The following is a 57671-nucleotide window of genomic DNA, read 5'->3' as shown; positions in this document are numbered from 1 at the left end:
CATCTTTGATATAAAGGACTTTGTACTCCGTTTCTACGCCATCAGATATAAAAGAAAGAATATTACCTGGTTTGTATTTCCATCTCCAGTTTTCATCCATATCATTGTCCTCATAAATATACCTAAGGCTTCCATCTTCTTTAAAGATAAGTACTTCGCCTGTGCTTCTTTCCCAACGCCCAAGCATATTATCCTCTAAAGTCATGGTACCAACTTCTGTTTTTGAGGTACATTTACTATAAAGTCGTTCTTTTACTCGCTTTAGTTCGGGAGTAATCATATCCTCCAATTCTTTTGCCGAATATTGATTGGAGAGTTTATCAACATAACAAAGGCAAAATTCTTCTATTTGGTCCTCTGTATAATTGTTGTCATTACTACGCAAATCATTTTCACAATTGCTATAATATTTGTCTTTCTTTTTTCTATCCCAGTCTCCTGTAAAAACCTCCAAAACTGATGTAGCGATATTGTTTGTACTCAAACTAATTCCTGTTTCACTAGAACAAGTATTAAAATACTGACTTTGAGTTCTTTTCAGTTCGGGAGCAATCATATTATCAATTTCCATAGCAGAATGATTGCCCGTAAGTTTATCTAAGTAGCAAAGGCAAAACTCTTCTTGTTCTTCCAAGGTTACTTTGTAATTTTGGGCAAAAAGATCTCTTTGGCATTTTTTATAATGATAATCTCTTTGTTCTCGGTTCCAGGAGTTTGAACTAGAGTAGGAATTTGAATTATTAGTATAGTCGAATCGTACCCCTGTTTCTCTAGAGCAAGTAGTATAAAATCTTTCTGATACTTTTCTTTGCTCAAGTTCTATTAGGTTGGTCAAATCGTTAGGACTAAATTCATTGGTTAGTTTTTGTAAAAAACAATAACAGAACTCTTCTCTTTGAGAATTAGAAGAAATGCCACTGTTTTCTAACTCTTTGGTGCATTCTGAATAAACTAAGTTTTTTTGTTCTTTATTCCATGCAGAGGCATTCTGAGAATATGTTTTTGGCACGAAAAATAAAGAACAGGAAAGGAGGAATAAATATTTGAGCATGATAATTGATTGTTCTGTGTTTTATAAGTTGAAAATAGAATTAAAAAAGTGTTTCATTCATTAGTACTTCGTGGATTACTTCGTGAGCGCTTCGCTTTTAGTTAGCTCCCTGTGGTCGTGAGAGCGCAAGCTTAGTTTTTTAGCTTTTTTGTAAAAAACTAAAAAAGCATCTTTGCATTAGTTTGATTATCAGTTATTTATAGGGTTGAATAATAAAAATATACTCTTTTGATAATCAACGGCGAAGCCCTCACACGGTACCACGAAGTAGCAGCGAAGCTAAACTAATACGATTTTCCTACGAAGTAATGATTCATGGGATTCATTTGAAATCAACAACTTATTTAGTAAATTTTGAGGATGTTACTGTTTGGAGATGTCAAAAAATGTGCCTATTTAAAATCTCCATTCTTAACAAGTATACAAAATCATTGATTATCATATTATTACTCAATAAATTATAGTACCTATTATGAAAAAACATTATCTACTATTATTATTTTGCTTTAGTATCAATAGCTTATTCTCACAAACAATAGAAGATGTATTTACAACATCTAAGCTGCCAATGGATTTTGTTGGATTAGATTTTTCTAATGTAAAATTAATTGGATCAGAAGGCTTTAGTGACCCAGCTAAGATACAAAGTTATTACTTTAATACATGGAATGGTTTGATGATTTCTGAAGAGGAAAAGTACAACATCAAAAAAGCATTTATGAAAAGCGATGTTGACTATCATTTGGGCGTTGTAGAAGCACTAAACGCAGAGGTAGATTATATAGATTTGGTAACAAACGAGACTCCTGCTAATTTTTCAGATAAAGAATTACAAGCCTTTGTGAAACGCTACAATACAGATGGATTAGAGCATAAATTAGGGATTTCTTTTATTGTACATAGTTTGAACAAATTTCAAGAGCGAGCTTATGTTTATGTGGTAATTTTTAATACCAAGTCCAAGAAGGTACTTTTTTCTAAAAGAATGTCTGGAGAAGCCCGAGGTTTTGGATTTAGAAACTATTGGATGGGAGCTATTTACGATATAATCAAAGACATCTCTAACACTCAATTCCGAAAGTGGAAGAAAGAATTCCAGAAGAAAAAAAAATAAAACTATCAGACTAGATTTTTAATAGAAAAAAACAATATAGAAAACAACTATCCTACCGGTGATATGGTATGTTTTTAGTACATTAAGAAGACGAAAGAAAAAAAGTATGTTTTTGGTATTTTGATTTTTTTTGTTGGATTTTTAAGTCTGAGTAAAAAAACATTTAGGTATAATAAGCGTGTAACGCTTCAAGTGTCAATTGCAATATATGATTCATCTATTTTTACACCAACCTATATTACCTACAAGTTCTTTCGATCAACTGCTAAAATTATTACCTGTTAACATTCAAAATAGGATTCTTAGAAAAAAGCAACAAAAAAAGCGCGTAATCTCTTTATTAGGTTACGTCATGTTACATAAAGTACTGACACAACGTTTCGCCCTTAATTTGGATAAATTGGAATATCAGAGTTCGGGCAAACCCATTTTAAATTTACCCAATCAAAAACTATCATTCAACATAAGCCATCATCAGCACCTAGTGGGACTTGTGTTAGGGGAAGCAGATGCTTTAGGATTAGATATTGAAGCATTTCGAAAATTTGAAAAAGTAGAGTCTTCTTTTTCTTTTTTTAGTCCAGTAGAACAAAATGCTATCATAGAAGCCCATGATTCTGATTGGAAATTAATTGAATTGTGGTCTAAAAAAGAAGCTTTGGTAAAAGCAGTAGGAGGTCGAATGTTTGATATGGCAGCTTATACAGATGTTCGTTTTGCAACAACAACTTGGGAAGGCAAAACTTATTATTTTACTCGCATAGAGTATCCATTTGAGGGCTTTATATGGGTAGCTTCTTCATTAATAGACTGTAACATATCTGTAAAAAATATAGGAAATTTAAGCGAGTTCTAAGAAAAGCTTAAAAGACTTTTTAAAATTTAAAAGTGAAAATTTGATAAAATCTAAAAGTGTTTTATCTTGCGCAACCAAAATACCAGCATAGTATCAAAAACTGTGCACAAAGATACATAAAACAAACATAAATATAGTGCCTTATTATAGGTATTCAAATTAGAAATCATGGCGGAGCCTGAAAAAACAACGAAGAAAAAATTAGGTCGCCCAAAACTCAAGGAAACAAGAGTGCCTTTCACGACATCATTAATCACTAAAAACAAAGGTAAATTAGAAATTTTGTCTAGTGTTCGTGGTCAACGAAAAGCGGATGTTCTAAATGAGATTTTGGACTATTATTTTGAAAACGTAACCAATCAGAAAGAAAAAGAATTATTGGATTCTTTGTAGAAATACAAATGAACTTTAATTCATTGTAGAATACTAGAAATGTAGTTTATATAATTATAATCAGCGATGGTAAGAATAGGAGACAGACGGCTCGTATTACGAGATTTTGAAAAAGTTTTGTTCAATAAAGAAGAAGTTACTTTAGATGCGAATGCTCTAAAAAAAGTAGAGGAATGTTATCAATTCTTAAAAGAATTTGCTTCTGACAAAGTTATTTATGGCATCAACACTGGTTTTGGTCCTATGGCTCAATACAAAATCGAGGATGATAAATGCATTCAATTGCAATACAACTTGATTAGAAGCCATTGCTCTGGCATGGGAAATGCCTTTGATGATACGTATATTCAAGCTGCTATGCTTTGCCAATTAAACACGATGATGTTGGCACATTCTGGTATTGATAAACAAGTTCCTGAATTAATTTGTACGTTGATCAATGAAAAAATTTGTCCTGTTGTTTTTGAACATGGTGGTGTTGGTGCCAGTGGCGATCTTGTTCAGTTAGCACACTTGGCATTGGGTTATATTGGCGAAGGTGATGTCTTTTATGAAGGCAAAAAACAAAGCTGTGCAGACGTATTAAAAAATAAGGCTATTCAACCTTTGGAAATACAAATGCGAGAAGGCTTATCATTGATGAATGGGACTTCTGTCATGACAGGAGTAGGCTTTGTTAATGCTAGCCTTGCTAAGAATTTATTGGCTTGGTCGATTACAGCATCTGCAATGCTCAACGAAATTGTATGTGCTTATGACGATCACTTATCCAAAGAATTGAACTATGCCAAAAAGCACACAGGACAGCGTGCTATTGCCGATATTTTGAGAAGTATTTTGAAAGATAGTGCTTTGACAGAAAACCGTCAAGAACATCTTTATAATACAGAAGTAAAAGAAACGGTAATCAAAAAGAAAGTACAAGAGTATTATTCATTACGTTGCTTACCTCAAATTTTAGGTCCTATCTATGATGCCTTGCACCAAACGATACAAACCCTAGAGAATGAGGCAAACTCGGTGAACGATAATCCAATTATTGATGTGGCGACACAAAATGTTTATCATGGAGGAAACTTCCACGGTGACTACGTTTCTTTATCAATGGATCATCTTCGTTTAGCGGTTACCAAGCTATCCATGTTGGCAGAGCGCCAATTGAACTTCTTATTGAATCACAAGATAAATGACATCTTGCCTCCATTTGTTAACTTAGGAGAGTTAGGATTCAATTTTGGAGTACAAGGGGCTCAATTTACCGCTACCTCAACAACAGCAGAGAACCAAATGCTTTCTAATTCTATGTATGTTCATAGTATCCCTAACAACAACGATAATCAAGATATCGTCAGTATGGGAACCAATTCTTCTTCTGCTACCCGTCGAGTAATTGAAAATGCATACCAAGTATTGGCTATTGAATTTGTTGCTATTGTGCAGGCAGTAGAATATTTAGAAGTTGAAAACAAATTGAGTTCTTATACTCAATCCTTATACAAAGAACTAAAAGAAATTACGCCACCTTTTGTAGAAGATACGACGATGTATGCTCGCAATACGGCAGTAAAAGAATATTTACAAAACAAACGTCTGGATATATTTGACCAACCAGAAGTGCAAAAAACGAGTCTAAACGGTACGCATTAATTGAAATGAAGTACCTGTACACTAAAAGAAGACAAACATAAAATGACACCAGACACTCACGAGAATAAATATGCTCTAGTAACAGGAGGTTCAAGAGGAATCGGTCGTGCTATTTGCGAAAAGTTAGCGGAAATGGGTTACAACATTCTTGTTAATTACAACAGCAACAAAACAGCCGCTCAAGAAACTGCCAAACTAGTAGAACAGTACCATGTAAAAGCAGAATTATTACAATTTGATGTTGCCAACAAAGCGCAAGTAGATGCAACATTGGTAAAATGGATGGAAGAGCACCCTGATTCGCCCATTGAGGTTTTGATTAACAATGCAGGATTTCGCAAAGATGCTTTGTTTATGTGGATGGAAGAAGAAAACTGGGATGCTGTATTGAATGTCAATATTGCGGGTTTTTATAATGTCACCAAACCTGTATTTGGTAAAATGTTGACAAATCGCTATGGTCGTATTGTCAATGTTGTGTCTCTTTCTGGAATTAAAGGGATGCCAGGACAGACGAATTATTCAGCTGCTAAAGCGGCTATAATTGGTGCAACAAAAGCCCTCGCACAGGAAGTTGGTCGCGCCAAAATTACGGTTAATGCTGTTGCACCAGGATTTATAAAAACAGATATGACAGAAGGTATTGAAGAAAAACAATATCGCTCCATTATTCCTCTTCGCCGCTTTGGAACTTCTGAAGAAGTTGCAGATGTTGTGGCTTTCTTAGCTTCTCCCAAGGCTTCTTATGTTACTGGTGAAGTCATCTCGATTAATGGTGGCTTACACACTTAATTATATGAACAAATGAATAGAGTTGTAATAACAGGAATGGGAATTTACTCTTGTTTAGGTGCTAACTTAGAAGAGGTAAAGAATTCACTGTATGCAGGCAAATCTGGCATCGGTATTGATCCCATTCGTACAGAAATGGGCTATCGCTCTGCTTTGACAGGAATCTTACCTGAGCCTAATCTAAAGAAAATGCTGAAGCGTAGAATGCGTGTGGGAATGGGACAGGAAAGTCGTTACGCTTATATGGCAACAATAGAGGCTTTACAAATGGCAGGTATTGATGATGCTTTTTTAGATAGTCATATTATTGGTCTTTTGTATGGTAACGATAGTACCGCTCAATCAGTAATAGAGGGAATTGATAAGTTGCGAGAAGTCAAAGATACTACCTTGATGGGATCTGGCAATATTTTCAAATCCATGAACTCAACTATCAATATGAACCTGTCTACGATATTCAGGCTCAAAGGCATCAATTTTACCATTAGTGCTGCTTGTGCCAGTGGTTCCCATGCTATTGGATTGGGATATATGTTCATCAAACAAGGTTTGCAAAGTATGGTTGTCTGTGGTGGTGCACAAGAAGTCAATGCCAATGCAATGGGTAGTTTTGATGGCTTAGGGGCTTTTTCTGTGCAAATGGATGATCCTACCAAGGCTTCTAGACCTTTTGATGCTGGTAGAGACGGATTAGTTCCTAGTGGGGGTGGTGCCACTGTCATTTTAGAAAGTTATGAGTCTGCTATTGCACGAGGTGCAACTATTTTGGCGGAAGTAATCGGATATGGCTTCTCTTCTAATGGACTGCATATCTCTCAACCTAGTGTAGAGGGACCCGCTCGTTCTCTTAGAATGGCATTGGATCAAGCTAATGTTGCCCCTTCTGATATTGACTATATTAATGCCCATGCAACATCTACACCTCTAGGAGATAAGCACGAAGCAATGGCAATTAGTTCTGTGTTTGGAGGCGATAACTGCCCTTATGTAAGTTCTACCAAATCTATGACAGGACACGAATGCTGGATGGCTGGAGCAAGTGAAATTGTTTATAGCTTGCTTATGATGCAAAACTCTTTTATTGCACCTAATATCAACTTAGAAAATGTAGCCGAAGAAGCTAAACCTCTTAATTTGGCAACAACAACAATAAACCATGATATAGATACATTCTTATCCAATTCTTTTGGGTTTGGAGGTACTAATTCATCATTAATCATCAGAAAATTCAAACAATAAAATGGAAAGAGCAAAGATAATTGAGACCACAAATCGTTTTTTGATTGACGAATTTGAGGTTGATCCTGATGACATCATTTTGGATGAAAACTTACACGAAACATTAGATTTAGACAGTTTAGATTACGTAGATTTGGTTGTAGTGATACAAAATCACTTTGGTTTCAAATTAACAGCAGAAGATTTCAAAGGTGTTGATACCTTTGAGGACTTTTACACTATGATTGAAACTCATTTGCACAAATTTACACAAGAAAACGCATCGTAAAGAAATATGGCTTCTTGGAAAGGAAAAACTAGGGGTGGGCTATTAGGATATAAAATTTTCGTTTTTATCTTAAAAAATCTGGGGCTTCGAGCGGCTTATCTGCTCTTAGTCTTTGTCTCATTCTATTTCGTTCTATTTGCTCCAACCTCTACCAAGGCAATTTATTCTTTCTTTAGAAAACGTCTAAAAAAAGGAAGATTACCTAGTGCATGGGCTGTTTATAGAACCTATTTTTCTTTTGGACAAGCCTTAATTGATCGTACAGCAGTATTGGCTGGGCAGAATCATAAGTTTACATACTACTTTGATGGGATTGAGCATTTGCAAACCATTGCCGAAGAAGGCAACGGAGGCGTACTAATCAGTTGCCATGGAGGAAATTGGTCAATGGCTGGTAGTATGTTGGAAGATAGTGTGGGAAATCATGCACGTGTTAACATCGTCATGTTGGAAGCAGAGCATCAAAAAATCAAAGCATTCCTAGATCGCATTCAAGTCAAACAAGCAGCAAATATTATTGGTATTGGAGATGATTTTTCTCATATTATCAAAATGGGTACTGCTTTAAGGAATGGTGAAATTCTTTGTATGCACGGAGATCGTTTTTTGCCTGGTGCAGAAACAGTAGTCGTCGATTTCTTTGGCGAAAAGGCTCATTTGCCAGCTGGACCATTTCAGCTGATTACGCGAATGAAGGTACCTTATACCATTGTTTTTGCCTTTAAGGAAACGGTTAGTCATTATCACTTTTACTCCACACCACCATTTAGGGATTCCACATCCGTACAAGATGCCGCTCAATACTTTGCAACTAGTGTAGAAGAAAAAATTCGATTATACCCATATCAATGGTACAATTTTTATGATTTTTGGGCTGTCCCTGACACACCTACCCAAACTTCTTCTAGACGAAAACGCAATAACACAAAAAAAAAGCAAGCAAGTAATGGATAATACAAATTCCCCCACAGTGCCTTTAGTTACTGGCGATTCGGTTCTTCAGATGATTCCTCAAAAACCGCCAATGGCAATGATTGACACCATCCTAGCAGTTGATGCGCAAAAAGCGGTTACTGCCTTAACAATTAAGGAGGATAATGTCTTTTGCGAAGAAGGTCTTTTTCAAGCATCAGGCTTATCAGAAAATATTGCCCAAACTGCTGCTGCACAAGTTGGTTATTTGTCTAGTCTAGCAGGGGAGAAGCCTCCTGTTGGGTTTATTGGGGCAATTAAAAATCTAACTATTGAGCAGCTTCCTAAAATTGGAGACCAGTTAGTTACTGAAATAGAAATCGAACATGAGATCATGAATTTCACTTTAATTAATGGCGTTTCTAAAGTAGGGGATCAAGTAATGGCTAAATGCCAAATGAAAATTTTCATTGCAGACACGGAACAAGCATAACTATGAAAACCATTCGGAGAGGCAAACGAAGACGTATTACAGGAAAAACACTTCAACATACTTTTGAGCAACCTATTAAATTTAGCGAAGTAGATTCTATGGCTGTTGTATGGCATGGACACTATGTTCGTTTTTTTGAAGATGGTCGAGAAGCTTGGGGCAAAAAATACGGTATCACGTATTTAGATGTTAAAAATAATAACTTCCTAATTCCTATTGTAAGCATGCGCTGTGAACACATGAATCCATTGGAATATGGCGATACGGCTATTATCGAAACAACATTTATTGACACTCCTGCTGCAAAGCTTTTCTTTGATTATAAAATTTATCGCAAAAGTGATGGTGCGCTCTCTGCTACAGGGGAAACAACACAGGTATTTTTAGACGAAAATCGGGAATTGTATTTGGCTGTTCCTACATTTTATGAAGAGTGGAAACAAAAGTGGGGATTGCTTTAAAAACAACCCTCTACTCTTGGAATCAAACTGTCACTAAGTATACTAAATGAAAAAAACACCTATCTATATTATTGCTGACAATATTATTTCTTCCTTGGGGTTTACAACAAAAGCCAACTGGGAGAAAATTGTTGCTGAACAAACGGGCGTAACCTGCCACCATGACCCTTCTATTTATCCTACTCCTGTTTGGATTTCTAAAATACAAGAGGATATTTTAGCAACAAAGGCAGCTCAACAGCTTCAATCCGCAACACAGTATTCTAAATTAGAGCAATTGTTTTTGCTATCTATCTTAGATGCGACGTCCAATGTTTCTGTAGATTTGACGGCAGAAGATACATTAATTATTGTGGCTTCTACTAAAGGCAATATTGATTTGCTAGAGCATAAAAACAGAGGAAAATTTCCTAAAGAAAGGGTGCAGCTGGGAAGCTTAGCAAAACAAGTTCAGCTTTATTTTAAGAATCCTAATACGCCGTTGGTTGTTTGTAATGCTTGCATTTCAGGTGTTTTAGCCATGGATGTTGCCAAACGATTATTAAGAAAAAAGAAATACAAGAACATCGTTGTTACAGGTGGTGATTTAATTTCAGAATTTACTTTATCTGGGTTTCAATCTTTCAAGGCAATGAGCAATGCGCCCTGCAAACCTTATGACAAAAATCGGATAGGTATCAATCTAGGAGAAGGGATTGGAACGGTAGTGCTAAGTACCAATAAACCAGCCCATCAGAACGAAGTTATTACCATAGACGGTGGTGCTTCGTCCAACGATGCCAACCATATTTCAGGACCATCAAGAACAGGAGATGGTTTGTTTATTGCCATTAATAAGGCACTAAAGGATGCCCATTGTCCTAAAGAAGAAATTGACTATATGTCTATGCACGGAACGGCTACTCCTTATAACGATGAAATGGAATCAAAAGCAATTGCATTAGCCAATTTGCAAGAAGTTCCTCTAAACAGCCTAAAAGGCTATATTGGACATACCTTGGGTGCTGCGGGGCTTATTGAAAGCATTGTAGCCATTCAATCTTTGAAAGATAATTTACTCTATCGTTCTCTAGGATTTGAAGAACTAGGTGTTCCAAAGAAAATAAATGTCATTGAGAAAACAAGCTCCAAGCCTTTACAAAAATGCCTTAAAACAGCGTCTGGTTTTGGTGGTTGTAATGCTGCTATGATTTTTTCAAAATCATCAACTTAACACGCCATGAAACAAACAACAACCTATCCTTGCTGTGAAATAAAAGCAGGAACAATTAACATAAATGGGCGGGTTATTTATGAAAATACAGCCCTCCCATTTCCTAAATTTATAAAAGGAGCTTATAAGGAATTTGAATTAAACTATCCTAAGTTTCATAAAATGGATCGTTTGTGCAAACTAGCCTTTGTAGCAGCACATTTTTTACTAAAGGATGGACAATTGGATGGATACGCTCCCGAAGAAATCGGAGTAGTCATGGCCAATTCTAATTCTACCTTACACACAGATTCTAAATACACCGACTCTATAAAAGATAGAGATAACTATTTTCCTAGTCCTGCTGTTTTTGTATACACCTTACCCAATATCATGGTGGGTGAAATTTGCATCAAATACAATATAAAAGGAGAATCTGTTTTTTTTGTTAGCAACCAGTTTGATAAGGAAATGCTACTAGAATACAGCCAAGATATGTTACAAACCGAAACGGCTAAAATATGTTTAACAGGCTGGGTAGATTATACAGATGAAGATTATCACGCTATCTTGTACCTTGTAAATGAATAGCCCTTTAATAAGCTTTTGCACTTTTTTAAAAAGCTGTTTGGAGTCAATAAATAACAGAATAGAAATAACAAAAAACCAAATGTAAGATATTGGTTCTTACAATAATAAAATTTTAGAAAATGGAAGAGTTAATCGAAAAACTAAAAGTTCAAATTATTAAACAATTGAATCTAGAGGATGTAGAACCAGATGAAATTGACCCTAATGAGATGCTTTTTGATGCCAATGGAGAATTGGGCTTAGATTCTATTGATGCTTTAGAACTAATTGTACTTTTAGATAAGGAATATGGCATCAAAATCAAAAACCAAGACGAAGGAAAAAAAATCTTTCACTCATTAAATACAATGGCTGAGTATATTTTACAACACCAAAATTAAAAGGATTTAATTAATGGCTAAGCGCATTTTTATAACTGGAATCGGGATTATTTCTGCCATTGGCAAAAATACCTCTGAAACATTATCGAACATCAAATCTGCCAGTTCAGGTGTTGGAGAAATTCAATATTTGCAAACAGTACACAAAGGCAAACTTCCTCTGTGTGAAGTCAAGTATGATAATCAACAGCTTTGCGCATTGGCCAATATAGATCCTCAAACACGTATTACGAGAACAAGTTTGTTAGGAATTATTGCCGCACAGGAGGCTTGGCGTTCGGCTGGAAGTCCCGTTTTGGGCGATGGTAGAACGGGCGTTTTTTCTGGTAATACAGTCGGTGGAATGGATAAAACAGAGCACTTCTATGCGGATTTCATGGAAGATGAACAAGCTGGAGATGTCCAAACGATGCTAACGCACGAATGTGCCGAAAGTACGGAGCGAATTGCAGACAGTTTGGGTGCAACAGGAATGGTGTCTACGATTAGTACCGCCTGTTCTTCTGCTGCCAATACCATCATGCTTGGAGCTCGAATGATTAAACATGGTTTATTGGATCGTGCTATTGTTGGGGGAGTAGATGCCTTGACAAAATTTACTGTCAATGGTTTTAATGTTTTACAGATATTGGATGAAGCCTATAGTCAACCTTTTGATGAAAATCGACGTGGATTAAATTTAGGGGAAGGAGCTGGTTTTATTGTTTTGGAAGCTGAAGGCATTGCCAAAGAAGCCCATATTTTAGGCGAACTAGTTGGTTATGCCAATAGCAATGACGCTTACCATCAAACAGCCTCTTCTCCTGATGGAACAGGCGCCTTTTTAGCCATGAAAGGAGCCTTAGATGTTGCACAGATAGAGCCTAGTCAAATTGACTATGTTAATGTTCATGGAACAGGGACGCCTAATAATGACTTGTCTGAAGGCATTGCTATGCAGCGGCTTTTTGGTAAGAATATGCCTAAGTTTAGTTCTACAAAAGCCTTTACAGGGCATACTTTAGGGGCTTCTGGGGGCGTAGAAGCAGTATTGTCTGTTTTAGCCTTACAACATAAAATCATTTACCCTAACTTGAGGTTCGAAACCCCCATCGAGGCTTTAGGAGGAACAATGATCCCTGAAACAGAACTGCTCGAAAATCAAGAATTAAACTACATTTTATCCAATTCTTTTGGTTTTGGAGGCAACACCTCTTCATTGGTTTTCAAAGCCTACCAATAATCCCATTACTTTTGGCAAAATTGCACTATGAAAAAGAATATTTACATCAATGGTCTTAGCAATATTTCTCCGCAAGAGACATTTTATCAACCAATGGGAGCAACTATTGCACCTCCACAGGGCGCTTTTTTTACTTGTCAAGAACCCAACTACAAAGAGTTTATACAAAAAAAATTGCTTCGTAGAATGAGTCGTATTGTTCGGATGGGATTAGCCACTGCACACAAAGCTTTAGACGATGCCAACAATCCTTCTTTGGACGCCATTATTTCTGGAACAGCTTGGGGCTGTGTTAAAGACACCGAAAAATTTTTAGAGACCATCATAGAAAATAAAGAGGCTTATTTGACACCAACCGCTTTTGTCCAATCTACTCACAACACCGTTGCTGGACAAATTGCCTTGTTGCACCACAACAATTGTTACAATATGTCTTATGTCCAAGGCAATGTTTCTTTTGAATCTGCTTTGATAGACGCCATGCTCTTATTTTATGATAATAAAGCCAATAATATTTTGGTCAACGGCATTGATGAACAAACCGAAAAACTTGGTATCTTACTAGAACGCTTAGAATGTGCCAAAGCCGGTGTTCGGGTAATGGGGGAAGGTGCTGCTTGCTTTATTCTGTCTGACCAACCTACTCCAAATACTTATGCCAAAGTAGCAGGAGTAAACATGCTATATCGCCCCAAAGACAAAACTGCCGTACAACAAAGTATTCAGCACACACTTCAAGAAGCTAATATTCCTTTAGAAGCCATTGATGTTGTCCTTACAGGAAATAAGACACTTGCTATAGAAAAAGAATTATTTCCAACAGCAGACTATAGTCAGTATAAAACATTGTGTGGAGAATATCCTACCAGTACTGCATTTGCAATGGCGGTTGGTGCCCAAGTCCTCAAAGGAGACTTACCAACAAAAACAGCATTAGGTATTCACAAAAAAGCCCCAAAACATATTTTGATTTACAACAATCACCAAGATATTAATCATTCTATTATCCTATTATCAAAAGTAAGTGCATAAAATGGGACCTTTTCCTAAATACTTACGATTCAACACGGTACTTCTTGGCGTATTGAGCTTGTTTGGAATAGCTGCATTTTTGAATTCTGCTTGGTGGGTTTATTTGATAATCTTTTTAACAGGATTTACCATTGCCTATTTTGGAACAACCCAAATTGCTAGTAACTTTCACCTTCCAGCTTATTGCCAAGCGGTAGATTTGAGCAAAAAAGAAATTGCCATTACCTTTGACGATGGTGTTTTAAACCCCGTTCAGAGTAATTTGGTCTTAGATATACTTCAACAGTATCAAGTTTCTGCCACATTTTTCTGTATCGGCAAAAACTTATCATCAGAAGAACAAATTGATGTATTAAAAAGAATGGATGCAGAAGGACACCTTGTTGGTAATCACAGCTTTTCGCATTCTAATTTTTTTGATTTTTTCTCTAGCAAAAAAGTCGTGCAAGAAATTTTGGATACCGACACCATTATTGAGCAACACATTGGAAAAAAGCCTTTATTTTTTAGACCACCTTATGGCATTACGACTCCTAATATTGCTAAAGCATTAGGCCAAGTCAAACACAAAACAATCGGATGGACGTTACGTTCTTTAGATACTGTGATTAAAGACGAGCAACGACTACTAATTCGAGTACAAAAAAAGCTTAAAAAAGGCGATGTCATTCTTTTTCACGATCACTTAGAATTTCTACCAAGGTTCTTGCCTTTGTTTTTGGAATATCTTTTGAAAGAAGGATATACCGTTGTTGGTTTAGACCAACTTTTACAATTACAAGCATATCAAAACAAACCATCTATATGATTCGATATACACTTTTTCTAATTGCTTTTTTAGCGTATACCAGTAGCTTTGCTCAAACATTCAAACCCATGAAAGACAGCAAAGCATTTCAACAAAAATTGCACTCCATTGCTGCTTCTACCAATAGTTTGCAAAGTGATTTTGTACAGACCAAACACATAGATGTCCTTTCAGAAGATATTGAATCTCATGGTAAATTATTTTATAAAGCCAACAATAAGCTACGTTGGGAATACACCGAACCATTGGAATATTTGATCATTCTCAAGGATGGCAAGGTTTCTATAAAGGACGAGGGGAAAGTGAGTTCTTATGATCTTTCTGGTAATAAAACATTTCAAAAAATTAATGAAATGATGATCGGAAGTATACAAGGGGATTTGCTTGTTAATGAGGAAGATTATCAATATGAATTTAAAGAAAGTAACACGGCTTATTTGGTCATCATGACTCCCAAACAAAAGAAAGTACAGGAGTTTATGAAAAACATCAATATCTATTTTTCTAAGAAGGATTACTCTGTAGAACAAGTAAAAATGGTCGAACAATCAGGTGATTATACTTTAATGAAATTCAAGAACAAAAAAAACAATGCAAATATCCCTGAGCAAACTTTTAGCATTCATTAGTTGGTGCCTATTTTTTACAAGTTGTACTACTCCCAAGCATTTACTCCCGCTTTCTAAGGGCAGCCAAACGGTGCTTTCTAGTGATAATTTCAAACCTATTTTTAAAGATAATTTTAAATCGTTCCTATTTAAAACAACGTTGAGTTATGGCGACAAATTTCAACAAGGTGGTTTATTAGCACTCAAGCAACTTTCTGAGGGAAATTATAGAACAATTTTCATGACTAAGTTTGGTATGACGTTATTCGACTTTGAATTTGGTGAAAATGGTTTTATCGTACACAAGACCATGGAGCAGATGAAACTAAAAATATTCCTGAAAATTATTGAACAAGACATGGAAATGCTTTTAACTAGAGGTATTTTGGGAAGTCAAGCGACTCAATTTGAAAAAGGGAAGTTTCCTAAAAAACAAACCATATTCAAAACAACATTCAATCAAAAAAAACATTTCTTCGTTCAAGAAAGAAAACATAAAATCACTGAAATACATCAGAATAGAGCCGTTAGTATTTTCTTATCCAAGTATATTGCCAACATTCCACGCTCTATTCACATCCAACACCATAAGATGCCTTTAAATATGAAATTGACTTTGTTAAAACATTAAGCTTTAATTCTGCAATTATTTGTACTTTTGTAGAATATTATCTACCCCAAACATGTAATAGCAAAAAGAAGGCTGTTTTAGCTGCGCTGCTACTGCGTGGTACTTGTTATTTTTTTGAACGATTACTTAGTCTGCCAACAAACACAGTCAATTAGAAGACGAATAAACTAAAAATTAACGTCAATGCTACAAGGAGATTTTTTTACAACTAACCATCAAGAAGTTATAGAAAACACCATTCACAGTCAAATTAACTTGAATGTAGAACACGCTATTTATAAGGGGCATTTTCCTCACCAACCAGTTGTCCCTGGAGTATGTATGATGCAAATTTTGGCTGAATTGACAACGACCGCCTTAGGGCAAAAAGTGCGTTTAAAAAAGGCGAGTCAAGCTAAATTTTTAATCCCGATTATCCCTAATAAAAACCCTTTGTTGGAAGTAAAAATCAAGTTTAATACAAATGAAGACGGTTCCTTAAAGGTTAATGCTTCTATCCAAGAAGGAGAAACACTTTTTTTCAAATTTAAAGGAATATTAGCTTAAATGGAAGCCTCCAAAACAACAAAAAATAACTGTGCAGATCGCTTACAACAGCTAAAATGCTGTGTTATTATTCCTACTTATAATAATGCTCAAAAGCTAGAGGAGGTCATTAATGCCGTTAAAGAATATACGACTTTGGAATTAGACCAACAACATCATATTTCTCATTTATTAGTAGTGAACGATGGGTCTACAGATGGTACAGCAGCAATTTTGGAGCGCTACCCTACTATCATGCAACTTTCGTATCAACCCAATGCAGGAAAGGGAATTGCGATGCGTAGAGCCTTCAAATATGCCATTGAAAAAGGCTATGACTATGCCATCACATTAGATTCAGACGGTCAGCATTACGCCAAAGATATACCAACTTTTGTTGATGCGTTAACCAACAATCCCAATGCATTAGTTGTTGGTTCCCGAAATATGGGACAAGAAAATGTTCCTACCAAGAGTAGTTTTGGTAATAAATTTTCAAGCTTTTGGCTGTGGGTAGAAACAGGTATTCGTCTAAAAGATACACAATCTGGGTATCGTCTGTATCCAATCAAAGCACTTGAAAACTTGTGGTTTGTTACGGGACGCTATGAATTTGAAGTTGAAGTCTTGGTTCGGGCGGCATGGGAAGGCATGGATTTATTTTGTGTGCCTATTGACGTTTATTACCCACCTGCCGAAGAACGCATTACCCACTTTAGACCATTTAGAGATTTCTTTAGAATTTCAGTTTTAAATACATTTCTGTGTTTGGCAGCATTCTTTTGGTTTAGACCAAGAATGATTGTTAGAAATCTAAAAAAAAAAGCTTAAGACAAGTCCTTCACGAACAGATTTTTAAAGTAGACGAAACACCTCAAAAAAAAGCAGTCTCTGTTGCCTATGGTATTTTTTGGGGAATATTCCCCCTATGGGGCTTTCAACTAGCAATAGCCTTGCCTACTGCTGCTTTATTTCGGCTCAATGTTCCTATTGTCTTTTTTGCAGCTAATATTAGTATCCCTCCAATGATTCCGTTTATCTTATATGCTAGTTTTTGGACAGGTGCCTTGGTTTGGGGCGGTAATCATGGCGATCTTAGCTTAGATAAAATGGGGGATTTGGACGTCATTCAAACCAATATCTACCAGTATACTGTTGGGGCTATTGTTTTATCATTTGTAGCGGCTTTTATAATTGGTCTTGCCACTTACTTGGTTCTATATAAACGAAACGCATCCCGTTAAACGTTGCACGTGCTGCGTGACACGTGATTGATTTTAGACAAAAAAATTTACTGCGTATTGGTTTCAGAAAGAAGATTCATGCAAACAACACCTGCAACAATTAATAACATTCCTACAATAGCAATCCAATCTAACTTTTCCTTATAAAATGCAAAACCAACCAGTGCAACCAGTATGATTCCTATACCCGACCAAGTTGCATAAACTGTTCCCAAAGTCAAATTTCGCAGTGCAAGCGTCATAAAATAAAATGCCCCGATATAGCCAGCAACTACTAGGAAAGAAGGAAATAATTCCTTGAATTCATCACTCGCTTTTAAAGCAAATGTAGCCCCTACATCACATAAAATAGCTGCTGTCAAAAATAAATAAGCCATGATAATAATTTTTTGAGGTGAATCAATAATGAATTTAGAAAGATGAAAAATTGAAGTTTCACCAAAGTCCATTTTCATAGTTGTCGGACAAGCAATTTCTTCCCCCTAAAAATCAATCCTCAAACTACATCCATCATTTTATCTAGACTAGAGAAAAAAATAACTTCTTATTCTCTTGACAAGCAACATAAAAGCTACTCTAGCATCAATTAAAACAGCACTCTCTGTTTCTCCCAAAAACTTCAAAACAAAATATTGTTTCATATTATTAAAATAAAACAAATTCATAAATAACTTTAAAGAAAAAACTTACATACAAAACTCAGAGACAACAACTAAAATGAAACAAAAACTTCAAAATATCAAAAGACAAATCTCATTTCATTCAACTCTCCTCATTCTTTCTATTCCTATCAATGTTTGGTTTAAGCTGCAATAAATTGTATTTTTGCACATTAAATAATCTAATACAGAAATACTTTCTAATGCCCCACTAATGGATGCAATTTTCCTTTTTCTATATCATTATTTTCAAAAACATAAATTTCTTTTAGTTGCCTTAGTTTTTGTTTTATTGACTATTGCCTTAGGACTAATAGGAACACGTCTTCACTTAAACGAAGACATCTCTAAGGTAATCCCTTTAGATGCCAATATTCAAAAGGTTAATGAAGCCTATCAAAATACTAAGTTTTCTGATAATCTAATCTTCCATCTTTCTCTTTCCGACACTACTCAAGAAGCGGATGCCGAAGCTTTAACTAGTTTCGCTGACAGTCTTGTTGCTTCGATAGAGACATTAGACTCTAATAAAATTCAGGAGATTAGATATACACTTTCTGACGGTGCTATTACAGAATTATATGACCTATTCTATCAGCATCTTCCTTTGTTTTTGGATCAAGGGGATTATAAAGATTTAGAAAGTCGATTAGATTCTACTGGAATACAAAAAGCACTAAAATCGGTTTACAAAACCTTAATTTCTCCAACTGGTTTTGTCATGAAAAAAAATGTTCTAAAAGATCCTTTAGGACTCGCTAGTATTCCTCTCCGCAACTTGCAGGATTTCCAAATTGATGGCAACTATACCTTGTACAATAGCCGCATTATGACACAGGACAAAAAACACTTATTGTTTTTTGTAACACCTAAAACGAATGCGGGAGCCACAGGCGCTAATGAGTTATTACTAAAAGAAATTGATCAAAAAATTAGTTCAACACAGGCAGCCTTTGAAAATAGATATGAGGCAGAGTACTTTGGTAGTATCGCCGTTTCGGTTGCCAATGCCCAACAAATTAAAACAGATATTAGCTATACTGTAGGGGCAGCATTGATTGCTTTAATTTTATTTATTACCCTATTTTTCAAACGCTTATCCATACCTATTTTAATTTTTATTCCTGTCGTTTTAGGGGCAGCTTTGGGCATGGCAGCGTTGGTGCTCTACAAAGAAAGTATTTCTGCCATTTCTTTGGGCGTAGGGGCGGTTTTATTGGGTGTTACCGTTGATTTTTCCTTGCACGTATTTGCTCACTTTCGAGCCGATGGCTCCGTAGAAAAAACCATTCGGGATATTTCTACGCCAACTATCATGAGCAGTTTGACAACGAGTAGTGCGTTTTTATGCCTCTTGTATATGTCCTCTGAAGCCATGCGAGATTTGGGAATTTTTGCAGCGGTGGCCGTTTTCTCTTCTGCTATTTTTGCTTTACTAGTTTTGCCACATTTCTTGCCCCAAAAGACAACGCAAACGGTTCCCCAAAAAACATTTTTAGATCAATTAGCTGCCTATCCAATTCACAACAATAAAGGAATAAGATGGCTGGTATTAATTGCCACAATTGCCCTTCTATTCTTTTATAATAAGGTTCAATTTGAGGAAGATATGAATAATATCAACTTCATGACTCCAGCATTAAAAACAGCCGACCTAAATTTACAAAAAATGGGTGGCGAGGCACTAAAAAGCAGCTATGTTGTTTCTTCTGCCGAAAGTCTAGAAACGGCACTTCAACGCAACGAGGCAGCAACGGCAACGTTGGAAAAGTTAAAACAAACAGGCATCATTCAAAACTATACCTCGGTTAGTAAATTTATCCTTTCTCAAGAAGCACAAGCTCAAAAAATTGCACAATGGAACCGTTTTTGGACTTCAGAGCGAATCAATGGGTTAAAAGATGCTTTACAAAAACAAGGAGAATCTCTTAAATTTAAACCCAATACATTCGATGCTTTTGTTTCTTTGTTAGAAAAAGATTTCCAACCTGTTCACTGGGAAGAGCTTCGTGCAATTCAAGACTTAGTATTAAGTGAATATAGTACCATCAAGAATGGTCAATATTCTTTTATTTCCATTGTCAAATTGGACGATGCTCAAAAAGCGACTGTTTATCCTTTGTTTGAAAAAACGACTGGCATTACCATATTTGACAAACAATTTATTGCCGACCAATTTGCTCAATCACTTCAGACAGACTTTGGTTTGTTGGTCAATTGGTCTTTTATTATCGTTTTTGTTATCTTATTAATTGCTTTTGGACGCATAGAATTAGCCCTATTAACTATTTTCCCCATTTTACTAAGTTGGGAATGGACTTTAGGTTTGATGGCATTATTAGGCTTAAAATTTAATGTTGTCAACATCATCATTTGTACCTTTATTTTCGGCTTAGGCGTTGACTACAGTATTTTTGTTACCAAAGGTTTGCTGCATGAATACAAGTATGGAGAGCGCATTCTTCCCGCTTATAAAACTTCTATCATCTTGTCAGCCCTAACCACTATGTGTGGTATGGGGGTTATGATTTTTGCCCAACATCCTGCTTTGTTTTCTATCGCTAGTTTGTCTATTATTGGCATTCTTTCTATTCTAATTATCACCTTTACTATTCAGCCTTTAATTTTTGGTTTCTTAATTATTAATCGAAAAAAGAAAGGTTTACCTCCTTACACCTTACTAAGTCTTGTTTCCACCATAGTAGCTTATACACACTTTCTTTCTGGTTGTTTAGTACTGACTATTTTGACCTTTGTATTCACAATAACTCCCTTTCAGAAAGAGCATAAAAAGTACATTTTACACCGCCTCATTAGACTCTTATCAGCATCTCTAATTCATCTGATGTTTAATGTAAAAAAAGTCTATATTGATCGTAAGAAATTACAACTCAATCGCCCAGCATTAATTATTGCCAACCATCAATCGTTCTTAGATATTATGATGGTTTTGATGTTGCATCCCAAGATTATTATAATGACTAATAATTGGGTTTGGAATTCCCCTATTTTTGGGCGTGTCATTCGTTTTGCTGATTTTTATCCTTCCGATGCAGGCGCAGAAAATAGCATTCAGCACCTACAAGGCTTGGTTAATAATGGCTATTCTATCATGGTTTTCCCAGAAGGTACCCGCTCCAAAACAGGCAAAATTAGTCGCTTCAAAAAAGGAGCCTTTTATATTGCGGAACAACTCAACTTGGATATCCTTCCTATTATTTTCCATGGAACAGGAGATTGTATTCGGAAAAATGACTTTTTGGTTCACGGTACTACTGTCACTATGAAATTCTTAGATAGAATTTCTCCTGTTGACTTGAGTTGGGGAACTAATTATTCTCAACGTACCAAATCCATCAGTAAATATTTTAAAACCGAATATTCTAAGATCAAAACTGCCACCGAAACCGTTGATTTTTTTGAAGACAGATTGATAAAAAATTACATTTACAAAGGACCTGTTTTAGAGTGGTATACTAGAATTAAAGTTCGCTTGGAAGACAAATACCAACCATTTCATCAATTACTGCCTTTAAAAGCTAAAATTACAGACATTGGTTGTGGCTATGGCATGATGAGTTATATGCTTCATCTCCTCTCTTCGGATAGGATTATACATGGCATTGACTATGACGCTGAAAAGATTCTTGTCGCTAATCAATCCTTTTTAAAGAATAAAAACATACAGTTTACCGCAGCAGATGCCACCCGCTATGTTTTAGAGCCTAGCGATGTTTTTATAATTAGTGATATGTTGCACTACATTCCCAAAGAAGCTCAAAACAGACTCATTAGAAATTGTTTAGACAACCTTAATGAAAATGGTTTGTTGATTATAAGAGATGGTGATTCTGACTTAGCCGATCGACACGAGGGGACTGTTTGGACTGAGAAGTTTTCCACACAAATTTTTGGTTTTAACAAGACGCAAAGTGAAACGTTGTCATTCTTATCAGGTAAAGACATTGAAGTGATTGCGCAGGATTATGGATTGGATGTCGAGCGATTGGACTTAACGCAAAAAACATCCAATATCATCTTTGTTATTAGAAACATTCCCAACCAAACCAGTCAAAACGCATAAAAATCCCAACTTTGGAAAAACAATACGACATCATTATTATTGGAAGCGGTTTGAGTGGTCTCATCTGCGCTTATATCCTCAGCAAAGCAGGCTACAAAGTCGCTGTATTAGAGAAAAACAAACAGGTAGGGGGTTGTTTGCAAACCTTTGTTCGAGATCGGTGCATTTTTGATGTAGGGGTGCATTATATTGGTGGATTGGGCGAAGGACAAGCACTCAACCAATACTTTAAGTATTTGGGTATTAGAGATACGTTGAAACTCCAACGCATGGATATGGAGGCATTTGATACCATTGGTTTTGGAGAAGATGATACGGTGTATAAAATGGCACAAGGACACGAACGGTTTGTCGATAGTCTTGCTCAACAATTTCCTAAAGAACATTTGGCGATTAAAAATTATTGTAAAGCCATTCAAGATATTTGCCAAAAATTTCCATTATATTTTTTAGACATTCACAGTTCTTATCCTAGTGATTTGAGTCATTTAGCAATTAATGCAAAAGATAAAATTGCCTCTTTTAGTTCTAATCCTACCCTTCAAGCTGTCTTGGGTGGTAATAATATTCTTTATGCAGGACGTGGCTCTGCGACTCCTTTTCACTTGCATGCTATGGTTTTGAACAGTTATATAGAGAGTGCCTGGCGATGTATTGATGGGGGCTCTCAAATTGCAAGACTTTTGGTGAAGCAAATTCGCAAAGAAGGGGGTGTTATTTTCAAACAAAAGGAAGTCGATCAATTTATTTTTGATGGAAATGCTATAAAATCGGTTCTATTAGATACAGGTGAAACATTGAATTGCAAACAGGTAATTTCTAGTGCTCATCCCAGCCAATTGAGTCGTTTTGTTCGCCAAGATCGAGGACATCTGAGAAAAGCATATCTCAACCGTATCAACAACACACAAGCTACTCCTGCCGTTTTTTCGGCGCACTATACCTTGAAACCTAATACCGTCCCATACATCAATCGCAATTATTATCACCACAAAACAAAAGAGGTCTGGAATGCTATAGAAAATAATTCTAAGGATTGGCCTTCTACTTACTTGGCATTGACTCCCATAACTAGCAAATCGCCTACTCATGCCGATAGCTTTGCTGCCATGTGTTATATGGATTACAAAGAAGTTCAGAGGTGGGAAAATACATTTAATACCGTATCTCAAGAAACCTCTAGAGGTGCTTCTTATGAGGCTTTTAAAGAAGAAAAAGCTTCAATCTTATTAGAAGAGGTTTATAAACAATTCCCACAATTAAAAGGAAATGTTACCAATACACATGCCTCTACTCCACTATCTTTTAGGGACTATATTGGTTGTCCTACAGGATCTTTTTATGGATTTGAAAGAAATTATCAAGATCCCATGCGCACGGCATTGGCAGTTCAAACAAGAATACCCAATTTGCGCTTAACAGGACAAAACATTAATATGCATGGTATTCTAGGCGTTACGGTTAGTGCTGTATTGGCTTGTATTGGTTTGGTTGAAAGAAAAAAATTATTGACAGACATTGTATCTGCCACTTAATATAAATTAGATGATGACACGATTAAAAAAATGGGGCAAACGATTGCGCAATCTTTTGATTTTTATAGTGCTTTTAGTTCTTTTCTTGGAATGGTGGCTCAATATTAGCCCTCCAAAAATCAAAGATACGAGTGCTTGGGAGCTGCAACGAACAGAGCAAGCACCTGATTTTTATACGATTCATAACAATTGGTTGCGTAAAAATGAATATGGTTTGTGGGAAGCTTATGTCGAAGGCAAGCCTTTTGAGCGGGGTGCTATTTTGGGAAACTTAGCACAAGAATTAATTGTTCAGCAAGAACTTTACTTTGTCCGCCAAATCAAAGTTTTAATTCCTTCGGATGCGTTTCTTTATTTATTGAGATACATGGTTGGTTTTTTTAATCGTAACTTAGACGAGTTTATTCCATTAGAATATCAGCAAGAAATTTATGGAGAGACGCATTTTTGTAGCGATGAATTCAACAGCATCGGTTCTAATTATGAACGAATTTTAAATTACCACGCCGCTCATGATATTGGTCATGCGCTCAAAGACTATGCAGTTGTTGGTTGTACTTCTTTTTCTACATGGGAAGAAAATAGCACGGATAGTAATTTGATTATTGGACGTAATTTTGACTTTTATGTTGGAGACGATTTTGCCAAAGATAAAATCATCTTATTTATTAACCCCGAAGAGGGGTATAAACTAGCTACTATAACTTGGGGTGGCTTTTTGGGTGTAGTCTCTGGAATGAATGAAAAAGGGCTAACAGTCACTTTAAATGCGGCTAAATCAGGCTTGCCTACTTCTGCCAAAACTCCTATTTCGATTGTTGCTCGACAAATATTACAATATGCTAAAAATATAGACGAGGCTTTTGAGATTGCGCAACAATACGAAACTTTTGTTTCAGAATCGTTGATGATTGGTTCTGCGGAAGATGGTTATACTGCTATTATCGAAAAATCTATTGATAAAATAGCATTGTATCGATCTGATAGCATGAGTATTATTTGCTCGAATCACTATCAAAGTGATAGCTTCCAAACGGATATAGACAACCAAACTAATATCCAATCATCTGCCTCTAATTATCGCCAAATTCGCACCCGAAACCTCCTAAACGAAATCAACGAAGTTGACTATCTCGATGCGGCTAAAATTCTTCGAGACAAACAAGGGCATCAAGGAAAAGACATTGGATTCGGAAATGAAAAAGCATTGAACCAATTATTGGGACATCATTCGGTAATCTTCATGCCCGAAAAACGATTGATGTGGGTTTCTACAGCTCCCTACAATTTAGGAGAATTTGTTGCTTATGATTTGAACCAAGTATTTGGCTTAAAAGAAGTGCCTAGTCGATCCCTAGGGATCGACTCCTTGTTAATTCCCGAAGATCCTTTTGCAGCCTCTCCAGAATTTCAAGATTACGTAGCTTTTAGGCTATTAAAAAAAGAATTAACTTTACTAACTGCCAATGGCACAGCTTATTCAGAGCATGATTTAACCAAAGCAGAACGTATTATTGAACTAAATCCAGATTATTATCATGCCTACGAATTGGCAGGTAACTTTTATCACTCAAAAGAACTCTATTCCAAAGCTATTGCCGTTTACAAAGAGGCATTGACTAAAGAAATTGCGACCAAAACGGAACGAACGGCTATTGAAGAAAAGTTATCCATTGCCAAAAAAGCCAATCAAAAACATTAGAACAGTAAGTATTTAATATGAAAATCCCAGCTATAGAAACGGCAAATCCTTCAAAAATTAAAGCTTTTCAAGATCAAGAATTGCAAAAGCTCCTACATTATCTTGCATTAAATTCGCCTTATTATCAACGTACTTTTAAGGAGCATAACATTGATATTTCAAGCATCAAAACCTTAGAGGACTTGCCAAAGTTGCCGTTGACAACCAAGCAAGATTTGCAAGAAAACAACGATGCCTTTATCTGTGTTGATCGTCGCAAAATTATCGACTATGTCACTACTTCGGGCACCATGGGAAAACCAGTCACATTTGCCTTGACAGATAAAGATTTAGATCGTTTGGCTTATAATGAAGCGACTTCTTTTGCTAGTGCGGGTATTGATGATACAGATATTTTACTCCTAACCACAACTATTGATCGTCGCTTTATGGCAGGATTGGCGTACTTCTTAGGTGCTAGAAAATTAGGTGCTGGAATAGTACGAGTTGGGTCAGGATTGCCTGCTTTACAATGGGATACCATCAAGCGAGTTTCACCAACTGCACTTATTGCTGTTCCTTCTTTTATCTTTAAATTGATTGAATATGCCAAAAAGAATGGCATTGATTATAAAAACAGCAGCATCAAGAAAGCCATCTGTATTGGCGAGTCTTTAAGAAACCCAGATTTTTCCTTAAATACATTGGGTCAAAAAATTACAGACTTATGGGATATTGAACTATACTCAACCTACGCATCTACCGAAATGAGTACTGCTTTCACAGAATGTAGCCACAGCCGAGGAGGGCATCATCATCCTGAATTAATACTGGTCGAAATATTAGATGAGCATGGTCAGGCGGTTGCTGAAGGAGAAGCTGGAGAAGTTGTCATTAGTACCTTACAAATGGAGGCAATGCCTTTATTGCGGTTCAAAACAGGCGATATTTGTCAATGGTACCAAGATGCTTGCCCCTGTGGGCGCACAACATTGCGTCTTGGTCCCGTAATTGGACGCAAAGGTCAAATGATCAAATATAAGGGAACTACTTTGTATCCTCCTGCATTGTATAATTTGTTGAATCAATTTGAAGCAATCAAAGCATTTGTTATTGAGGTCTTTACCAATGATATTGGAACCGACGAAATTGTTATCAAGGTGGCTTCTAAAGATACTTCTACTCGTTTTCAAAAACGGGTCAAGGATCACTTTAGGGCAAAACTACGCGTAGCGCCTAAAGTTGAATTTACAAGTTTTGAGACAATCAATGCGTTGCGTTTTCCTGCTATGAGCCGAAAACCTGTTTTATTTTTTGATCATCGTTAAAATAAAAAGTATTATATTTAACTAAAACCAATTACATATTGCATATTTTATTAAACTTTAATTAAAAATTCATTGTAATGAAAAAATTCATGTTCTTATTTATGGTTGGTGCCCTATTGTTCGCAACAAACTCATTAGAAGCTCAAGTTCGAGTACAAAAAGGAGATATCAAGGTTCTAAAAGGTCAAAAAACAGTTGGTGTTAAATTTACTTACGATAATATGGCTGTAGGGAAATTTAAGAAAGAAGAAGACTACATAAAGAAAAAAGTTAAAGACTATAATGAAAAAGAAGCTGGTAGAGGTGATTCATGGAAAGAAGCGTGGATTAATGATAGAGCAACTAGGTTTGAACCAAAATTTTTGGACTTAGTCTCTAAATACACTGAAAAATCAGGTCTACAGTTTTCTACTGACCCTGCTGGCACTAAATATACAATCATTGTAAATACAGATTTTTCAGAACCTGGATTTAACGTATATGTAGCGAGAAAGAATGCTGAAATTAAAACAACAATTACAATTGTAGAAACAGGGTCAGATAAGGTGGTTGCAAAACTGTCTGCTTCTGGTCAAGGTAGAACTTTTGGTGGAAATGACTGGGACACAGGAGTTCGTCTTGCTGAAGCATATGCCAAAACAGGAAAAGAGTTTGGGAAATACCTTTCTAAGAAAGCATTGAAATAAAATAACACACCCTTCCATAATTAAAAGACTGTAAAATTAATTTTACAGTCTTTTGTTTTATCTGGATAAAAGCAAACATTTTTTGTATTTTTGCCCCCTCATTTTTCAACTAAATTCTATAAACTTTCAAACTATGAAAAATATATGTTTTTTATTGTTCTTGTTTATTCCATTTTTAGGAACTAGCCAAGACAAATTTGACTACACAGTTAGTGAACCATATCGCGTCATTGATGGTGCTGCAAAGTATTATTTCTCTATTACCAATCATCAAAAAACGCTTAGTGTTAAGCAAGATGGTAAAGACATCTATATGCAAAGCTTTGATGCAAAATCAATGAAAGAACTAAAAAGGAACAAGTTTAGCGACTTGCCTAAAGGTTTTGTCATTGAACACATGATGTGGTTTAACAATAAAGCTTACTGTTTCTTCTCTCTTTGGGACAAAAAAAATGAAACCGAACAACTATTTTACCGAGAAATTGATTTTCACGGTTGTTCTTTCAAGGGGAAAGAAAAAAGAGTTATTGCTGTTAAAGGAAAATTAACTGGCGCTCCTGTTGCTGTTATTGGTTTTTGGAGTGTAGGAACGGTCGATAAATTTTCTTTTTTACTTTCTCATGATCACTCTAAACTATTAATACAATGCCGTAAAAAACCAGCAAAGCGAAACGATGCTATCAGTAAAGATATTATTGGAATGTATGTGTTTGATGAAGATATGTCTAAAATTGCTGGCAATCAAATAGAAATGCCTTATACAGAGCAAATGATGGATAATATTGATTACCATATAGATTCAGAAGGCAACCCTTATATTTTGGCTAAGGTTCGTGCTGATGGAAGTGATAAAAATGAAAAAGGTGTTGGCAAAAAAAACAAAAGAGCTAATTATCATATTGAGCTATTAAAAGTTGATATTACTAACAAAAAAATAAAAAGTTCTAAAATAGCTATTGAGAATTACTTTATCAAAGAGATTTGGTTGTATGAAGGTTCTGAAGAACATATGATTTGTGCGGGTTTTTATAATAAAAAAACAGGAAGTAACTGGTCTAATGGTGAGTGGATTGGAAATAAAAAGATTAGTGAGGGGAATGCTGATGGTATGTTTTTATTCCATGTCAATAAAGAAGGAGGAATTGATAAAAAGAATTTCTACCCTATTCCTCTTGAAATTATCAATCAATACCAAAAACTAGGTACTCAAAAAAGAAACGAGAAAAAAGACAGTAAGGGTAAAGCGGAACTATCTTACCTTGAATTAAGAGAAGTTAGTGTACAAGACGATGGAAGTATCATCATATTAGGTGAGCAATTTTATAGAGTTTACCACCAATCTAGAAGTGGAGGATATTATACTTACCATTATGAAGATATTCTAATGACTAAAATTGATAAAGAAGGTGAATTGGTATGGATGAGAAAGATGCCAAAGAAAACTTCTAGTCGTAGATATAGAGGAGGTCTTGGTTTTAAGCACGTAGAGTTAGATGGTAACCATTATTTATTTTATATGGATAATGTAAAAAATATGGAATTAAGTTTGGATAAACGTCCTCATATGCATATTGACGGAGCAGGAGGATTCTTAACAGCTTATCGTGTCAATGATGAGACAGGAAAAGTTAGTAAAGTATCTATTTTTGATACCAAAAAACTAGATAATGGGTATTCTGTTAAACATTTCCGAACTGGAAAAATACTACAAATATCTGAGAGTGAATTCATTTTAGAGATGTATAAAGGCAAAAAAGAGGATGTAATGATTAAAATCAAAGTTAAATAATCATAAGTGATCGCATTCAGTAAAAATAAGCTTAGGTTCTATCCCCTAAGCTTATTTTTTTATTATCGATAATCAATATCCCAATCCTTGTTTCTTCCTCTATGTACAGCTCCTGAAATTACCATAGAAACTCCTGTTATAAAAAATAGTATAGGAATTAAAAACAGTACCCAAGAGGTAGGGTTTAATAAAATAAATATCATCAATCCTACTAATAAGGCAACACTTGCTATTGATATCCCTATAATCATATAGACCAACCCCACTTTTGAGGATTTCATTCTATTAGGTTTTGCCTTTCGTATTCGTTTTCTTTTTCGTAACTTTTTATACTTTCTTTCAATGGGGAGTTTTCTCTCTATTATAGTTTCAGAGGAACAAGAATAGCTAACAGCCGCATCAACTATTCTAGCGTTCCACAGCAAACTAAATAAGATTAAAAATAGAATTCTCATAGTGATTAGTTTTATGATGTTGTAAAAAGCACAATAATAACTTTTTTTGAGCACGCCCCCAATAAATAGCCTTCAACAATCTCAAATCGTTGTTATCATACAAGAAATCAATGAACAAAACCAAACACTACAAAAGCTTTTTCGTATCTTGTGTAAGTTAAACAAATGAATAATACATAAATGAGAATAGAAAAAGTCGATGTTTTAGTTATTGGCGCAGGACCAGCTGGTAGTGTCGCAGCAGCGATATTGCACCAAAACGGACATCAAGTAAAAGTTGTTGAAAAGCAACAATTTCCTAGATTTGTCATTGGAGAAAGCTTGCTACCTCGCTGCTTAGATAATCTGCAAAAAGCAGGATTATTAGAAGCGGTACAAGCTCAACAATTTCCTTACAAACGAGGGGCATCCTTTGTTCGTGCTGCCAATGAGTCTTGCACCTTTGATTTTTCTGAACAGTTTACAAATGGTTGGGAATATGCCTATCAAATGCCTCGCGCTAATTTTGACAAAACACTAGCCGATGAAATTGTTCGTCAAGGGGTAGCACTCTCTTACCAAGAAAGTGTCGAGAAAGTCGTTTTTGATGATGAAAAAGCATTCATTAACATCCAAAATAACGTAGGAGAGCAATATCAAATAGAAGCAAAATTTGTTGTTGATGCAAGTGGTTATGGACGAGTTCTTCCCCGACTACTAGACTTGGGGCGTCCTTCTAATTTTCCTGCTCGTACGGCATTTTTCGCTCACATCAAGGATAAGCCACATACAGAAAACACCGAACTTCTTACTGAAATTATTGACCTAGGTACTGCTTGGGCTTGGATTATCCCCATTCAAGAAGGTGTTACTTCTATTGGTTTTGTAGGAGATGCTGAATTTTTGGAGCAATATGGAGATCATTATGATGAAAATCTATTCACAAAATTGCTTGATACGCATCCTACTCTAAAAGACAATTATGCTCAAAATGTAGAGTTTGTTTTTTCTCCTAAGGTCATAAAAGGATATTCTGTAGGTGTCAAGCAAATGTATGGAGATCGTTATGTATTGGTTGGCAATTCCACAGAGTTTTTAGATCCTATTTTTTCTTCTGGAGTAACCTTTGCCACAGAAACGGGAGCTGTTGCAGGAGAACTACTCCATCGTCAATTAAATGGGATGCCCGTTGATTGGGAAAAAGATTATGTCAACTACATTCAACATGGTATTGAAGTTTTTAGAACTTACATCAAAGAATGGTATACAGGCAACCTTCAAACTATTTTCTTTGCAACAGAAAAAGATCCTAGTTTCAAAAAGCAAATTTGCTCTGTATTGGCTGGTTATGTTTGGGATAAAACCAACCCTTATGTAAAAAAACACCGCCGGGCAATTCCATTATTAGCCGATGTTATTCGTCGTCAAAAACAAGCTGCCGCCGCTAGCCAATAAATGAGTTTAAATCATTGTAATAAAAAGATGTATCAATCCTTTAGTCAAACGTTGGCTAGAGGATTTTCTTTTTTCTGTTGGAGAATTGTTTCTATGGCAACTTTTTTGATTATGAATTTATTGTCTTATGATAATTACAGCAAATTCGACACTAGTTAATTCAAAATATTGTATTTTAAATATACAACACATACCTATTATTTGTTAACCCCACAATTTAAACTATGAAAACACACATCCTCTTTTATTTTCTATTTTTGGCTACCTATTCTTATGCTCAATCTTTAGAACAATTTGTCATTAGTTCAGCAGGAAATTTTAGCAACACCTCTACAGGAACAACATTAAGTTGGACCGTAGGAGAACCGATGATTTCGACAGAAAGCAGCAACACAGCAATTCTTACACAAGGATTTCAACAACCAATTGATGTAAATCCTTTATCTGTTGATATCAAACTAAACCAGGACATTCGCCTACAAGTTTATCCTAATCCTACCTCCGAACAAATTACATTTCAAAAAGAAACGGACAAAACTCTAAAAGCAGAACTATTCAATATGCTAGGAAAATCTATTGGTCATTACTCAATTACCCAACGTCAGACGAATATCTCCTTGCAACATCTTCCCTCTGCGACTTACTTACTTCGCATTCAAGATTTGGACCAGCAGATTATCAAAACATTTAAAATTCAAAAAACACGATAGACATGAAACATATTATACTATTCTTTTTACTACTAAGTTGTACAGTTAGTTTGACAGCACAAGCTCCTCAAGCATTTCAATACCAAGCCATTGCCCGAGCCAACAATGGTTCCCCCGTCATCAACCAAAATATTAGTATTCGAGCATCAATCATTTCAGGAAGTACTACAGGTGCTATTTTGTACGTCGAAACCCACACACCTACTACCAATCAGTTTGGTTTGTTTACCTTAAAAATTGGTCAAGGAGTTGTTGCTAATGGCACTTTTAATACTATTAATTGGGGCTCAAATAGTCACTACTTGAAAGTAGAAATGGATGAAACAGGAGGAACAGCCTATCAAGATATGGGAACTGTGCAATTACTTTCTGTGCCTTATGCCTTGCACGCTGCTAGCGTCGACAATGCCGATGATGCCGATGCCGATCCTAATAATGAGTTGCAAAGTTTATCCATAACTGGAAACTCATTGAGCATAAGCAATGGAAATACGATTACCCTACCCAGTGGCGGCAGTGGAAGTGCTCAAACTATTTCTAAAATAGGCAATACGATTACCCTGTCCAATGGAGGTGGAAGTATTATTCTAAACGACGATATTGCCAATAATGAATTACAGAGCCTATCTTTAACGGGTTCAACTCTAAGTATTAGTAATGGCAATTCCGTAACACTTCCTAGTGGTGGCTCTTTGGACAATGCATATGATTTTGGAGGTCCAGGAGCTGGTCGAATGATTACTGCTGATGCAGGTGAAGTTACTATTACTGCCAATATAGCCAACAGTACTGCACTTCGTGTTGAAAATACCAATACAGGTGTTGGGCTTATTAGTAACACAACCAACGCTGCCAATACTTTCTCTCCCATCCAAGCAAACACCAATAGTAGTTCTAATATTGTCGCAGGAATTATTGGCAATACAACGGGCGCAGCTTGGGGAGTTGCAGGACAAGCCGATGCTAACTCCAATGCTGAGGCAGCCGTCTATGGTAGCAACTTAAGAACCGTTGGTGGACATGGTGTTTTGGGTGTTGGTTTTAATGGTAGTGTTGGACAAACAGGGCAATCAACTGGTTTCGGTGTTTATGGTGAAAACTTTGACAATGTCGCTCCTCTTGGTAATGGAATTGGTGTTGGTGGAAAAGGTTTCTATGGTGTTTTGGGGGAAGATCGATATTTAGGAGCACAAAATGGTGCTTATGGCGTTTATTCAAATGGCAACTTAGGAGCTACAGGAACCAAAACATTCCGTATTGATCACCCACAAGACCCTGACAATAAATTCCTTCGCCATTTTAGTATTGAATCGAATGAAGTCTTAAATGTTTATAGAGGGACAGCTACATTTGATGTAGATGGAAATGCTATTGTTCAGCTGCCTGATTATTTTAGTGCTATCAATAGAAATGTTAGTTATCAATTAACTCCAATTGGCGCTTATATGCCATTGTATATCAAAGAAAAGGCAAGTAGCAACAACCAATTTGTTATCAGTGGAGGAACGGCAGGAAAAGAAGTATCGTGGTCTATTTACGCAGAACGAAACGACTTGTACCTACAACAAAATCCTCAACAGCGTACTGTGGAAATTGAAAAAAGAGCACACGAAAAAGGTCGTTATTTGATCCCATCTTTATACAATGCAGACCAAGATAAAGCTTTATTTAATGCCAATCCTCAGCCTGTCAAGCAACAAACACTCAAAATAATGAAGTAAAAATATTGGTGAATAGAGCGAATTCTTTAATGAGTTCGCTCTACATTTGTCAAATATAACAGGGGTGTAGGATTAAGATTCGATACCTCTTATTTGAGTTTGCGAACGCTTCCAAAGGCGAGAAACTGTTGTTTTTTGGAACAATTTTCCTTGAGCAGTACGAAAACCTGCTTGGTTCAGTTTCTGAGCAATCGCTTGCAAGGTCAAACCTTTATCTTTATATAACAGAATTAATTCTGTTGCACGTCGATTATTAGGATTTAAACGTGCTTTCTCTCGAATTCGTCGTTGTCCTTTTTGACGTGCTTTTTCTGTAAAAGTAGAATTTCGCCACTCCCCTATCTCCAACTTTTTAGCATCAAGAGCTTGTTTGGTTCGAATGGATATTAACTCTCGCTCTCGATCAGCAATTGCCATGAACAATGTCAATGTAAACTTATCAAGATTGGGAATATCACAACTAAACAAACGACCTTCTAATAAATTGTAAATAGATAGAGCATCTTCTGTTTTTCGACTCAAACGATCAATCTTAGCTACAGCCAAAGTATAACCTTCCATTTGACAAAGCCTTAATGCTTCTTGCAAAACCAAACGAGTTTCCACACTCCCGCCACTCTGAATTTCTGTAAATTCTTTTACCACAACCTCTTCTGACAAAAAATGATATAAGTATGCTTTTTGGGCTTTTAGCCCCAAACCACTTTCTCCTTGTTTTTTGGTAGAAACTCGATAATAAATAACATACTTTCTTGACATTTTGAATCTTTTTGTTTCTAAGTTACAAAATTGTTAGGAGGGTTACTAATTTGTAACTTTTGATTTTTAACATAAAATGACAAAGCAATCACGCCTTGTTTTATTGTAGATTCGTAGGTAAAAAATTCCTAAAAGGTATTATAAACTAATTGCTGCTTTATACAAAGAAGCTAAGTGCTTGATTAGAAATCAAGCAAAATTGTTCTTTTATACCTCATTATAAAGAAATTGAATTTCTATTTTTTATTGAAAAAACTGTTTTTAATTCTATCTTAATGGGAGCATTTGTAGCGATCACCCCATTATGATATAATATGAATACTACTTAAAGCTGCCTTTCAGGCATTAGTATACATTTATACCCCCTCTTCCACAGATATTAATACATATACTTTTTTAAAAACATTATAGAAAGGTAAAAAAATCCTCACTAATTATTTATCAATTATGAAATACTCTGTATTTATAATACTACTTTTTTTTATAAGTACTTCCTTGGATGCCCAGATTACAAAAGGGAAAAAATTAGTCTCAAAAGGTGATTATGAAACGGCTATAGAAGCCTTTGAAAACGACTTAGAAAAGGCAACTAGCAAACCAATTTCATTGTATGAATTGTCAAAAATATATTTTGCTCCAGCCTATGAGGAGTATGATATAGAGAAATCTTACCAATATATCTCGAGGGCTATCAAAGAGTACGAAAACTTAAGTAAAGCAGACAAAAACAGAGTACAAGCCAAAGGTTTGAGCAAACTAAGTTTAAGCAAATTGCAAAGTGATATTGTATCAACTGCTCACAAGGACGCCTCTCAAGCCAATAATTTGAGTCTTGCGGAACGTTTTTTGGCACTTTATACGACTGCTAGTAGCCAACAAGTAGAAAGTATGACTCAAATTCGTGATGCCCTCGCCTTTCAATATGCTTCAGAAATAAATACATTTGCTGCATATGCTGATTTTTTCAAAAAGCACGAAATCACAACAGAACGCTTTAATAAAGAATTGTTGGTGCGAGCTCAAAAGAAACTGCTCGAAAGTTATATAGAGGAAAAGGGCTGGCAATTTTATCCTAATTTTGAAGAAAAGTACCGAGACAACATATACGTTCGAGACCCTAAAGCTGCTTATGCTTTGATGAAAATTGTCCGTAAAAAAAGTCTAAAGGAGTATCAAAATTTTACCGAAGCCTATCCACATAGTCCCTTTAATAAGTTTGCCAAAGACTATATGTATGATATTATAATGGCAGGTACTAATATTGTCGATTACGATTACTTTGTTCGTGCCTATCCCAATTACGAAAAAAAGGAAGCAATATGGCTTCGTTTTTACCGCTTGTATTTGCAAGAAAATGGAACGAATGCGGTCAAAGAATTTGCAAAAGCCTATCCTAACTATCCATTTCAAGATGCTATTAATTCTGATGTTCGAGCAGCGCAAAAAAAAGCAGACAAACCCTTGTTTGAGCAAGCAAAGCAAACAGAAGATATCTTACTAATTCTGGATTTCATTAAAAAAAGTCCTAGTTCTCCATATGTTTTAGAATTGGAGGCTCCTATGTATGCAGCTCTAAAGAAAAAGGGGTTATTTAGAGGAGCTAAGACATTCTTAACGCTATTTCCCAATAGTACTTATTATGATGCTGTCTTAGATATTTATTATGACTCCTATGTTAGCGATGGGGAATTGGGAACCATCAATCAGTTTATGATGGAACATCCTGAATATAAAAACATTGAAAAACAAGAACGAGATTTAAAACTTGCAGAGCAAGGTGCAAAACTTAATTTATTAGAAATTCCTACATCACAAAATAGAGCACAATACGAAGCGTACATTCGTGCTGCCGCTCCCAAAGAAAGAGCTTTTGTTGCTCTACAACGATTGATAGAACCTGCCATCAATGCTCAAAACTGGGATTCAGCTTTAGACCAAGTCAACGAATTTGCTCCCACTTTTGGACAAAATAACACTAAAATTACCAACTTAAAAGCGCTACTTAGTGCACAAGAACCCGCTATTTCCAAATTAGCTTTGGGAGGTGGTATCAATTCTTCTAATCCAGAATATAGTCCCTTGGTTTCTATTGATAACAAAAAAATCTACTTCTGTCGATTGAATAAACCCAAACAAGGAAGTGTTAATGAGGATATTTATGTTTCTTCTTTTGAAAACCAAGAGTGGCAAATGGCTAAAGCTTTGGAAAGCATCAACACAAATAAGCACGAAGGACTTTTAGCTGTTTCTGCGGATGAACAACAACTAATCATTTTTGATGGGCATACTCGAAAGGGGGATATGTTGTTATCAACCTATCAAAAAGATACTTGGTCTAAGCCTGTGCCTTTCTCTAATACAATCAATACTCCCTACTGGGATGCTGATGCCATGATCTCTAGTGATGGAAATGCCCTGTTGTATGTTTCTGAAAGAAAAGAAGTCTTGGACTTTTGGCAAGAAAGCAATCTCAATGGGTTTCATGGCTCCAATACAGGAAACAGAGATATTTTTGTTGCTCTAAAAAATACTGAAGGAGAATGGCAAGAACCAATCAATTTAGGAGATATGGTAAACACTCCTTTTGCTGAAAGAACACCATTTTTGCACCCTGATATGAAAACCCTTTATTTCAGCTCTGATGGACATGGTGGCTTGGGGCATTTAGATGTTTATATGACAACTCGTTTGGATGACTCTTGGACAAAATGGTCTACTCCTATTAATTTAGGAAAAACAATCAATACTAGTCAAAACGATTGGGGCTATCGTGTTAGTACTGATGGCAAAACAGCCTATTTCTCTGCAATGAGTTCAGATAGTGAAGATGATATTTATTATATTTCGTTGCCTCAAAAATATCAACCCAAACCTGTTGCGATCTATTCAGGCACCGTTGTTGATCATAATAATAAACCAATACAAGTAGATATTAGTTGGGAAGATTTGGAAACGGGTAAAATATTAGGGCAATTAAAAAATGATCCTTCAACAGGCCAATTTGTACTTCCATTGCCTATTGGAAAACAGTATGGTTATTTTATATCCAAAAAAAATTATTTTTCGGTAGGACAACAAGTAACTCTCTCAGAAGCTTCTACTAAAAAAAACATCCAAATAGCAACACTTGAGGAATTGAAGGGAAAGACAAAATGGCTTTTACTGCACAATATCTCTTTTGAAGGGGAAAGTACTCAATTCAAAAAAACCTCTCTATCTACCTTAAATCGCTTAGCTGATCAAATCATACAACTAAAAATGACGGTCTCGATTATGGTAGAATCCGAACAAGTTGATCTTGCTGAACAAAAAGTTAAAGCAATCAAAGACTTTTTAGTAGCCAAAGGTTGCAAAGATAGACAAATTACAACCGCTACTGCTAGTAGTTTGCAGCCTTTTGAGCAAGCTAATAACGAAAAAAAGGATTTAATAAAACTAAAAGTACAGCACTTTACTGCTATTGAATAATCCCTAGCTATATTTCTATAGCACAAAAATTACCACACTATAAATCATAAAAATACCGATTTAGGATAGTCCTAAATCGGTATTCAATTATTATTTTGCACTAAATCGTAATTTCTGTTCTAAGACTTTAGGTAGTTTAGGTAACTTTGCGCGAGGTATTAAATAAGTTGTAATTCGTGTAAAATCGCCAAATATATGGTGTTTTTCCATTGCTCCCTTCAAATAGTTGGCTCCTGTAGATCCACCCGTTCCTACTCGCATCCCAATCATTCGACGAACCATGCTCATATGTCTATACCTCCAATTTGCCATCAACTCATCAATTTCTAACCACTTGCTTAAAAATTGATAAGGCATTTGCATAAGAGGATAGTCTCTGTACAATGTAATGAACAAGGCAGCTTGTAGAGATCTTGGACTTAATCTAGTTGTTTGTTCCCCTTTTCCGAAGAATAGACTATCAAAATCGTTCATGTTGATAGCTGCTAATTCTTCACTCACCAACCCTGATTCATAAGTATGGCGGTACGTTGCCCAAAATGGATGAATGTCTTTTGGTGCTCCTTCTGGTAACTCAAAATTATCCCAGTATTCTAATGACCAAATAGGTATTCGCTCCAACCATTGCTCTAATAATTCTAAGAAGCTTTCTTTGTGTTCTAAGGCTTTGATTTGTTCAACATGAACAGGACATAACTGATGCTCATAATAACGCTTCTCGTGACGATTTTCCATCTTAAGACCTAACTTCGTTTCTAATTCTCGAAACTGAACACTTTGAAAACCAGAAGCAGGTGTTAATAGATCTCTAAAATCTAAGAAATCCATAGGAGTCATTGTCTCCAAAACATCTACCTGAGAAACTAATAATTTCCAGATTTCTACAATCCTATTGGTTCGATGAACCGCAATTTGCAAAGAAGGTGCATTATCATTAATACTAGTCGCTTGAAAGATATCAAGAATAGAGTTCAGTTCATGCATAATTTGCTTAAACCACAATTCATAGGTTTGATGAATAATAATAAACAACATCTCATCATGTGCATCAATCCCTCTAGCTTCACTTTCTGGAAGTTGTGCGCTTAATATTTTATCTAATCCCAAATACTCCCCATAATATTGTTCTTTTTGGGTATAACTATTTTTCATGATAGTATCCTTTTTTTGTAGATTTTTTGAATGCCTAAAATTACATCAAAAATATAAAGCCTCCTTATTATTCTTCTGAATAGTTCATTTTTTTTCTGAATAAAGAAATCTCTTAAAAACAGAAAGACAAAACAATACTGAAAATCAATGCATTAAATATATTGATAACTTTTTTTTAAAAAATCATTAACTATTAATGCTCTAACATTTGTTTATATTGACATATTTTCATAAGTTTGAGTATCGTAATACTTATAAACAGTACAAATTATGTCTACTATCAACAAAATAACATTTACTTATGATGGTCGTAACATCTAAGTATTAAGATACATTTTTTAGGGATTCTTACATCGGTCCTTTCTACTGTGGGGGTAGAAAGGGCCATTTTTTTTCTTTTCTTTTGTGCTTTTTGTGATAATTAAACCTTTCCTTTTGTTCTTCCAACTATCACAAAAAGCGGACGGGAGTGTTATTTGTTTTGAATTTTTTTTAGAAAAAAACAAAGGGACAACTTCCTTTTTAGTTGTTTTCTTTATTTTAATTTGTTTTAAATGTTTTCGGAGCTTGTAATTAATTGGTAATTAGCTCATTATAGAGATTAATATCACAAAAAGCGGATTAACTATCACAAAAAACGGGTTAACTATCACGAAAAACGGAAACTAATATCACAAAAAGCGGATTAACTATCACAAAAAACGGGTGACTATCACAAAAAGCGGATAATTCCTTTTAGAGACCCCAAAAAACATTTTTATCGTAACATATACAGAATTTAGAGGCAATGTTTTTCTTTTGTAAACTTAAAGTTAATAAAAGTATCTGTAATCCTTATATATAGGAGTATACAGCTATTAGACAAGTCTTCGAAGTATTTTAACTATCACAAAAAGCGGGTTAACTATCACGAAAAACGGAAGTTCTATCAGAGGAAAAAATTCCTGTACTCTATCCAATAAGCTCAATAAAAATAAACATAAAAAAAAACAAGATATAAAAAGCTGAAGAGCTTTTTAATATCACAAAAAGCGGAAATAAGAAGATTAACTATCACAAAAAGCGGAAACTATCACAAAAAAAAACACTTGTGATAGTTAAAAAAAAGTATTATGTTTGTATTTCGCAACAAGCACTAAATTTTGTAGTAAGTCTATAAAAGTATGAAGAATAATCCCGCTAAAGCTTTGGTAACCAAGTCAAATGACCTCGTTGAGGCTCGATATCATTTTTCGATATGGGAGACTCGAGTGTTTACCAAATTGGTGAGTTTAATACAACCAGGAGATGAAGATTTTAAAAAATACAAACTTCAGATTCGAGATTTAGTGAGCTTTTTTGGTGTGAATGATAACGATGCTTATGTAAAAATAAAAGCAGTGCCAGATAATCTACTCAAAAAAGTAGTAACGATTCCATATACTGAAAATGGTGAAGAGCGCTTTTTGAAAACAGGACTAATCGCACAAGCATCGATCCCAAAGAAAAAAGAAGGGTATATTGAACTGTCTTTTCATCCTGATTTGAAGCCTTATTTGTTGCAATTAAAGCGAACATTCTTGTCTTATGACATTCGGAATGTACTGAAAATTTCAAGTGTATACTCTATTCGAATTTATGAATTGCTCAAGCAGTATGAAAAAATTGGCTATCGAGAATTTGACATTGATACCTTAAAAGTAATACTTGGTGTTAGCGACAAATATAAATTGTATGGACACTTCAAAAGTAGGATTATCCTTAAAGCACAAGAAGATTTAAAACTACACACAGATATTTGCTTTAGTTTTACAGAAATCAAGTCTGGGCGTAAAGTTATTGCCATCTTGTTTGAAATTAGTTCTAATCCAAATATTCAAATCACAGAGACAGCAACAGAGACCGAAGCAGACAATTTACTTAAATCAGAAATTGAAGAAATTTTATTAGCTTGGAATGTTACTAAAACTAGTGTGAAAAAATACTTAGAAAGCTACAGTTTGGTTTATTTGCAGGAACGGGTGCAATATGTTATTAATCAACAAGAACTAAAAGCGAAGAAAAAAGAGAAAATTGAGAATTTAGCGGCTTATTTTAACTTTGTTGTACACAAACAAGATTTGGTAGATTATGTAGAGGAAGAAAAGAAAATGCAGCAAGAACGTTCTAAAAACGCTAAAGAGTTGGCTGCTCAAAAAAAGGAATTAAAAGCAGAAATCGTACAACTAAAGCGAGCTTTAGAAAAAGAAGAACAACTATATATCAAAACACTGTTTGAGGAAAACCCTAACTTAAAAGTAGATGCTTTGCAACAAGCAAGAACAAATTCTCCTTTATTTTATGCCGACAACTCTAAGTCTAATGAGGATTATTTTGACAAAAATCCATTATTTAGAGCAGCTGTGTTTGCCATTATCAAAAAACAATACAAAAAAGAGTTTACAAAAATTAGAAAAGACTTCCTATCCCAAATAAAACTACTGGAACAACAGTTGAGACTATTGTAGGATTACCAATTAACTATATGTTTTTTGAACGATTCTTAATAATTAGGATATTTCTTCTAATATAACAGCTGCTTTTTCTTGGTAAATGCCAGTTCCTTGGTTTTTTAGTTTTGTAAAAATAGACGTCGCTTGATCTATCTGTTCAGTTTTTAAGTAAGCAAGAGCCAAATACCATTCTACTAGTTCTGTATCAAGCGTCTCTTTATTCGTCAAATTTTGAAGTATCTTAATGGCTTCGTTATTTTTATTGGAAGCAATATAACTAAGACCAAGGTAGAATTCAATTTGAGGTTGATAAGTGCTAGTTGGATATTCTTGTAAGAAACTTTGAAGCAAGACAATGGTTTGTTGATAATTTTGATGATCATAATTTTGCATAGCAACTAGAATTTCTTGCAATGCCTTTTCATCAGGGTTCCCTCCAAAACCTTGTTCAGACAACTCCATTTGAACAGATTTTGAGAGTGTATTTTGATAAGGATGGAAAGCATTGGCGTAAATTTGTTGATAATTGATCGTTGTAGAAGCCATATAATACCAAGCCAAACTAAGGATAAACAACAAACTAGCTGCCGCAGTGAATAAACGAATGAATTGGATAGATTTGTTTGTAGGGGAAGTAGCAAAGAATCCTTCCTGTTCTAGATTTCTATCCACCATTTTAATAGTATTTAAGAGGTCTTTTTCTCCTTCTATTTTTAGCCCTTCTATCAACTCTTTGTCAATACCTTTATCAAAGAAACCTTCTTGTTCTAAAGCTTCATCTACTTGTTGAATTTTCGCTCTTAATGCAGCGGTTTCTTGTTCTTGTTGTGCTTTTTGAATTAAACCGTTGACCATACGAGTATGCAAATCTAGCTCTTGTTGAAAATCAGGATTTTCCGCCAACATATTTTTTATCCACTGTTCTTCTTCAGAAGAAAGCTGGTTAAAAGCATATTTATCAAGTATATCTTCTTTCATGTAGTATTAAAATTAGTTTGGTTAATGTTTGGTTGCATAAGCCTCCAAGACCCTTTTTTTCAAGCTATCCATACAACGTTTTTTCTTGACTTTGACAAATCCATCTGAATAGTCCATAATTTGAGCGATCTCTTTTAAAGGCATTTTCTTGAAATAAAAAGAGAGTAGTAGTTGTTTACAATCTCCTTTTAGTTGTTGTAAGATTTCGCTGATTAGTTCATGTTTTTCCTCCACAATTTTTTTCTCCTCAATCTCATCAACATCAATCAATGGAATTAAATTATTAGGATCATCAATTTGGATGGTGCCTTTTTTCTTTTTGCGTTTTTCAAGTTGTTTTAACCATAAATTTCTACAGACGGCATACAGGTATGTTTTTGGTTGGGCTGTAAGCTTAAAATCAGGCGACTGTAGTTTTTTTATAAAAATTAATAGTGCTTCTTGAAATATGTCTCTTGCATCTTCTTCTGATCCGTTGTTGGTCATAATCATATTGGCACAGCTTCCATAAGCAATGGTATATAATTTTTTTATTGCCTGACTTTCACCAGCCTTAATTTGTTTTAAAAAAATAGGATCTACATTCGCCATTGTTATTCTTTTTTGTTCGTTCCAAAACATTTGTTTTGGCATACTATTCCCTACTAATTTAGGAATAACAAAGCTAATCTCTGATTTTCAGTCCAATTTTTATTACCTTATACAGAATAAGGTTATCAGTTTGAATGTGAAAAATAGTGTGGAACTAATAGAAATCAAGCCAATAGGTTTTTAGGTTTTTCTAAAAAAATAATAGCAACTTATGAGCTATAAAATGAATTAGATATGTTTTGAGATAGGATATGGTGATTACATAGTATACTCAATCAGAATTAATTTGTACGGGTTACTTTTGTATCAGTTTATCGTATGTAATTTTAGAAAAAAAATAGGCTTTAAAATGAAATATATAGTGCTATTATTTAGTGTGTTTGGAATGTCTACAATGTATGGACAAGGAGAAGTTTTACCACTACAGCATGTTGCTTATAAGCATTGTAATAAAATTTATGAAACCTTAAAATTGGCCATAGGAGATCGACGAACAAGCCTACCTAAATTGTTGATCTTAGAGAGAGAAAAACGAGTAGCGGCTTATCGAGAAATGGATAATAGCATTATTATAGAAAAAAAAGCTTATGATATTTGTCAACAAATGGGAGCGCAGTCAGAGAGCGCCTTGGCTTTTTTGATTGGTCATGAATTGACACATTTTTATCAACAAAATGATTGGAAACGAAATTCAGGAGTGACGCACTTTTTATTGAAGCATGAGCAGCAAAAAAAATACGCATTAGAAGATGAAGAAGCAGATTCTTATAGTGCATTCATAGCTTATTTGGCAAACTATGAAACTCTAGAGATTATTCCTGAGTTATTGGAGCAAATATATAAAGGTTATGGTTTGAGTGATCATTTGGACGGCTATCCAAGCCTAGAGGAGAGAAAGAAAGTAGTCAGCATTATCCAACGAAAAGTACGCAAATTCATTCAATTATATGAAACCGCTAACTACTATATTGCAATCGGTTGGAATTTACAGGCTTATAATTGTTATACTTATTTGCTTAAATATATTCGAACAAAGGAGATTTATCACAATATAGGGGTCGTTTCTTTAGCCGCAGCAATAGAGCAACCAGAGCAAGAAGAATATGCTTTTTTGTATCCTATTGATGTGGATTTAACCAACGTTTTTCAACGACCTTTTTCTGTACAAGGTAGCCGAAACAAACTATTGAGAGATGCTGCTGTCCATCTTAAAAAAGCTTTAAAACTAGACAAAGAGTATTGTTCTGCTTATTTAAACCTTGCCTGTGTCTATGATTTACAGGGAGATGCAACAAATGCATTAACTACTCTAAACACAGCATCCAATTTATCTCCAACAAGTCTTCAACGGGCGAAAATTTCTATTGTGAAAGGAATTGTATACGCTCATAGAAATCAAATAAAAACAGCAAGTCAATATTTTGATGATGCCAACAAGCATTACCAAAATCTACCAGTTTGGTATATTTCGAATACCAACAAACGCATCTTGTCTAGTGAAAAAAGATCTCGTGAAAAGTATGACATTGTAATTGAAGATCGAATGGATGAAATTAATTTTAGAAAAGAACGCCAGAGGACAGCTAGTGCCATACAGCTAACTAAAAGTGGTTTCTTGACTTTAGAAGTAGATTTTTTTACCAAAAGACGTTCTTATTTGTCTAAGTTTTTTCTTAGAAATGAAACGACTTCAAGCGATTCTTATTTCTTTTTGCAACGAACACGAAATAGAAGTGTCGAAACGAGTAAGGGCATAAAAGTAGGAGCTGCATTGACGTTTGTCCAAAAAGCATACGAAGGCATTTATTTTCAAGTTGTTCATCATCACAAAGGCTTCTTTTTGGTTTATCCAAGCAAAGGTCTAATCTTTCAAATCGATACCAATAATAGAGTTAGAGAGTGGGCTGTTTTTGCAGAATATTAAAAGCTTATTTTAAGGATTCTTTTACATTAGGGTAAACCCGATCAATATGCCCCATAAACTTCTGAGAAAGGGGAATAATATTAGTATCAGAAGGCGTTTGTTTGGCCAATTGCTCTATTTTTAGCGCCAATTCTTTTAATTCAAACAAGCCTAATGTTTGCAAAGTGGACTTGGTTTTATGTGCCATTCTCCCGATCATGACAATATCTTTATCCATTATTGCCTGATTCATTTGCGCCATATCCTTGGGCATTTCATCCAGAAAAGTATGGAGTACGTCATTGATGAAATCTTGATCGCCATCACTAATCTCCTTAAGAAAGGTCAAGTCTAATGTCAAGTTCATAAGTATTGTTTTTGTATTATGTTTCTTTTTGAGGATATTCTTCGTCCTCTTTTAACATTCTATAAATAGTTGTTTTTCCAATTCCTAAAATTTTTGCAACAATAGGAATATGATTATCATGCTTTTCGAGATAATGTCGCACAATCTTTATATTGTATTCTCTTAATGTCATTTCTTCTAAGAAGAAATTGGTAGCTTTTTTGGGGCTGTTAAACTGCAAGTCTTCTCGTTGTATGGTTTTGCCTGCACACATAATTGCTCCCAGTTCTATAATTGCTTTTAATTCTCGAATGTTACCTGGAAAATTATAAGATAGTAATTTATCTTTGGCCGTTTGCCCCAACTTCATAGGACCAAGCTTATTTTCTTTGGCGGTCATATTTAAAAAATGCTTTGCTAAGATCAAAACATCATTGCCTCGTTGTCGCAGAGGTGGCAAGTGAATCGGTAGCCCTAAAAGACGATAATACAAGTCTTCTCTAAAAGCACCTTTGCTAACCAACTCAGAAAGGTTTCTATGTGTCGCAACAATAATTCTAGCATCAAATTTGACCGTTTCGTTGCCTCCAATTCTTGTGATTTCTCGTTCTTGTAATGCTCGTAATAATTTAGCTTGTAGATGCAATTCCATCTCCCCTATTTCGTCCAAAAATAAGGTTCCATGATTGGCCAATTCAAATTTTCCTTGCTTACGAGTTGCTGCTCCTGTAAACGCACCTTTCTCATGCCCAAATAACTCACTTTCTAACAAATCTTTTGGAATGGCACTTACATTAATAGCGACAAAATTTCCTTTTTTTCTAGATGAGTTGTAATGAATACTTTTGGCAACCAACTCCTTTCCTGTGCCTGTTTCTCCTGTTACAGAAACAGTAATATTACTTTTTGCTGCTTTCTCTAAGAGTTTGAATACCTTTTGCATGGCAGGGCTATTGCCTTTCATACTTTCGCTAAACTGGTATTTTTCGGTCAATTCTTCTTTTAAAGTTTCTACCTCTTTTTGAAGAAAAATACTTTTCTTTAGTTTTTCAACAATATTAAAAAGTCGTTCTTTATTAGCTTCATCTTTGGTTAGATAATCATCTGCTCCTTTTTGCAACAACTCTACTGCTGTAGCGACATCTTGTTGTCCTGACAAGATAATGACACCAATATCAGGATTATGTGCTTTGATTCGTTTTAAGACTTCGTCTCCAGTCATGTCTGGTAAGCTATAATCTAGAGAAACGATATGGGGGTTGAGGTGCAAATTACTTAAACATTCCTTACCCGTTTTGAATACACGAACCTCGTGATCTGGATTAAGTGTTAGTATGTATCGAATAGTTTTCGCAAACAATAAATCGTCTTCAACAATAAAGATGCGAATACCATCAGTCGGTAATTTCATTTGGCGAGTGGTTAAGATTCTTAGACTTTAATGGATATTAAAATGGTTTTTAATATTGCTTTTTCTTTCATTTTTAGGGACTGCTTAAAAATAAAAGAACTTACGGGGGTTATAATTATACGATTTTTATTTGAATAATATATACAACTTCAGCATCAATCATCTAAGAGTTATTTTTTGAATAAAAGAATTTGATTCCTGTTTTTTGTTGAATGTACTGCTTTATTCAAGCGAAATAATCTTAAAAGATGTAAAGTTACGGAATGAATTTGGGAGATTTATTAGCAAATAAAGGCATGTTTCATGTTGCACGCTACACGTGCAACGTTTCACATGAAACATGACAATTAATATTGAGTCGAATAAAAGTGACGATGTATTGCTGGCAAATTGTGGTGTGCAAAAAAGACTTATTTTATACTCGTTTCTAAATCAATGGTTGTTGAAATCAATAGTAGCGCAGTTAACTACTACTAATAATGAGTATAAAATAAGCCTAATAGAAGGATGAGTTAAAAACTTGGTTTAAATGTCCATCTCATATACTTTATATTCTTTATAAACTTCAGCACTTACAGCACGCATACCTCGATTCATCATCTCATTTTCTTTAAGAATATAGCTACCTTCACAATATTTGAATCCATGTGATAGACCTGCATCAATCAAGTGTTTGTAAACAACAGCATCAATTCCCTTTCCTTGAAATTCAGGGAAAAGTCCCAACAAAATAACACGCATCCATTTCACTTTGTTTTTATCTGTAAAAATGCGATACCCATTGGGAAATAATCGTCCTTTTAGATCTTTTAGGATAAAGTTAAAATCTAAAACAGCAACAGCCATACCTGCTAATTTGCCATCGACATAAATAAATGGGATCAATTCAGGAATTGCAATCATTTTAAATTTTTCAGCATAGGCGTCAATTTCAGCATCTGTTAGAGGAACAATTCCCCAAAGCGGTTCCCATGCTCTGTTGTAAACCTCTTTAATTTTTTTTACCTCATTATTGAGGTCATTCATATCAATTGGACGAATCTCTACGTTGTATCGTTTTTTGACAAGCGCAGCTCCACGCTTTAATTTTTCATTGCTATAAATTGTTTCAGCATCCATTTTATAAGCCAATAATTCTTGACGACAAGGCAAGCCATAGTTGGTAAATAAATGCTGATAGTATTCATGTTGATAAGGCATATCAACACGAGGGTAGTCATCAAAACCATTTGTCAAAAGACCAAAGTCATAGCTAGAAGAAGGACTAGCAGGACCTTGCATCTTTGTTAAGTTATGCTTTTTTAACCAAGCTTTTGCCTTGTCAAACAACGCATTGGCTACTTCTTGGTCATTGATACACTCAAAAAAACCAAAAAATCCTACTCCTCCTTCATTGGGGTGAAACTCGTTATATCGTTCATTATTAATGGCAGCAATACGCCCCACAGCTTTTCCATTTTTATAAGCAATGTACAGCTGCATTTGACCGTATTCATAAAAAGGATGCTGCCCTTTTGCTCCTAATAAGCCATCTACAAAGCCATTTAATCCAAACATATGGCGCATATCCATTAATAGAGGAGATACCCAATATGGATTATTTTTATAAATCTCAAAAGGAAGCATCATGAATGCTTTTTTTTCTGCTTTACTTTCTGCTGTAACAATTGTTAGTTTAGCCATAATAGTAATATTGAGTTATTTTGAAGAGTATATAATTGATAAATAAACAAATTCTTTTTAGTGTAAAGTGTTGTTAATTAAAAAAATAGAATTTGTTGGGGGTGTTGTAACAATTTACTCTCTGTTGTCAAAGTGAATGATACATATAAAATAAGGGTAAACTTACAAAAATACTTGTAAAGCTTACCCTTATACGTTTTGTTTTTGTTGATCCAGCAACTTTAGAATTGTTATCTATACAGCCTTTGACGTAAACATATCAAATTGATAATATATTTATACGATAAGTTTTAGCTGGACCAAGTATTTTAGTATTATCCTAAATGATGCCTAATTTCTTACCAATTTTAGTATAACATTCTACTACTTTTTCCAAATGCTCAGGCTCATGCGTTGCCATGAAGCTATTCCGCATCATAGATTTGTTTGGTGGCGTTGCTGGTGGAATAAATACATTGACAAAGATGCCTTCATCAAACAATCCCTTCCACAAACCAAAAGCTTTTTTATTGTCACCAATCAAAACAGGAACAATAGCTGTACGCCCATCTATAACTTGGAAACCAGCATCTTTCAAACCATTACGAACAAACTCGGCATTATCAACCAAACGCTGAACACGCTCTGGCTCTGCAACAACAATATCCAAAGCAGCGATTGCAGCAGCAACAGAAGAAGGAGTTGGAGAAGCACTAAAGATAAGCGCTGGAGAATGATGTTTCAAATAATTGATAACACGCTCGTCTCCTGCAACAAAGCCTCCCAAAGAAGCTAAGGTTTTGCTAAAGGTACACATGATCAAATCTGTATCATCTTCTACCCCAAATTCACTGGCAGTTCCACGACCTCCTTTGCCAATTACGCCAAATGCATGGGCATCATCCACCAAAGTTTTAGCATTGTATTTTTTTGCCAATTTAGTGATTCCTTCCAGTTCAGCAATATTTCCAAATGTACTAAATACACCATCTGTAACGATAAATTTACCAGCTTCTAAAGGTAAACTGGCTAACTTGCGCTCCAAGTCTTCCAAGCTACAATGTTTGTAACGAATAACATTAGTACCTGTAGAACCTTTTGCAATAAAGTTGCCTGCTTGAATACTAGCATGGTTGTCTTTGTCTGAAAAAATTGTATCACTTCTTTTTACCAGAGGTTGAATAACTCCTTGGCTGGTTTGGTAACCAGTACTAAACAATAATGCATTGTCTTTTCCAACAAATGCAGCCAATTTGCGTTCTAATTCTTCGTGTAAAGGAATAGTACCTGTTAAGTAACGAGAACCAGAGCAAGAAGTTCCATATGTTTTTAGGGCATTGACTGTTGCCTCTTTTACTTTTGGGTGTGCTGTTAATCCTAAATAATTATTAGAACCAGCCATGATGACGGGCTTTCCCTCCATTTTCACAACAGGGCCTTCACTTTCCTCAATAGGACGGAAATAAGGATAAATTCCAGCAGCTTTTACATCATCAGCATAAGTATAATCATAGCACTTATCAAATAATGAAGGTAATTTATTGTCAGTTTCATGTGAACTCATAAAATGATTATTTTTGGTCTCTAAAACTAAGAAAAATACTTTTCTTATCTTTAAAAATTAATCGAATGTTCAAGTAATAAGGATTACTTATTTTCATATGTGTTCGCAAAAGTAGTACTATTTATTGCAAAAAGCATACATTCGTAACAAAAATTACTCCATCAAGCCTCTTTATAAAGGCATTTTTATATAAGACATTTTTTTATAATTATCTGAAAATAAGCATAAAATGGAAAAGAAGATTGTTTCATTTGTAACAGGAGCCAATGGCTTTGTTGGTAGTCACTTGGTCGACTATTTATTGGAACAAGGACATGAAGTTCATGCCATTGTGCGTCCCTCTAGTAACTTGAAATGGTTAGAAGGAAAAGAGGTAACATTGCATACTTGTGGATTAAATAGTGCCGAGGATCTAAAACTTGCTTTTCAAGGGGCAAATTATATTTATCACATTGCAGGGGTTGTAAAAGCTTTGACCAAAGAAGGCTTTATGAAGGGAAATGTGGAAATGACACGTAATGTGATGGAGGCTGCGGCACATACTCCAACTATCAAGCGTGTTTTAGTGACAAGTAGTATGGCTGCTACTGGATATGCAGAAATGGGAAGCGAAGTAGATGAAAGCTCGCCCTTAAAGCCAATAGAGCCTTATGGTGATAGTAAAGTTGCACAAGAAGAAGTGACTAAAGAATATGCAGATCGAGTACCTTTTACAATTGTGCGCCCTCCTGGCGTCTATGGTCCACGAGACACAGAGATTTTTGCTTTTTTCAAAGCTATTAATAATGGAGTTAGTGCCATGATGGGATTTACTCCTAAGGAAATGAGTTTGATTCATGTTCGAGATTTGGTGCAAGGTATGTATCAAGCAGCAACGCACCCTAATTCGGTTGGAGAGGTTTACTTTTTAGGATCTTTGGAGTGTTATAATTGGAAACAATTGGGCGATATTGCTTCTAAAGCAATGAATAAAAAAACGTGGACGATTAAAATTCCTCATTTTGTAATCTTTATATTGGGGTTCTTTGGGCAAATCTTAGAATCTTGGTTTGGGATGGATGTTGCTTTGAACAAAGATAGGGCTTATCGAATTACTAGACCTTCTTGGTATTGTAGTTCTAATAAAGCAGTCAAAGAATTAGGGTTTCAACAAACGGTATCTATTGAAGAAGGATTTAAGTCAACGATAGATTGGTATAAAGAGAAGGGGTGGTTGTAAAACTGCTTGAGAGAAATTAAAAACATGAAGAAAATAATAATCCAAGATAAAGAAATTGGACTAATTTCTAATTCAGCAGGTGATTTTATCTGCTTAACGGATATGGTTCGTGGATTAGAGGGAGACCCAAGAGATTATATAAGAAACTGGTTGAGAACAGGTTCTACATTAGAATTCTTAGGGGTATGGGAAAAAGTACACAACCCTAGTTTTAATGTGGTGGAATTCCACCACATTAAAACGGAGTTCATCAAGAATACCTTTTTGATGTCTACCAAAAAATGGATTGCTCGAACCAATGCTACTGGTTTACAAGCAAAAGCGGGACGTTACGGAGGAACTTATGCACATAGTGATATTGCCATTCAGTTTGCAACATGGTTGAGTCCTGAGTTTTATGTGTACATGATCAAAGAGTTTCAACGACTCAAAGCACAAGAAGCAGAGGAAGCTAAAGAAACATTGGAATGGAATGTTAAACGTATTCTGAGTAAAGTGAATTATGAAATATTAACAGACTCTATTCGAGAAAATTTAATTCCTTTCAAGCTAGAGGGAACCGAGCAAGGGGGGATTGTGTATGCAAGTGAAGCAGATTTAATAAATGTTGCATTGTTTGGTATTACTGCTAAACAATGGCGTGTGGCAAACCCTAATAAAAAGGGAAATATGCGAGATTTTGCAACCGCAGAACAACTATTGGTATTGGCCAATTTAGAAAATATTAATGCAGAATATATTAAGGATGGTCTGGCGCAAGATGAACGATTAATTCGACTCAACGATGCTGCCATTCATCAAATGAAAGTCTTGTCTCAATCTTCGGCAATTACCAAGTTGCTAAAATAAATTTAAAAAATAGCGTTGGTAAAAATCAACATTGGAGAAGAAACAAAATTGCTCATTAGTGGTATCGTTTAATTGATTAAATCTTTGTCCCTAAATTCTACCAGCGATTTTGCAATGTCAAGATTATGAATCTTGCTGTGTAACCATACACGAATGTCAAAAAACATTAATGTTCCGTTGTAATAAGAGTTGTGATGTAAAGTCAGCTCTTTTTTTAAGGCTGAAAAAATTTGAACTTTCTTTGCTTCATCAATTGTTTTGGACGCTTTGTTTAAGGCTTGAGTGATGGTATAACCAAAACTTTTTCGAGGACCATCTTTTTTAAAAAAACGATAATTAGAACGAATGATAGAAGGCAAGAGCAGGTATTCTTTTTTTTCGTAATAGGCCAACATTAGCATAATTTTAATGGTGTTTTGCATATTGATATCTTCGTATTTTAAAGCTTCTAAAGCTGTTAGATAGTCAATACATTCGTCATAATCTTGATGGTAAAAAGCATTGACAGCAATGGCAATACTTTGATCTCGTTGTACGGTGAAATTGAGTTGAGGTTTGTTTTCAGCTAATAGTTTTTTAGATAATTTGCTCGTTGCTTGAGTTCTATTGAGGTCGCCAGACCTAAAGCCATAATGAAATAATAATTCGTAATAAATAGCATAGGTAGCAATCGTCCAAAAATCACTAGGCAATGTCTCTAGTTTCTTTAAATATTGTTGGCTCATCTCCCAGTTTTTTCGAGCTATGGAATTACCGATAATTCGATACAAACAACTAAGGTATTCCGCAAAATACTCTTTGATTACTCTGGATGACTCTTCTAAAGCTTGTAATGACTTGATTGTAAAAGTGACGCTGGTGTCATAATCGTTGCTAATATACGCTTGAAGAGATTTTGTTTTATTATCCAATAAGAGCGCATGTAAGTTATTGGGAGGTGGAAGGTGTTGGATGAAATCGGGGTTAGTGCTTGAGTGTTTGGTTGTGTTATTACCAAAGTAGTGCCGAACATAAATATAGAACTTTGTCCAACTTTTGGTATATGTATAAAAATTTTGAATTTGCTCTAAAATCAGTTCAAATTCTTCGAACTTGTCCTCTAACTGTTCTTTAGAGGTATTGTTAAAAGAAAATGCCTGCCCCCGTACTTTGAAATCCCAAAATAATATTTGAGGTAATAAGGTAATGCATTTGTGCTCTAAAGCTAATTTTTTAGCTTTTTCTATTTCTGGTAAAACAAGCGTGAACAAATTTTTGGTATATAATAGCTTTATTGTTTTGAGCAACTCTAGGACTTTGGTCTCGGCATATGTATTGGTGTAAAATAAATTGAGACATCTAAGAATATTTTGATAGGTATTGATTTGAAGTGCACTTTTGTTTTGGCTGGGGAAGGTAGTTTGGAGTTTTTTCTTGATGGCAGTTTCCTCAAATTCTTCTTGCTTACTTATTAAGTCAAATAATTTACTTTGATGTCCTTCTTTCTTTCCTAATCCCTTTAAATAAAGTTTAAAATAACGCTTCTCTTCTCGCGTCATGGATTGTATAATTAAGAATAAATTATGTAATGTATTCTTCTTTTGCATGAATAGGGGAATGCTTAATTTACAAATGAATCAATCAACTCTAAGATAAAGACTTTTTGTAGTTGTATGTTATGTTAGGGGCGATATTAGGTATTATTATTAAAATAATTTGAGGTAAATTATATGTATTTGGTAGGAGTTATTTTAAAGTGGTTTCCTTAATTTGCAAACTTAAAAAGTCTACTTTGGAGACACTGATTTATGACAAAACGCAACAGATTTGAATGCTTGTAACAGAATGTTCTTATTAACAACAACAAAACAATGCAAAGAATTACAGTATTTAAGTTACATGAACTAATCAAAAGTTTAAAAAAAGGGGAAAAAAGATCGTTTAAATTATTTACCAAAAAATATAGCAAAAATAAGGAGGCATTTTATATTCAAGTGTTTGATTACCTAGATAAAGTAGAGCTTGTTGATAGAGAAAAGTTTAAAAAGAAGTTTCAAGCTGTAAAAGGATTGAGTGGTATTCAGCAGCACTTGTACAATCAAATTTTGAAAAGTTTAAAACTACAGAAAACGCAGAACAATATTGATTCAATCTTGATAGAAGGACTAGGGGATATTGGAGTATTAAGAGAAAAAGGATTGATTCATGCCGCCAAAGAAAAATTGGAAGACTTATTGAATTTGGCTCAACTACACGACCAAATCTTTTATGTTCCTATATTGTATCACTGGTGGTTTAGTTTAGAAACGTCTAAATTTCACTATCGAGATGTTGAATTATCGACTTTAGACGAAAATATCAAAAAATTTAGAGCGTCTGTAGCTATCTTGGACAAATATCAGATGTATCAAACGAATACTGGTCGTATGATGTTTTACCTTATGGAGCAGAATTCTAGACAAGTTTGGGACATTGCTGTGGATATGGATAAAACGCTACCTGCCTATGCCATGACTGCAGAAGCAACAAGCCTTTCGGTTATTGTGGTAGAGTTGCAATTGAGAAGATTATTGATGGCTGTGCTTCGCCAACCTCAAAGAATTTATCAATATGCAAGACAACTTACTTCCGTCTTAAAACAGTATCCTGAAGCAGTTTTAGAAACATACCAACCTTATTACCATGCTGCTCTGATGAGCCAAATGACTTATGCTCCAACAGTAGAAGCTGTTATTCCAATACTAGAAGAAATGAAAAATAGCTCTATGTGTGTGACAAACAACCTTAGCTTGGTGATTATTTTAACTGAAATGGATGTCTATCTTACTACAGGTCAATTAGAGGCGAGTTATCAGTATATGGTCGAACAAACTCCTGTTATCGAATCACTAAAAAAGACAATCCCTCCATCAAATTTTGGTATTTGGTATTACAAAATAGCCATTTATTATTATGCGACTCAAAATTATGCTGTGGCATTAAAAACTATAGACGAATATCTAGACAATAAGAATATTGATCAGATTATCAAGTATTTTGCTTTGTTACTCAAAATAATCATTTATTATGAAGAAGAGGAATATATCTTACTAGCTTCTTTCTTAAATAATTTTAGACGACATCTTAGAAAAAATGAGAATTTGCTTTTTTTTGAAAAAACACTCATTTCGCTCATGGTAAAATTGATAAAAACTCCCAAAATAGAGCACAAGCCATTGCTTATTAATTTTAAAAAAGAATTGATTGAATATTTAAAAAAAGCAGCCAACCATGAAAAGGAAATGTTAACCTATTTTAATTACATAGAGTGGTTAGATAATCAAATCAGCCAAACCCCTTTCCGACAACTTTATTTTCGACATGTAGGAAATATATCCTTTTAGTTAAACTTTTTTTTTTAAAAGAAAAGTAGATAGAAAATTATAATGAACTTTGTTTAAGTTGTTGATTATTAGTTGGTTTTTGGCTTTTATTAAAGCTTGGGAATTTATTTTTAGGTTCAAAAAGGTTTTTCGTAGGAGTAAAAATCGCCTATGTTTGTAAGGAGGTGATTAAATATAATCTCAAACGATTACAGTTTTTATCATTGGGGGATGATAAAGATATAGAGGCTGTTTTCTTCTAATGAGAACAGCCTTTTTTTGAGCTTAATTATCTCAAATAAATGATCAAAATTTTAGTGGTTACTTTTCGTCAAAAAAATTAAAAAATTATGTTGAGTGTAATGGTATCATTAACCTATGATGGTAGAAATATCAAATTTTAGAAACGTTGAAGTGATAAAAGAAATAAGATTATGTAAGCTTTCCCCACAAAGTGTATATTATGAACATAAATGCTAAGTTTCTTATATCAAACCCTAAAACATAGCACTTAGTTTGTCCGCATAATTTTATCCCTATTGTGCGGATTTTTTTATTGATTAATCGCTGTAATCATTCCTTTAAAAATATAACCATGAAAAGGATAAACAGCATACCAATACAATCTTCCTAATAGACCTCTAGGTCTAAAAGTAGCAGTTTGGATTAATTGATTATCCTTGATCCTAAATTCCAACCAAGCCTCACCTGGCAGTTTCATTTCTGCAAATAACAGTAGCCTACCCTCTTCCCGATTGGCATATAGAACTCGCCAAAAGTCTAACGCATCTCCCGCAGTCAAAGACGTTTTATTGGTTCTCCCTCTTCTTAACCCTACCCCACCAAAAAGTTTATCTATATACCCCCTAAGTTGCCATAAAAAATCCCCTTTATACCAACCGTTTTCTCCTCCAATTTTCCATATATTTTCCTTTGCTCGTTCTTTGGATTTGACCAAGCGTGTTCTAACATCTTTAAAGCAGCCATAAGAAGGTACGTCAATAAAATCAGAGATATTAAAATGGAGCCGACCACTTACTTGTGAATCTTTCCAACTAGATACGATTTGATTACTGTCTATTTTGGCAAAAGCTTTTGATAAGGCTTCTTGATAACCAATAGGACGAATATTTAGGATGCTGTTAATTTCAGAATTTTTGCAAATAACTTCAACCTTCATACTATCGACTAAAGCTACAGCTAACTTGTAAGAAGTAGAAGTCACAAAAAAGAGCCAATAAGAGGATAATCTAGGCGTCATAATCGGAAGGGTATAAATCCAACGTTTTAAATTTCTAGATTTGGCAAAACCTAATAACATTTCTTTATAAGATAGAATATCTGCTCCTCCTATATCAAAACTTTTATCATAAACTGCTTTACAAAAAAGTGCTTTTGATAAAAAACTTAGAACATCAGTTACACCAATAGGTTGGCATTTTGTATTTAGCCATTTAGGAGCAATCATGATGGGAAGTTTTTCGACCAAGTCTCTAATAATTTCAAAAGAAGCACTACCAGAGCCAATGATAATTCCTGCTCTCAATGTCGTCAAGTGATAATTGCCTTTTTTTAATTCATTTTCTACATTTTTTCTTGAATTCAAATGTTTGGAAAGTACGTCTTCATTGGTGATGCCACTTAAATATAGTACTTGTGTTACGCGTGTTTTATTCAAGGCAAGTCTAAAATTTAGAGCAGATTGTTTTTCAAGAGCAAGGTAATCTTTAGAAGCAGACATAGAGTGTACCAAATAGTAAGCTGCATCTATATCAGTAGGGATTTGCTCTAGACTGATAGCATCTAATAAATCTACCTTTAAAACCTCAATGTTGGGCAGCAATGACTTAGGAGGATTAAAGCGCTTAGGGTCTCTAACACAACAAATAACACGATGACCTTGGGCAACCAATATTGGTAAGAGGCGTTTCCCTATATACCCCGTAGCTCCAGTTAGTAGTATGTTCATAAATAGATTTCTTTTTTAGTTTGTTTGATTCTATCAAGTCAAGTATACAAGATTGGGTTACTGTTACAAGAAAAACCTAACCATATCATCATAAAATAATGGATCGTTTTTAATATTAAATACTAAGTCTGTAGTACTAGACCTTTCTTAATAACAGAAGAAAGATAACTTCTGTTTAAATAAGAAAGCCTCCTCTAGCTATGCTAGAAGAGGCAAGGAACACCACACTCCATTATCTTTATATATAGCGCCCTATTAAGCGCATTAAAATCGAAAAAAAAGGGCTTCGTTGACCTTTTGTGCTAGAAGCCCGAGGAACACCACACTCCATTATCTTTATATATAGCGCCTTATTAAGCGCATCAAAATCGAAAAAAAGGGCTTCATTGACCTTTTGTGCTAGAAGCCCGAGGAACACCACACTCCATTATTTTTATATATAGCGCC

General features: G+C 35.0%; 49 protein-coding genes (1 of these 49 running past the window's edge). 36 read left to right on the top strand and 13 right to left on the bottom strand.

Features of this window, described 5'->3' with window-relative positions:
* Nucleotides 1-1051, bottom strand: the 5' portion of a protein-coding gene (locus CG11_RS26800) for a hypothetical protein (RefSeq protein WP_156039931.1). 62 nt of this gene lie to the left of the window's left edge; the window shows 1051 of its 1113 coding nt (coding positions 1-1051); the start codon lies at nucleotides 1049-1051; its stop codon lies beyond the left edge, outside the window.
* A 472-nt stretch (nucleotides 1052-1523) separates the two neighbouring features.
* Here CG11_RS26800 and CG11_RS26795 point away from each other — a divergent pair, with 472 nt between their 5' ends.
* The 21 genes from CG11_RS26795 (at nucleotide 1524) to CG11_RS30695 (ending at nucleotide 17459) form a co-directional block, all read left to right on the top strand.
* Nucleotides 1524-2165 (top strand): hypothetical protein, encoded by a 642-nt coding sequence (locus CG11_RS26795; protein WP_052599981.1) that lies wholly within the window; start codon nucleotides 1524-1526, stop codon nucleotides 2163-2165.
* 352 nt (nucleotides 2166-2517) lie between these two features.
* Entirely contained in the window at nucleotides 2518-3021 is a 504-nt protein-coding gene (locus CG11_RS26790) for a 4'-phosphopantetheinyl transferase superfamily protein (RefSeq protein WP_197043992.1), read from the top strand.
* A gap of 168 nt (nucleotides 3022-3189) precedes the next feature.
* Complete coding sequence (locus CG11_RS26785; protein WP_052599979.1) at nucleotides 3190-3414, top strand: hypothetical protein; 225 nt, start codon at nucleotides 3190-3192, stop codon at nucleotides 3412-3414.
* Between the two features lie 66 nt (nucleotides 3415-3480).
* Nucleotides 3481-5061 carry a histidine ammonia-lyase gene (gene hutH, locus CG11_RS26780; RefSeq protein WP_052599978.1) on the top strand — a complete coding sequence of 527 codons (1581 nt, stop codon included), beginning with the start codon at nucleotides 3481-3483 and terminating at the stop codon, nucleotides 5059-5061.
* A 42-nt stretch (nucleotides 5062-5103) separates the two neighbouring features.
* Nucleotides 5104-5853, top strand: a complete 750-nt coding sequence (fabG, locus tag CG11_RS26775; RefSeq protein WP_052599977.1) for a 3-oxoacyl-ACP reductase FabG — start codon at nucleotides 5104-5106, stop codon at nucleotides 5851-5853.
* Nucleotides 5854-5865: 12 nt separating this feature from the next.
* Entirely contained in the window at nucleotides 5866-7092 is a 1227-nt protein-coding gene (locus CG11_RS26770; protein WP_052599976.1) for a beta-ketoacyl synthase, read from the top strand.
* A 1-nt stretch (nucleotide 7093) separates the two neighbouring features.
* A complete protein-coding gene (locus CG11_RS26765; RefSeq protein ID WP_052599975.1) occupies nucleotides 7094-7360 on the top strand; it encodes an acyl carrier protein in 267 nt (88 codons plus the stop codon).
* 6 nt (nucleotides 7361-7366) lie between these two features.
* Nucleotides 7367-8314, top strand: coding sequence for a hypothetical protein (locus CG11_RS26760; RefSeq protein ID WP_052599974.1), 948 nt, complete (start codon nucleotides 7367-7369; stop codon nucleotides 8312-8314).
* Nucleotides 8307-8765: a hypothetical protein gene (locus tag CG11_RS26755; protein ID WP_063833227.1), complete on the top strand. Its 459-nt coding sequence runs from the start codon at nucleotides 8307-8309 to the stop codon at nucleotides 8763-8765. The genes CG11_RS26760 and CG11_RS26755 overlap by 8 nt, the downstream gene beginning before the upstream one ends.
* 2 nt (nucleotides 8766-8767) lie before the next feature.
* A complete protein-coding gene (locus CG11_RS26750) occupies nucleotides 8768-9226 on the top strand; it encodes a thioesterase family protein (protein ID WP_063833226.1) in 459 nt (152 codons plus the stop codon).
* Between the two features lie 46 nt (nucleotides 9227-9272).
* Nucleotides 9273-10439 (top strand): beta-ketoacyl synthase, encoded by a 1167-nt coding sequence (locus CG11_RS26745; protein WP_052599973.1) that lies wholly within the window; start codon nucleotides 9273-9275, stop codon nucleotides 10437-10439.
* Nucleotides 10440-10445: 6 nt separating this feature from the next.
* Nucleotides 10446-11009 carry a beta-ketoacyl synthase N-terminal-like domain-containing protein gene (locus tag CG11_RS26740; protein WP_052599972.1) on the top strand — a complete coding sequence of 188 codons (564 nt, stop codon included), beginning with the start codon at nucleotides 10446-10448 and terminating at the stop codon, nucleotides 11007-11009.
* A 119-nt stretch (nucleotides 11010-11128) separates the two neighbouring features.
* Nucleotides 11129-11389, top strand: coding sequence for a phosphopantetheine-binding protein (locus tag CG11_RS26735; protein WP_052599971.1), 261 nt, complete (start codon nucleotides 11129-11131; stop codon nucleotides 11387-11389).
* Between the two features lie 13 nt (nucleotides 11390-11402).
* On the top strand, nucleotides 11403-12611 hold the full coding sequence (locus CG11_RS26730; protein ID WP_052599970.1) for a beta-ketoacyl synthase: 1209 nt from the start codon (nucleotides 11403-11405) through the stop codon (nucleotides 12609-12611).
* Nucleotides 12612-12638: 27 nt separating this feature from the next.
* Nucleotides 12639-13643: a beta-ketoacyl synthase chain length factor gene (locus CG11_RS26725; protein WP_052599969.1), complete on the top strand. Its 1005-nt coding sequence runs from the start codon at nucleotides 12639-12641 to the stop codon at nucleotides 13641-13643.
* Between the two features lies 1 nt (nucleotide 13644).
* The gene (locus CG11_RS26720; RefSeq protein WP_052599968.1) at nucleotides 13645-14451 is read left to right on the top strand and encodes a polysaccharide deacetylase family protein; all 807 of its coding nucleotides are present in this window, start codon (nucleotides 13645-13647) and stop codon (nucleotides 14449-14451) included.
* Complete coding sequence (locus CG11_RS26715) at nucleotides 14448-15080, top strand: outer membrane lipoprotein carrier protein LolA (protein WP_052599967.1); 633 nt, start codon at nucleotides 14448-14450, stop codon at nucleotides 15078-15080. Before CG11_RS26720 ends, CG11_RS26715 begins: the two co-directional genes overlap by 4 nt.
* Nucleotides 15043-15690, top strand: coding sequence for a hypothetical protein (locus CG11_RS26710; RefSeq protein WP_052599966.1), 648 nt, complete (start codon nucleotides 15043-15045; stop codon nucleotides 15688-15690). The genes CG11_RS26715 and CG11_RS26710 overlap by 38 nt, the downstream gene beginning before the upstream one ends.
* 183 nt (nucleotides 15691-15873) lie before the next feature.
* Nucleotides 15874-16236, top strand: a complete 363-nt coding sequence (locus tag CG11_RS26705; RefSeq protein ID WP_052599965.1) for a hypothetical protein — start codon at nucleotides 15874-15876, stop codon at nucleotides 16234-16236.
* The gene (locus CG11_RS26700; protein ID WP_052599964.1) at nucleotides 16237-17046 is read left to right on the top strand and encodes a glycosyltransferase family 2 protein; all 810 of its coding nucleotides are present in this window, start codon (nucleotides 16237-16239) and stop codon (nucleotides 17044-17046) included. It begins immediately after the preceding gene.
* 20 nt (nucleotides 17047-17066) lie between these two features.
* Nucleotides 17067-17459, top strand: coding sequence for a DUF2062 domain-containing protein (locus tag CG11_RS30695; protein ID WP_197043993.1), 393 nt, complete (start codon nucleotides 17067-17069; stop codon nucleotides 17457-17459).
* Between the two features lie 47 nt (nucleotides 17460-17506).
* Here CG11_RS30695 and CG11_RS26690 read toward each other — a convergent pair whose 3' ends face one another.
* Nucleotides 17507-17908 (bottom strand): multidrug efflux SMR transporter, encoded by a 402-nt coding sequence (locus CG11_RS26690; RefSeq protein WP_156039934.1) that lies wholly within the window; start codon nucleotides 17906-17908, stop codon nucleotides 17507-17509.
* A 424-nt stretch (nucleotides 17909-18332) separates the two neighbouring features.
* Here CG11_RS26690 and CG11_RS26685 point away from each other — a divergent pair, with 424 nt between their 5' ends.
* The 6 genes from CG11_RS26685 (at nucleotide 18333) to CG11_RS26660 (ending at nucleotide 29221) form a co-directional block, all read left to right on the top strand.
* Complete coding sequence (locus CG11_RS26685) at nucleotides 18333-22202, top strand: trifunctional MMPL family transporter/lysophospholipid acyltransferase/class I SAM-dependent methyltransferase (protein ID WP_052599962.1); 3870 nt, start codon at nucleotides 18333-18335, stop codon at nucleotides 22200-22202.
* Between the two features lie 11 nt (nucleotides 22203-22213).
* Nucleotides 22214-23737: an NAD(P)/FAD-dependent oxidoreductase gene (locus CG11_RS26680; protein ID WP_052599961.1), complete on the top strand. Its 1524-nt coding sequence runs from the start codon at nucleotides 22214-22216 to the stop codon at nucleotides 23735-23737.
* A gap of 10 nt (nucleotides 23738-23747) precedes the next feature.
* Entirely contained in the window at nucleotides 23748-25439 is a 1692-nt protein-coding gene (locus CG11_RS26675) for a C45 family peptidase (RefSeq protein ID WP_063833225.1), read from the top strand.
* A gap of 17 nt (nucleotides 25440-25456) precedes the next feature.
* A complete protein-coding gene (locus tag CG11_RS26670) occupies nucleotides 25457-26746 on the top strand; it encodes a phenylacetate--CoA ligase family protein (RefSeq protein WP_052599959.1) in 1290 nt (429 codons plus the stop codon).
* A gap of 77 nt (nucleotides 26747-26823) precedes the next feature.
* Complete coding sequence (locus CG11_RS26665; protein ID WP_052599958.1) at nucleotides 26824-27432, top strand: hypothetical protein; 609 nt, start codon at nucleotides 26824-26826, stop codon at nucleotides 27430-27432.
* Between the two features lie 133 nt (nucleotides 27433-27565).
* Nucleotides 27566-29221 (top strand): hypothetical protein, encoded by a 1656-nt coding sequence (locus tag CG11_RS26660; protein ID WP_052599957.1) that lies wholly within the window; start codon nucleotides 27566-27568, stop codon nucleotides 29219-29221.
* Nucleotides 29222-29283: 62 nt separating this feature from the next.
* Here CG11_RS26660 and CG11_RS30260 read toward each other — a convergent pair whose 3' ends face one another.
* Complete coding sequence (locus CG11_RS30260; protein WP_156039930.1) at nucleotides 29284-29502, bottom strand: hypothetical protein; 219 nt, start codon at nucleotides 29500-29502, stop codon at nucleotides 29284-29286.
* 354 nt (nucleotides 29503-29856) lie between these two features.
* Here CG11_RS30260 and CG11_RS26650 point away from each other — a divergent pair, with 354 nt between their 5' ends.
* The 3 genes from CG11_RS26650 to CG11_RS26640 all read left to right on the top strand — a co-directional run bounded on the left by CG11_RS26650 (nucleotide 29857) and on the right by CG11_RS26640 (nucleotide 33541).
* Nucleotides 29857-31110, top strand: a complete 1254-nt coding sequence (locus CG11_RS26650; RefSeq protein ID WP_052599955.1) for an NAD(P)/FAD-dependent oxidoreductase — start codon at nucleotides 29857-29859, stop codon at nucleotides 31108-31110.
* Nucleotides 31111-31334: 224 nt separating this feature from the next.
* On the top strand, nucleotides 31335-31820 hold the full coding sequence (locus CG11_RS26645; RefSeq protein ID WP_052599954.1) for a T9SS type A sorting domain-containing protein: 486 nt from the start codon (nucleotides 31335-31337) through the stop codon (nucleotides 31818-31820).
* Nucleotides 31821-31822: 2 nt separating this feature from the next.
* Nucleotides 31823-33541, top strand: coding sequence for a hypothetical protein (locus CG11_RS26640; RefSeq protein WP_052599953.1), 1719 nt, complete (start codon nucleotides 31823-31825; stop codon nucleotides 33539-33541).
* A gap of 72 nt (nucleotides 33542-33613) precedes the next feature.
* Here CG11_RS26640 and CG11_RS26635 read toward each other — a convergent pair whose 3' ends face one another.
* On the bottom strand, nucleotides 33614-34300 hold the full coding sequence (locus tag CG11_RS26635; protein WP_052599952.1) for a recombinase family protein: 687 nt from the start codon (nucleotides 34298-34300) through the stop codon (nucleotides 33614-33616).
* 447 nt (nucleotides 34301-34747) lie between these two features.
* Between CG11_RS26635 and CG11_RS26630 the strand changes: the two genes are divergently transcribed.
* A complete protein-coding gene (locus CG11_RS26630) occupies nucleotides 34748-37768 on the top strand; it encodes a PD40 domain-containing protein (protein WP_052599951.1) in 3021 nt (1006 codons plus the stop codon).
* A gap of 90 nt (nucleotides 37769-37858) precedes the next feature.
* On the opposite strand, the gene CG11_RS26625 is transcribed toward CG11_RS26630, so the two are convergent.
* Nucleotides 37859-38920 carry a tryptophan 2,3-dioxygenase gene (locus CG11_RS26625; RefSeq protein WP_052599950.1) on the bottom strand — a complete coding sequence of 354 codons (1062 nt, stop codon included), beginning with the start codon at nucleotides 38918-38920 and terminating at the stop codon, nucleotides 37859-37861.
* 1163 nt (nucleotides 38921-40083) lie between these two features.
* Between CG11_RS26625 and CG11_RS26620 the strand changes: the two genes are divergently transcribed.
* Nucleotides 40084-41406, top strand: a complete 1323-nt coding sequence (locus CG11_RS26620; protein ID WP_052599949.1) for a replication initiation protein — start codon at nucleotides 40084-40086, stop codon at nucleotides 41404-41406.
* Between the two features lie 42 nt (nucleotides 41407-41448).
* On the opposite strand, the gene CG11_RS26615 is transcribed toward CG11_RS26620, so the two are convergent.
* Both CG11_RS26615 and CG11_RS26610 read right to left on the bottom strand, forming a co-directional pair.
* On the bottom strand, nucleotides 41449-42369 hold the full coding sequence (locus CG11_RS26615) for a tetratricopeptide repeat protein (RefSeq protein WP_052599948.1): 921 nt from the start codon (nucleotides 42367-42369) through the stop codon (nucleotides 41449-41451).
* Between the two features lie 21 nt (nucleotides 42370-42390).
* Complete coding sequence (locus tag CG11_RS26610) at nucleotides 42391-43002, bottom strand: RNA polymerase sigma factor (protein WP_052599947.1); 612 nt, start codon at nucleotides 43000-43002, stop codon at nucleotides 42391-42393.
* A 307-nt stretch (nucleotides 43003-43309) separates the two neighbouring features.
* Between CG11_RS26610 and CG11_RS26605 the strand changes: the two genes are divergently transcribed.
* A complete protein-coding gene (locus tag CG11_RS26605) occupies nucleotides 43310-44884 on the top strand; it encodes a hypothetical protein (RefSeq protein WP_052599946.1) in 1575 nt (524 codons plus the stop codon).
* A 4-nt stretch (nucleotides 44885-44888) separates the two neighbouring features.
* On the opposite strand, the gene CG11_RS26600 is transcribed toward CG11_RS26605, so the two are convergent.
* The 4 genes from CG11_RS26600 to CG11_RS26585 all read right to left on the bottom strand — a co-directional run bounded on the left by CG11_RS26600 (nucleotide 44889) and on the right by CG11_RS26585 (nucleotide 49846).
* A complete protein-coding gene (locus CG11_RS26600; protein WP_052599945.1) occupies nucleotides 44889-45230 on the bottom strand; it encodes an Hpt domain-containing protein in 342 nt (113 codons plus the stop codon).
* 16 nt (nucleotides 45231-45246) lie between these two features.
* Nucleotides 45247-46620: a sigma-54 dependent transcriptional regulator gene (locus CG11_RS26595; RefSeq protein WP_052599944.1), complete on the bottom strand. Its 1374-nt coding sequence runs from the start codon at nucleotides 46618-46620 to the stop codon at nucleotides 45247-45249.
* Nucleotides 46621-47145: 525 nt separating this feature from the next.
* A complete protein-coding gene (locus tag CG11_RS26590) occupies nucleotides 47146-48303 on the bottom strand; it encodes a hypothetical protein (protein ID WP_052599943.1) in 1158 nt (385 codons plus the stop codon).
* A gap of 319 nt (nucleotides 48304-48622) precedes the next feature.
* Complete coding sequence (locus tag CG11_RS26585) at nucleotides 48623-49846, bottom strand: pyridoxal phosphate-dependent aminotransferase family protein (RefSeq protein ID WP_052599942.1); 1224 nt, start codon at nucleotides 49844-49846, stop codon at nucleotides 48623-48625.
* A gap of 229 nt (nucleotides 49847-50075) precedes the next feature.
* Here CG11_RS26585 and CG11_RS26580 point away from each other — a divergent pair, with 229 nt between their 5' ends.
* Both CG11_RS26580 and CG11_RS26575 read left to right on the top strand, forming a co-directional pair.
* Nucleotides 50076-51065 carry an NAD(P)-dependent oxidoreductase gene (locus tag CG11_RS26580; protein ID WP_052599941.1) on the top strand — a complete coding sequence of 330 codons (990 nt, stop codon included), beginning with the start codon at nucleotides 50076-50078 and terminating at the stop codon, nucleotides 51063-51065.
* A 24-nt stretch (nucleotides 51066-51089) separates the two neighbouring features.
* A complete protein-coding gene (locus tag CG11_RS26575; protein WP_052599940.1) occupies nucleotides 51090-51914 on the top strand; it encodes a KilA-N domain-containing protein in 825 nt (274 codons plus the stop codon).
* Nucleotides 51915-51982: 68 nt separating this feature from the next.
* Here CG11_RS26575 and CG11_RS26570 read toward each other — a convergent pair whose 3' ends face one another.
* The gene (locus CG11_RS26570; protein WP_052599939.1) at nucleotides 51983-53452 is read right to left on the bottom strand and encodes a hypothetical protein; all 1470 of its coding nucleotides are present in this window, start codon (nucleotides 53450-53452) and stop codon (nucleotides 51983-51985) included.
* A 312-nt stretch (nucleotides 53453-53764) separates the two neighbouring features.
* On the opposite strand from CG11_RS26570, the gene CG11_RS26565 reads away from it, so the two are divergent.
* The gene (locus tag CG11_RS26565) at nucleotides 53765-55276 is read left to right on the top strand and encodes a hypothetical protein (protein WP_052599938.1); all 1512 of its coding nucleotides are present in this window, start codon (nucleotides 53765-53767) and stop codon (nucleotides 55274-55276) included.
* Nucleotides 55277-55808: 532 nt separating this feature from the next.
* On the opposite strand, the gene CG11_RS26560 is transcribed toward CG11_RS26565, so the two are convergent.
* Nucleotides 55809-57224: an SDR family oxidoreductase gene (locus CG11_RS26560; protein WP_052599937.1), complete on the bottom strand. Its 1416-nt coding sequence runs from the start codon at nucleotides 57222-57224 to the stop codon at nucleotides 55809-55811.
* Between the last annotated feature and the right edge of the window lie 447 nt (nucleotides 57225-57671).

Source organism: Aureispira sp. CCB-QB1 (assembly GCF_000724545.1).
GTDB lineage: Bacteria > Bacteroidota > Bacteroidia > Chitinophagales > Saprospiraceae > Aureispira.
Note: the sequence above shows the minus strand (reverse complement) of the source record. Positions and strands in the feature narration are given on the sequence as shown.

Bases quoted from the DNA above. Each gene is read 5' to 3' on its own strand.
- CG11_RS26795 (WP_052599981.1), top strand. From the start codon at position 1,524: ATGAAAAAACATTATCTACTATTATTATTTTGCTTTAGTATCAATAGC.
- CG11_RS26790 (WP_197043992.1), top strand. From the start codon at position 2,518: ATGTTACATAAAGTACTGACACAACGTTTCGCCCTTAATTTGGATAAA.
- CG11_RS26785 (WP_052599979.1), top strand. From the start codon at position 3,190: ATGGCGGAGCCTGAAAAAACAACGAAGAAAAAATTAGGTCGCCCAAAA.
- hutH (WP_052599978.1), top strand. From the start codon at position 3,481: ATGGTAAGAATAGGAGACAGACGGCTCGTATTACGAGATTTTGAAAAA.
- fabG (WP_052599977.1), top strand. From the start codon at position 5,104: ATGACACCAGACACTCACGAGAATAAATATGCTCTAGTAACAGGAGGT.
- CG11_RS26770 (WP_052599976.1), top strand. From the start codon at position 5,866: ATGAATAGAGTTGTAATAACAGGAATGGGAATTTACTCTTGTTTAGGT.
- CG11_RS26765 (WP_052599975.1), top strand. From the start codon at position 7,094: ATGGAAAGAGCAAAGATAATTGAGACCACAAATCGTTTTTTGATTGAC.
- CG11_RS26760 (WP_052599974.1), top strand. From the start codon at position 7,367: ATGGCTTCTTGGAAAGGAAAAACTAGGGGTGGGCTATTAGGATATAAA.
- CG11_RS26755 (WP_063833227.1), top strand. From the start codon at position 8,307: ATGGATAATACAAATTCCCCCACAGTGCCTTTAGTTACTGGCGATTCG.
- CG11_RS26750 (WP_063833226.1), top strand. From the start codon at position 8,768: ATGAAAACCATTCGGAGAGGCAAACGAAGACGTATTACAGGAAAAACA.
- CG11_RS26745 (WP_052599973.1), top strand. From the start codon at position 9,273: ATGAAAAAAACACCTATCTATATTATTGCTGACAATATTATTTCTTCC.
- CG11_RS26740 (WP_052599972.1), top strand. From the start codon at position 10,446: ATGAAACAAACAACAACCTATCCTTGCTGTGAAATAAAAGCAGGAACA.
- CG11_RS26735 (WP_052599971.1), top strand. From the start codon at position 11,129: ATGGAAGAGTTAATCGAAAAACTAAAAGTTCAAATTATTAAACAATTG.
- CG11_RS26730 (WP_052599970.1), top strand. From the start codon at position 11,403: ATGGCTAAGCGCATTTTTATAACTGGAATCGGGATTATTTCTGCCATT.
- CG11_RS26725 (WP_052599969.1), top strand. From the start codon at position 12,639: ATGAAAAAGAATATTTACATCAATGGTCTTAGCAATATTTCTCCGCAA.
- CG11_RS26720 (WP_052599968.1), top strand. From the start codon at position 13,645: ATGGGACCTTTTCCTAAATACTTACGATTCAACACGGTACTTCTTGGC.
- CG11_RS26715 (WP_052599967.1), top strand. From the start codon at position 14,448: ATGATTCGATATACACTTTTTCTAATTGCTTTTTTAGCGTATACCAGT.
- CG11_RS26710 (WP_052599966.1), top strand. From the start codon at position 15,043: ATGCAAATATCCCTGAGCAAACTTTTAGCATTCATTAGTTGGTGCCTA.
- CG11_RS26705 (WP_052599965.1), top strand. From the start codon at position 15,874: ATGCTACAAGGAGATTTTTTTACAACTAACCATCAAGAAGTTATAGAA.
- CG11_RS26700 (WP_052599964.1), top strand. From the start codon at position 16,237: ATGGAAGCCTCCAAAACAACAAAAAATAACTGTGCAGATCGCTTACAA.
- CG11_RS26690 (WP_156039934.1), bottom strand. From the start codon at position 17,908: ATGGACTTTGGTGAAACTTCAATTTTTCATCTTTCTAAATTCATTATT.
- CG11_RS26685 (WP_052599962.1), top strand. From the start codon at position 18,333: ATGGATGCAATTTTCCTTTTTCTATATCATTATTTTCAAAAACATAAA.
- CG11_RS26675 (WP_063833225.1), top strand. From the start codon at position 23,748: ATGATGACACGATTAAAAAAATGGGGCAAACGATTGCGCAATCTTTTG.
- CG11_RS26670 (WP_052599959.1), top strand. From the start codon at position 25,457: ATGAAAATCCCAGCTATAGAAACGGCAAATCCTTCAAAAATTAAAGCT.
- CG11_RS26665 (WP_052599958.1), top strand. From the start codon at position 26,824: ATGAAAAAATTCATGTTCTTATTTATGGTTGGTGCCCTATTGTTCGCA.
- CG11_RS26660 (WP_052599957.1), top strand. From the start codon at position 27,566: ATGAAAAATATATGTTTTTTATTGTTCTTGTTTATTCCATTTTTAGGA.
- CG11_RS30260 (WP_156039930.1), bottom strand. From the start codon at position 29,502: ATGAAATCCTCAAAAGTGGGGTTGGTCTATATGATTATAGGGATATCA.
- CG11_RS26650 (WP_052599955.1), top strand. From the start codon at position 29,857: ATGAGAATAGAAAAAGTCGATGTTTTAGTTATTGGCGCAGGACCAGCT.
- CG11_RS26645 (WP_052599954.1), top strand. From the start codon at position 31,335: ATGAAAACACACATCCTCTTTTATTTTCTATTTTTGGCTACCTATTCT.
- CG11_RS26640 (WP_052599953.1), top strand. From the start codon at position 31,823: ATGAAACATATTATACTATTCTTTTTACTACTAAGTTGTACAGTTAGT.
- CG11_RS26635 (WP_052599952.1), bottom strand. From the start codon at position 34,300: ATGTCAAGAAAGTATGTTATTTATTATCGAGTTTCTACCAAAAAACAA.
- CG11_RS26630 (WP_052599951.1), top strand. From the start codon at position 34,748: ATGAAATACTCTGTATTTATAATACTACTTTTTTTTATAAGTACTTCC.
- CG11_RS26625 (WP_052599950.1), bottom strand. From the start codon at position 38,920: ATGAAAAATAGTTATACCCAAAAAGAACAATATTATGGGGAGTATTTG.
- CG11_RS26620 (WP_052599949.1), top strand. From the start codon at position 40,084: ATGAAGAATAATCCCGCTAAAGCTTTGGTAACCAAGTCAAATGACCTC.
- CG11_RS26615 (WP_052599948.1), bottom strand. From the start codon at position 42,369: ATGAAAGAAGATATACTTGATAAATATGCTTTTAACCAGCTTTCTTCT.
- CG11_RS26610 (WP_052599947.1), bottom strand. From the start codon at position 43,002: ATGCCAAAACAAATGTTTTGGAACGAACAAAAAAGAATAACAATGGCG.
- CG11_RS26605 (WP_052599946.1), top strand. From the start codon at position 43,310: ATGAAATATATAGTGCTATTATTTAGTGTGTTTGGAATGTCTACAATG.
- CG11_RS26600 (WP_052599945.1), bottom strand. From the start codon at position 45,230: ATGAACTTGACATTAGACTTGACCTTTCTTAAGGAGATTAGTGATGGC.
- CG11_RS26595 (WP_052599944.1), bottom strand. From the start codon at position 46,620: ATGAAATTACCGACTGATGGTATTCGCATCTTTATTGTTGAAGACGAT.
- CG11_RS26590 (WP_052599943.1), bottom strand. From the start codon at position 48,303: ATGGCTAAACTAACAATTGTTACAGCAGAAAGTAAAGCAGAAAAAAAA.
- CG11_RS26585 (WP_052599942.1), bottom strand. From the start codon at position 49,846: ATGAGTTCACATGAAACTGACAATAAATTACCTTCATTATTTGATAAG.
- CG11_RS26580 (WP_052599941.1), top strand. From the start codon at position 50,076: ATGGAAAAGAAGATTGTTTCATTTGTAACAGGAGCCAATGGCTTTGTT.
- CG11_RS26575 (WP_052599940.1), top strand. From the start codon at position 51,090: ATGAAGAAAATAATAATCCAAGATAAAGAAATTGGACTAATTTCTAAT.
- CG11_RS26570 (WP_052599939.1), bottom strand. From the start codon at position 53,452: ATGACGCGAGAAGAGAAGCGTTATTTTAAACTTTATTTAAAGGGATTA.
- CG11_RS26565 (WP_052599938.1), top strand. From the start codon at position 53,765: ATGCAAAGAATTACAGTATTTAAGTTACATGAACTAATCAAAAGTTTA.
- CG11_RS26560 (WP_052599937.1), bottom strand. From the start codon at position 57,224: ATGAACATACTACTAACTGGAGCTACGGGGTATATAGGGAAACGCCTC.